Source organism: Streptomyces sp. NPDC052101 (genome assembly GCF_040680235.1).
In the GTDB taxonomy this organism is placed as follows: domain Bacteria; phylum Actinomycetota; class Actinomycetes; order Streptomycetales; family Streptomycetaceae; genus Streptomyces.
Genome location: NZ_JBFAWH010000028.1, coordinates 57,672 through 103,989, shown reverse-complemented (window position 1 = coordinate 103,989; position 46,318 = coordinate 57,672). Strand labels below are relative to the sequence as shown.

Annotated in this window: 52 protein-coding genes, 4 pseudogenes and 1 riboswitch (1 of these 57 running past the window's edge); of the genes and pseudogenes, 43 read left to right on the top strand and 13 right to left on the bottom strand. The window is 68.4% G+C overall.

What is annotated here, in order from left to right; all coding sequences use genetic code 11:
- Positions 1-86 (top strand): annotated as a pseudogene (locus AB0L75_RS34760) (IS5/IS1182 family transposase); the annotation flags it as partial.
- A 39-nt stretch (positions 87-125) separates the two neighbouring features.
- Here the strand turns inward: AB0L75_RS34760 and AB0L75_RS34755 are convergent.
- Positions 126-425: an HNH endonuclease signature motif containing protein gene (locus tag AB0L75_RS34755; protein WP_365189261.1), complete on the bottom strand. Its 300-nt coding sequence runs from the start codon at positions 423-425 to the stop codon at positions 126-128.
- Between the two features lie 565 nt (positions 426-990).
- Here AB0L75_RS34755 and AB0L75_RS34750 point away from each other — a divergent pair.
- Together AB0L75_RS34750 and AB0L75_RS34745 are read left to right on the top strand one after the other, a co-directional pair.
- Positions 991-1,494 (top strand): hypothetical protein, encoded by a 504-nt coding sequence (locus AB0L75_RS34750; protein WP_365189250.1) that lies wholly within the window; start codon positions 991-993, stop codon positions 1,492-1,494.
- A gap of 47 nt (positions 1,495-1,541) precedes the next feature.
- Complete coding sequence (locus tag AB0L75_RS34745; RefSeq protein ID WP_365189247.1) at positions 1,542-2,507, top strand: MBL fold metallo-hydrolase; 966 nt, start codon at positions 1,542-1,544, stop codon at positions 2,505-2,507.
- A gap of 59 nt (positions 2,508-2,566) precedes the next feature.
- On the opposite strand, the gene AB0L75_RS34740 is transcribed toward AB0L75_RS34745, so the two are convergent.
- On the bottom strand, positions 2,567-3,355 hold the full coding sequence (locus tag AB0L75_RS34740) for a helix-turn-helix domain-containing protein (protein ID WP_365189245.1): 789 nt from the start codon (positions 3,353-3,355) through the stop codon (positions 2,567-2,569).
- 345 nt (positions 3,356-3,700) lie between these two features.
- On the opposite strand from AB0L75_RS34740, the gene fabG reads away from it, so the two are divergent.
- The 17 genes and pseudogenes from fabG (at position 3,701) to AB0L75_RS34655 (ending at position 13,452) form a co-directional block, all read left to right on the top strand.
- A complete protein-coding gene (gene fabG, locus AB0L75_RS34735; RefSeq protein WP_365189242.1) occupies positions 3,701-4,405 on the top strand; it encodes a 3-oxoacyl-ACP reductase FabG in 705 nt (234 codons plus the stop codon).
- Between the two features lie 136 nt (positions 4,406-4,541).
- The gene (locus AB0L75_RS34730; protein ID WP_365189239.1) at positions 4,542-4,889 is read left to right on the top strand and encodes a hypothetical protein; all 348 of its coding nucleotides are present in this window, start codon (positions 4,542-4,544) and stop codon (positions 4,887-4,889) included.
- The gene (locus tag AB0L75_RS34725) at positions 4,886-5,662 is read left to right on the top strand and encodes a PD-(D/E)XK nuclease family protein (RefSeq protein WP_365189237.1); all 777 of its coding nucleotides are present in this window, start codon (positions 4,886-4,888) and stop codon (positions 5,660-5,662) included. The genes AB0L75_RS34730 and AB0L75_RS34725 overlap by 4 nt, the downstream gene beginning before the upstream one ends.
- Positions 5,663-5,717: 55 nt before the next feature.
- Entirely contained in the window at positions 5,718-6,539 is an 822-nt protein-coding gene (locus AB0L75_RS34720) for an AAA family ATPase (RefSeq protein WP_365189235.1), read from the top strand.
- Positions 6,540-6,564: 25 nt separating this feature from the next.
- Entirely contained in the window at positions 6,565-6,960 is a 396-nt protein-coding gene (locus AB0L75_RS34715; RefSeq protein WP_365189232.1) for a hypothetical protein, read from the top strand.
- The gene (locus tag AB0L75_RS34710) at positions 6,957-7,379 is read left to right on the top strand and encodes an endonuclease VII domain-containing protein (protein ID WP_365189229.1); all 423 of its coding nucleotides are present in this window, start codon (positions 6,957-6,959) and stop codon (positions 7,377-7,379) included. Before AB0L75_RS34715 ends, AB0L75_RS34710 begins: the two co-directional genes overlap by 4 nt.
- Positions 7,376-7,531: a hypothetical protein gene (locus tag AB0L75_RS34705; RefSeq protein WP_365189266.1), complete on the top strand. Its 156-nt coding sequence runs from the start codon at positions 7,376-7,378 to the stop codon at positions 7,529-7,531. Before AB0L75_RS34710 ends, AB0L75_RS34705 begins: the two co-directional genes overlap by 4 nt.
- Positions 7,506-7,718 (top strand): annotated as a pseudogene (locus AB0L75_RS34700) (CHC2 zinc finger domain-containing protein); the annotation flags it as partial. The gene AB0L75_RS34705 and the pseudogene AB0L75_RS34700, both read left to right, overlap by 26 nt.
- 28 nt (positions 7,719-7,746) lie before the next feature.
- A complete protein-coding gene (locus tag AB0L75_RS34695; RefSeq protein ID WP_365189264.1) occupies positions 7,747-8,433 on the top strand; it encodes a topoisomerase in 687 nt (228 codons plus the stop codon).
- A complete protein-coding gene (locus tag AB0L75_RS34690) occupies positions 8,433-8,969 on the top strand; it encodes a DUF3310 domain-containing protein (RefSeq protein ID WP_365189227.1) in 537 nt (178 codons plus the stop codon). Before AB0L75_RS34695 ends, AB0L75_RS34690 begins: the two co-directional genes overlap by 1 nt.
- Positions 8,966-9,250 carry a hypothetical protein gene (locus tag AB0L75_RS34685; RefSeq protein ID WP_365189225.1) on the top strand — a complete coding sequence of 95 codons (285 nt, stop codon included), beginning with the start codon at positions 8,966-8,968 and terminating at the stop codon, positions 9,248-9,250. Before AB0L75_RS34690 ends, AB0L75_RS34685 begins: the two co-directional genes overlap by 4 nt.
- 3 nt (positions 9,251-9,253) lie before the next feature.
- A complete protein-coding gene (locus tag AB0L75_RS34680; protein ID WP_365189223.1) occupies positions 9,254-10,039 on the top strand; it encodes a metallophosphoesterase in 786 nt (261 codons plus the stop codon).
- Positions 10,032-10,601 (top strand): hypothetical protein, encoded by a 570-nt coding sequence (locus tag AB0L75_RS34675; protein ID WP_365189220.1) that lies wholly within the window; start codon positions 10,032-10,034, stop codon positions 10,599-10,601. Before AB0L75_RS34680 ends, AB0L75_RS34675 begins: the two co-directional genes overlap by 8 nt.
- Positions 10,598-10,816 carry a hypothetical protein gene (locus tag AB0L75_RS34670; RefSeq protein ID WP_365189217.1) on the top strand — a complete coding sequence of 73 codons (219 nt, stop codon included), beginning with the start codon at positions 10,598-10,600 and terminating at the stop codon, positions 10,814-10,816. The genes AB0L75_RS34675 and AB0L75_RS34670 overlap by 4 nt, the downstream gene beginning before the upstream one ends.
- Entirely contained in the window at positions 10,806-11,324 is a 519-nt protein-coding gene (locus tag AB0L75_RS34665) for a hypothetical protein (protein WP_365189214.1), read from the top strand. Before AB0L75_RS34670 ends, AB0L75_RS34665 begins: the two co-directional genes overlap by 11 nt.
- 128 nt (positions 11,325-11,452) lie before the next feature.
- Complete coding sequence (locus tag AB0L75_RS34660) at positions 11,453-13,201, top strand: DNA polymerase (RefSeq protein ID WP_365189212.1); 1,749 nt, start codon at positions 11,453-11,455, stop codon at positions 13,199-13,201.
- An 8-nt stretch (positions 13,202-13,209) separates the two neighbouring features.
- Positions 13,210-13,452 (top strand): hypothetical protein, encoded by a 243-nt coding sequence (locus tag AB0L75_RS34655; protein WP_365189210.1) that lies wholly within the window; start codon positions 13,210-13,212, stop codon positions 13,450-13,452.
- Positions 13,453-13,645: 193 nt separating this feature from the next.
- On the opposite strand, the gene AB0L75_RS34650 is transcribed toward AB0L75_RS34655, so the two are convergent.
- Positions 13,646-15,418 carry a recombinase family protein gene (locus AB0L75_RS34650; protein WP_365189258.1) on the bottom strand — a complete coding sequence of 591 codons (1,773 nt, stop codon included), beginning with the start codon at positions 15,416-15,418 and terminating at the stop codon, positions 13,646-13,648.
- 98 nt (positions 15,419-15,516) lie between these two features.
- Positions 15,517-15,672: pseudogene (locus tag AB0L75_RS34645) on the bottom strand (nitrate reductase); the annotation flags it as partial.
- Between the two features lie 166 nt (positions 15,673-15,838).
- Between AB0L75_RS34645 and AB0L75_RS34640 the strand changes: the two are divergent.
- A complete protein-coding gene (locus AB0L75_RS34640) occupies positions 15,839-16,297 on the top strand; it encodes a thioesterase family protein (protein WP_365189208.1) in 459 nt (152 codons plus the stop codon).
- On the opposite strand, the gene AB0L75_RS34635 is transcribed toward AB0L75_RS34640, so the two are convergent.
- Complete coding sequence (locus AB0L75_RS34635; protein WP_365189206.1) at positions 16,257-17,471, bottom strand: MFS transporter; 1,215 nt, start codon at positions 17,469-17,471, stop codon at positions 16,257-16,259. The two genes, AB0L75_RS34640 and AB0L75_RS34635, sit on opposite strands and share 41 nt — an antisense overlap.
- A 124-nt stretch (positions 17,472-17,595) precedes the next feature.
- Here AB0L75_RS34635 and AB0L75_RS34630 point away from each other — a divergent pair, with 124 nt between their 5' ends.
- Positions 17,596-18,861: an ROK family transcriptional regulator gene (locus tag AB0L75_RS34630; protein ID WP_365189203.1), complete on the top strand. Its 1,266-nt coding sequence runs from the start codon at positions 17,596-17,598 to the stop codon at positions 18,859-18,861.
- Between the two features lie 77 nt (positions 18,862-18,938).
- On the opposite strand, the gene AB0L75_RS34625 is transcribed toward AB0L75_RS34630, so the two are convergent.
- Both AB0L75_RS34625 and AB0L75_RS34620 read right to left on the bottom strand, forming a co-directional pair.
- Positions 18,939-19,166 (bottom strand): hypothetical protein, encoded by a 228-nt coding sequence (locus AB0L75_RS34625; RefSeq protein ID WP_365189201.1) that lies wholly within the window; start codon positions 19,164-19,166, stop codon positions 18,939-18,941.
- Positions 19,167-19,341: 175 nt separating this feature from the next.
- A pseudogene (locus AB0L75_RS34620) lies at positions 19,342-20,085 on the bottom strand (NAD(P)H-binding protein).
- A 354-nt stretch (positions 20,086-20,439) separates the two neighbouring features.
- Positions 20,440-20,570: riboswitch (FMN riboswitch) on the top strand.
- Positions 20,571-20,725: 155 nt separating this feature from the next.
- On the opposite strand from AB0L75_RS34620, the gene AB0L75_RS34615 reads away from it, so the two are divergent.
- From AB0L75_RS34615 to AB0L75_RS34575, 9 genes are all read left to right on the top strand, one after another.
- Positions 20,726-21,334 carry a riboflavin synthase gene (locus AB0L75_RS34615; protein WP_365189199.1) on the top strand — a complete coding sequence of 203 codons (609 nt, stop codon included), beginning with the start codon at positions 20,726-20,728 and terminating at the stop codon, positions 21,332-21,334.
- Positions 21,331-21,972 carry a nicotinamide mononucleotide transporter family protein gene (locus tag AB0L75_RS34610; RefSeq protein WP_365189197.1) on the top strand — a complete coding sequence of 214 codons (642 nt, stop codon included), beginning with the start codon at positions 21,331-21,333 and terminating at the stop codon, positions 21,970-21,972. The genes AB0L75_RS34615 and AB0L75_RS34610 overlap by 4 nt, the downstream gene beginning before the upstream one ends.
- Positions 21,969-23,258 carry a bifunctional 3,4-dihydroxy-2-butanone-4-phosphate synthase/GTP cyclohydrolase II gene (locus AB0L75_RS34605; protein WP_365189194.1) on the top strand — a complete coding sequence of 430 codons (1,290 nt, stop codon included), beginning with the start codon at positions 21,969-21,971 and terminating at the stop codon, positions 23,256-23,258. The genes AB0L75_RS34610 and AB0L75_RS34605 overlap by 4 nt, the downstream gene beginning before the upstream one ends.
- Positions 23,259-23,280: 22 nt before the next feature.
- Positions 23,281-23,766: a 6,7-dimethyl-8-ribityllumazine synthase gene (ribH, locus tag AB0L75_RS34600; protein ID WP_208901990.1), complete on the top strand. Its 486-nt coding sequence runs from the start codon at positions 23,281-23,283 to the stop codon at positions 23,764-23,766.
- Positions 23,767-23,800: 34 nt separating this feature from the next.
- Positions 23,801-24,073 (top strand): phosphoribosyl-ATP diphosphatase, encoded by a 273-nt coding sequence (locus tag AB0L75_RS34595; protein WP_023552153.1) that lies wholly within the window; start codon positions 23,801-23,803, stop codon positions 24,071-24,073.
- A gap of 55 nt (positions 24,074-24,128) precedes the next feature.
- Complete coding sequence (hisG, locus tag AB0L75_RS34590; RefSeq protein WP_365189191.1) at positions 24,129-24,977, top strand: ATP phosphoribosyltransferase; 849 nt, start codon at positions 24,129-24,131, stop codon at positions 24,975-24,977.
- Between the two features lie 15 nt (positions 24,978-24,992).
- A complete protein-coding gene (locus AB0L75_RS34585; protein ID WP_365189189.1) occupies positions 24,993-25,448 on the top strand; it encodes a PH domain-containing protein in 456 nt (151 codons plus the stop codon).
- Between the two features lie 225 nt (positions 25,449-25,673).
- A complete protein-coding gene (locus tag AB0L75_RS34580) occupies positions 25,674-27,008 on the top strand; it encodes a hemolysin family protein (RefSeq protein ID WP_365189187.1) in 1,335 nt (444 codons plus the stop codon).
- Complete coding sequence (locus AB0L75_RS34575; protein WP_365189186.1) at positions 27,005-28,093, top strand: hemolysin family protein; 1,089 nt, start codon at positions 27,005-27,007, stop codon at positions 28,091-28,093. The genes AB0L75_RS34580 and AB0L75_RS34575 overlap by 4 nt, the downstream gene beginning before the upstream one ends.
- Positions 28,094-28,159: 66 nt before the next feature.
- On the opposite strand, the gene AB0L75_RS34570 is transcribed toward AB0L75_RS34575, so the two are convergent.
- On the bottom strand, positions 28,160-30,022 hold the full coding sequence (locus tag AB0L75_RS34570) for an AAA family ATPase (RefSeq protein ID WP_365189184.1): 1,863 nt from the start codon (positions 30,020-30,022) through the stop codon (positions 28,160-28,162).
- Between the two features lie 428 nt (positions 30,023-30,450).
- Entirely contained in the window at positions 30,451-31,071 is a 621-nt protein-coding gene (locus tag AB0L75_RS34565; RefSeq protein WP_365189255.1) for a hypothetical protein, read from the bottom strand.
- 272 nt (positions 31,072-31,343) lie between these two features.
- On the opposite strand from AB0L75_RS34565, the gene AB0L75_RS34560 reads away from it, so the two are divergent.
- The 6 genes from AB0L75_RS34560 (at position 31,344) to AB0L75_RS34535 (ending at position 37,968) form a co-directional block, all read left to right on the top strand.
- On the top strand, positions 31,344-32,300 hold the full coding sequence (locus AB0L75_RS34560) for a hypothetical protein (RefSeq protein ID WP_365189182.1): 957 nt from the start codon (positions 31,344-31,346) through the stop codon (positions 32,298-32,300).
- A gap of 129 nt (positions 32,301-32,429) precedes the next feature.
- Positions 32,430-33,884: an amino acid permease gene (locus tag AB0L75_RS34555; RefSeq protein WP_365189253.1), complete on the top strand. Its 1,455-nt coding sequence runs from the start codon at positions 32,430-32,432 to the stop codon at positions 33,882-33,884.
- Positions 33,885-34,089: 205 nt separating this feature from the next.
- Positions 34,090-35,475, top strand: a complete 1,386-nt coding sequence (locus tag AB0L75_RS34550) for a peptidase C39 family protein (RefSeq protein ID WP_365189179.1) — start codon at positions 34,090-34,092, stop codon at positions 35,473-35,475.
- A 147-nt stretch (positions 35,476-35,622) separates the two neighbouring features.
- Complete coding sequence (locus tag AB0L75_RS34545; protein ID WP_365189178.1) at positions 35,623-35,763, top strand: SCO1431 family membrane protein; 141 nt, start codon at positions 35,623-35,625, stop codon at positions 35,761-35,763.
- Positions 35,764-35,849: 86 nt separating this feature from the next.
- A complete protein-coding gene (locus tag AB0L75_RS34540; RefSeq protein WP_365189175.1) occupies positions 35,850-36,509 on the top strand; it encodes a TetR/AcrR family transcriptional regulator in 660 nt (219 codons plus the stop codon).
- 286 nt (positions 36,510-36,795) lie between these two features.
- A complete protein-coding gene (locus AB0L75_RS34535) occupies positions 36,796-37,968 on the top strand; it encodes an acyl-CoA dehydrogenase family protein (RefSeq protein WP_365189172.1) in 1,173 nt (390 codons plus the stop codon).
- Here AB0L75_RS34535 and AB0L75_RS34530 read toward each other — a convergent pair.
- Positions 37,931-38,173 carry a hypothetical protein gene (locus tag AB0L75_RS34530; protein WP_365189170.1) on the bottom strand — a complete coding sequence of 81 codons (243 nt, stop codon included), beginning with the start codon at positions 38,171-38,173 and terminating at the stop codon, positions 37,931-37,933. The genes AB0L75_RS34535 and AB0L75_RS34530 overlap by 38 nt on opposite strands.
- Before the next feature lie 136 nt (positions 38,174-38,309).
- Here AB0L75_RS34530 and AB0L75_RS34525 point away from each other — a divergent pair, with 136 nt between their 5' ends.
- Together AB0L75_RS34525 and AB0L75_RS34520 are read left to right on the top strand one after the other, a co-directional pair.
- The gene (locus AB0L75_RS34525) at positions 38,310-39,410 is read left to right on the top strand and encodes a hypothetical protein (RefSeq protein WP_365189167.1); all 1,101 of its coding nucleotides are present in this window, start codon (positions 38,310-38,312) and stop codon (positions 39,408-39,410) included.
- A gap of 14 nt (positions 39,411-39,424) precedes the next feature.
- Positions 39,425-40,522: a phosphotransferase family protein gene (locus tag AB0L75_RS34520; protein ID WP_365189166.1), complete on the top strand. Its 1,098-nt coding sequence runs from the start codon at positions 39,425-39,427 to the stop codon at positions 40,520-40,522.
- A 6-nt stretch (positions 40,523-40,528) separates the two neighbouring features.
- Here AB0L75_RS34520 and AB0L75_RS34515 read toward each other — a convergent pair whose 3' ends face one another.
- Entirely contained in the window at positions 40,529-40,963 is a 435-nt protein-coding gene (locus tag AB0L75_RS34515) for a hypothetical protein (protein ID WP_365189165.1), read from the bottom strand.
- A gap of 244 nt (positions 40,964-41,207) precedes the next feature.
- Here AB0L75_RS34515 and AB0L75_RS34510 point away from each other — a divergent pair, with 244 nt between their 5' ends.
- From AB0L75_RS34510 to fxsA, 4 genes are all read left to right on the top strand, one after another.
- A complete protein-coding gene (locus AB0L75_RS34510) occupies positions 41,208-41,648 on the top strand; it encodes an Lrp/AsnC family transcriptional regulator (protein ID WP_043498889.1) in 441 nt (146 codons plus the stop codon).
- Positions 41,649-41,721: 73 nt separating this feature from the next.
- Positions 41,722-43,329, top strand: a complete 1,608-nt coding sequence (locus AB0L75_RS34505) for an amidohydrolase (protein WP_365189163.1) — start codon at positions 41,722-41,724, stop codon at positions 43,327-43,329.
- 556 nt (positions 43,330-43,885) lie between these two features.
- Entirely contained in the window at positions 43,886-44,686 is an 801-nt protein-coding gene (locus tag AB0L75_RS34500) for a polyprenol monophosphomannose synthase (RefSeq protein WP_365189161.1), read from the top strand.
- A 70-nt stretch (positions 44,687-44,756) separates the two neighbouring features.
- Positions 44,757-45,320, top strand: coding sequence for an FxsA family membrane protein (gene fxsA, locus AB0L75_RS34495; protein WP_365189158.1), 564 nt, complete (start codon positions 44,757-44,759; stop codon positions 45,318-45,320).
- Between the two features lie 140 nt (positions 45,321-45,460).
- On the opposite strand, the gene AB0L75_RS34490 is transcribed toward fxsA, so the two are convergent.
- Both AB0L75_RS34490 and AB0L75_RS34485 read right to left on the bottom strand, forming a co-directional pair.
- A complete protein-coding gene (locus AB0L75_RS34490; protein WP_003977404.1) occupies positions 45,461-45,835 on the bottom strand; it encodes an RNA polymerase-binding protein RbpA in 375 nt (124 codons plus the stop codon).
- A gap of 289 nt (positions 45,836-46,124) precedes the next feature.
- Positions 46,125-46,318, bottom strand: the end of a protein-coding gene (locus tag AB0L75_RS34485) for an MFS transporter (protein ID WP_365189156.1). It continues 1,153 nt past the right edge of the window; 194 of the gene's 1,347 nt are visible here — the last part of the coding sequence; the start codon falls outside the window, past its right edge; its stop codon occupies positions 46,125-46,127.

Genomic DNA, 46,318 nt, shown 5'->3' with positions numbered 1-46,318 from the left:
GGCGCATCTTCCGCCGATCCCGGTGCAGCCCGAATCGAATGACGTCAATCGCCGCTGCCGTCCTCACGCTGGAGCGGCAACGCTGAAAGAGCTCAATGAATCAATAGCCGGGCCAAGAGCCCCTGCTATGAGCGGTCTTCGAAGTAGGTCTTGCGCCTGTGGCAGTCCCGGCACAGCACCCACAAGTTCGACAGGTCCCAGGTACCGCCCTTGGCGACAGGGACTAGGTGATCAACCTCCAACTCCTCGCGGCTTCCACAGCGTTGGCAGGTGAAACGGTCCCGGGCCAGGACCAGGGACCGGCGTTTGTGGACGTCGCCAGGCCGGTTGAGGTTTCGCGCTGAGGTCCGCCAACTCCGCTTAGGAGGGGCGTGGTTCTCGCAGCGCCCAGAGCGGACGGTCACGGAAGTGCAGCCCACGGACATGCAGATGGATTTGGCTCGGGGCATCGTGGCTCCCCTCCGTGATGTTGTGAGTCGGCAGGAATCGAACCTGCTCCTCCACCGTGTTCGGGACAGCGGTCCCTACTGAGGCCTGCGTGCACACCTACACCGCGACTCCGGCGCGGAGCGACCGCGCCTTCATCCGCTGCGGGGATCAGCCGCAGCGAACCGATTGAGGGCCCCGGCTGGTTGCTGTTCTGGCAGCCGGGGCCATGGTCTTCCTGGATCTCTACCGAGAAAGGATATTCATTGATTCTGGAAGATCAACAAGAAGAAGGATTCTGTCAGAGATAAATTCATTCACTTCAAGAGGGTTTCTCTGTTCGACCTCGCTTTGCTCGGTCTCACTAAGTATGTAGGTGTTACCCAAGCCGACATGGCCGATCGGGAGACGAAGTGAGATGCACGTCACAATCCCCTGGCCGGGGGCAACCTTGCGCTCAAAAGTTGATGTGCGACGTTGTTGTTGCTACTGTCCGGGGCTGTCCCTGCGATGACCCCTTCCGTTGAAGGTGCGTCGAAGTCCGTGCTCGAAAGGTCGCCCTTCGTGACCAAGCTGCCCTCTGATGCCGAACTCGCTAAGCTCTTTCACCTGGGTGTGACGGACGCCGACATCGCCGAGCAGTACGGGGCGACGGTCCAGGCGGTCAACAAAAGGCTCGTGAGGATGGAGCTGCGTAAGAAGCCCATCGCTGTCCGCGTCAATGAGCTGGTGAAGTCCGTCTGGCCAGACGTCAAGACCTCCCGCAGTGGCCCCAGCCATCACAACGCGTACATCCTCAAAAATCTCAAGGTGTACATGCGTGTGCAGCTGGGCGACACCGTGAGCGAGACGCAGCGACGGGAAGCGGACTGGCTGATTGGCCGTTTGGTGCGTGACGGGGTGGTCATCGACTACGACCCGGCGACAGAAGAGGGCTGGGCGTACGTGCCGCGTGAGTCAACGGACGAACGCAGGATCATCCGCTGGCCGGCAGACAAGGAATTGCCGGAAGCGGACCTTCAGAACGCTATGGAGCTGCCCCTTGGGGGCGGCTACGAGGCCGAGTAGGACCCCTGCTCGGCCACAAAGCAAGTCATCCGATTCCGCGGAGCACTGTGCCCCGGGGTCGTTCACAAGATCAAGGAACCACCGTAGTGCCCCCGTCTTTGCGTCCGCTGTCCGAATCAACCTGGGCGTGGATCCCAGACCGCGCGGGCTACGGGTGGAGTAACTGCGGCCTGGTCGTGTCCGACGACCAGGCCCTTCTCGTCGACACCCAGTTCACGCTGGCAGCCACCCGCGAACTGCTGACTGCCATCACCAGTACCGTCCCGGGCGCGACAATCAGCACCGTCGTCAACAGCCACCAAAACGGGGATCACACCTGGGGGAATCAGCTACTGCCTGATGCGGAGATCATCACCTCGACGGCCTCGGCAGCCCACCTGTGTCGCGAGATGAATCCCACCCAGCTCACGGAGCTGTGCCGAGCGGACCCCTCGACGCCGGTTGTGGCCTACGCGGCCGAGCACTTCGGCGTCTTTGACTTCTCAGGCATTCAGGTCCGCCCCGCGGACCGCACTTTCACGGGCCGCGAGGAAGTGAAGGTCGGCACCACCCTGGTTGAGCTGATCGACCTGGGGCCCGGCCACAGCGAAGGGGACGTCGCCGTACACGTACCCGAGGAAGGCGTCATATTCGCGGGCGATGCTGTCTTTTCCGGCATGCACACGGTGGTGTGGTCCGGATCGCTCAGCGACTATGTCAAGTCGTGCCAAGCCATCCTGGACACCGGAGCGACAGTGATCGTGCCAGGCCATGGCCCCGTACTCGACCGGGCCGGCGTCGCTGAATTCCTCGACCACCTGGTTGGTGTGGCCAACACCGCCACTGCGTGCGCCACGGCAGGCATCCCGCTGGAGGAGGCGGCGCGGCGGGTGAAGGAGCAACATGCAGGGGAGTGGGCACACCCTGAGCGCCTGTTCACTTCAACGGCCGCCGCCTACCAGGACGCGGGAGCGGAGGACGTGCCGCAGGGCACCTTCGCACTGGTTGAAGGCATGGCCGCACTCGCCGCGTAGCGCCATGAGCAAGAGCCGGTTGAGGCACACAGACCTCGACCGGCTCTGTGGCGTGCCACTTACTCGGTGGGCTTAGCCGGGGCGATCATGAGGCGCATGGCCGGGTCAGACATCGGCATGTAGGCCAGAAACGTCACATCGAAGACGCTGTCGCCGTGGCCCGGTAGATATGCCTGCCTGCGCTGCTTGTCGGGATGGTGGTTGGTCGTGAGGTCGTCCTCAAGGATGCGGGCGGCCCAGCGGTCTTTCTTGATCTCTGCGATGACCTCGTTCAGCCGTGGGTGGTCGTGGTTGGCCTTGTGCCGAAGGCGCAGAGCGCTCGCCATGGGTTTGGCCCAGGACTCTTCCCAGTCGATGAGCTGCATCCGGGCCTCGGGATAAGTCAGAGCCCAGATCATGACGTTGACGCCGTTCAGCATCCAGGGCCATTCCTTGCCGGCCTGAGCGTTGAGGACTACGACGTCCCATGCGAAGTCGCTGATGTAGGCGGTCCATTGCTGGAGTTGGACGTGCTCGTTCTCGATGGGGTGGATGGTGCTCTTGTCCGGGCGATAGCGGCTGGGTGGCTCAGCGCCGGTTCCGTACACGTGCAGAGCATGACGCTGCCCCTCGTTCAGGATCAGGGCGCGTACCAGCGTTTCAATCCACTCAGCAGAGGGTGCGCTGCGGCCTGTCTCGAACTGCCGGTACCAGCCTTCGGAGATGCCGGTGAGGACGCTGATCTGAGCCTGAGTGATGCCCAGCTTCGTTGTCGGGCCTGTGAACACGGTCAGTCCGGGGACGTTGTTTCCATTGCAGTTTTCCCGGAGGTGCCGCAGGAGTCGGGAGAAGCGCACGAGGTCAGTCATTCGCGGAAGCACACCTACTTTAGGTAAAGAACAAGTCAAGGATCCGGGGTCCTGGGGTGGCGCCAGCTCTCTTCCGAGAGTGTTCGCACACTTGTTCCTGTAGATCAAAATGGACATATAGGTAAAAAATTCCCGGAAACCGTTAGTCCGACTTCCGGTGGTTCACGTGCCGGTTGGTGGTTGCACCCTAAATGGTCAAGAAATCTTGCGCCGAATCGAGGCAGGATTGGCGCACGGCGCACAGCCATCACAGGCCATCTGACCTGTGATGTTGTTGTGTGCCACGCGTCGGAACGGACCATCTGGCGCTTGCCCGTACTACCCGCTTCGAGGGGGACTAGAATCATGAGCCGCAGCGTTTTCGTCACCGGGGGTAACCGAGGAATCGGCCTCGCGATCGCACGCACGCTCGCAGACGCTGGCGACAAGGTCGCCATCACCTATCGATCCGGCCAGCCCCCGGCTGGTCTGCTCGCCATCAAGTGCGACATCACAGACTCCGACCAAGTCGCGGCTGCGTACAAGCAAATCGAGGCGGAACATGGCCCCGTCGAGGTGCTGGTCTGCAACGCGGGCATCACGCGGGACGGGCTGCTGCTCCGGATGTCGGAGGAGAACTTCGCTGATGTGTTGAGCACCAACCTCACGGCGGCCTACCGACTGGCCAAGCACGCCAGTCGCGGAATGATGCGGGCCCGTGCGGGTCGCCTCATCTTCATCTCCTCCGTCATGGCGATGTCGGGTGAGGCGGGGCAGTCCAACTACACGGCGTCCAAGGCGGGCTTGATCGGGTTCTCTCGGTCACTCGCCCGCGAACTCGCTCCGCGGGGCATCACTTCGAACGTCGTGGCGCCAGGACTCACGGCGACAGATATGACGGCAGCTCTCTCTGAGGACCGCACCAATGAGCTGTGCGAGCAGATCCCGCTCGGTCGGGCCGCGCAGCCGGAAGAAGTCGCTGCTGCCGTGCGCTTCCTGGCCTCGGACGAGGCGGCGTACATCACGGGGGCTGTCATACCTGTTGACGGCGGATTCGGGATGGGGCACTGACCCAACGGTCTGACGCTCGCGACGGCCCGATGCCACCACGGCATCGGGCCCCCTTTCTGCAACAGGTTGATGTGTGACCGCCTCGGGGGGAGGCGTGCAAGCTGTGCCCCCGAGTCATGCGAGGAGGAGAATGCGCATGGCTTTGTCCGGCGGCCTGGCCACAGCCAAGCCGCATCTGGTCCGAAACCTCGTCGACGAGATCGAGCGCGCTCCGATCCGAGAGGCGCCCAGCCATCTGCTTGTCAGCGTCGGCGCCATGGTGTGCAAGATCGCCGCCGTAGGGATCACGTACTACCACCTCGTCGTGAGCGACCAAGCCACAGACGACTGCGAGAAGGACGTTGACGCCACGTTCCAGGAGGAAGGCATCCAGTGCTGGCGGGACTCCGCAATCGAGATTGTCCACATGCCCCGCCCCAACATGTTCTTCCCTGGCAGTACTGAGTCCACCCTGTACGTCATCCACCCGGAGGTAACTCGTTGAGCATTGAGACCCAACCGCGCTCCGTGTCGCAGACCGAGCAGTACGAGAAGTGTGGGTACCGCTTCTACCTCCAGCGTGTGGAGCGGGTCGTGCCGCGGCCTGCCGCATGGAGCCATCACGGCACCGCATTCCACGCCGCTGCCGAAGAGTTCGAACTGTCCGGACAGTCCATGACGGCGGACGATGCGGTAACGCTGTTCTCCGAGCGGTACAGCGCGCTGGTGAACAAGGACCTGGACAAGGAACCGAACACCGACCTCTGGCTGTCTGCCACCGGCACCGGGGGAGAAGACATCGAGCGGCGGTACGCGCTCGGGCAGCAGCAGACGCGGCGGTACGTGGAGTGGGCGGCCGAGAACCCCACCGACACCTACCGCACTCCCGACGGCACTCTTGCCGTGGAGCTGTCCTTCATGGTGGAACTCGGCGGCGTCCGGGTCCGCGGCTTCATCGACCAGCTGGTTCACGAGGCCGACGGCACGGTGCGACCGAGGGACTGGAAGACCGGCTCCATGAAGAGCAAGTTCCAGCTTGAGACCTACGGGGTCGCAGTACGCAAGGTCTACGGCGTCGAGGTCAACAGGGCGGACTGGTACCTCGCCAAGACCGGCCGGCTGTCGAGGCCTCTCGTCCTGGACGGCGTCACCGAAGAAGCGGTAGGCGAACGATTTGCCGCTATGGACGCTGGTGTGAAGCGGGGTGATTTTCCTGCCAACCCCGGTTTCTCCTGCCGCTTTTGTGATGTAGCGCACGCATGTTCATTTAAGAAATAAGTTGATGCGCGAGGTGAACTCGCCTAGTGTTAAAGGAAGAAGGAGAGGGGGGTAGATGTATTCACTAAGTCAGTCGGTGCGAATGAAGGGTGCCGCTGGTGAGCCGATCAGATCCCCCTTCGAGGGGCTGACCAAGCTTGGGGCGGAGTTCCGAAGGGGCGAACTGTCCGTTGTAGCCGCTGCTGGCGGCACCGGAAAATCTGTGGCAGCCATCAATCTGGCTATCCTTAGTAATGTTCCGACGCTGTACTTCTCGGCAGACTCGACCGCCGCAACGCAGCTCTCCAGGGCAACGGCCATCCTTACGGGCGATGACGTTAAGAGCATCAAGGCGAAACTGCACGCGGGCGAGTTCGAGGGGTACAACGATGTGCTGGCGGAGCGCTGGTGGCAGCGGTTCAACTACTCGGCGCGGCCCACGCCGGCCGAGATAGAGCTCCAACTTGAGGCGTTCTACGAGGTATTCAACATCTACCCGCACCTCGTCGTGGTGGACAACATCACCAACGTCGAAGCGGGCGGTACCTCAAATGCCGACGAATTCACTTTCTCTCTGGAGGGGTTGTGCGACTACCTCAATGAACTTGCCCGTGAAACACACGCACACGTTATGGCTATGCATCACGTCGTCGGCGAATATTCGGACGGCCTCAAGCCGATCCCGCAATCTGGTCTCAAGGGGAAGATCAGCAGAGTGCCAGCCCTCATTCTGACCATCCACAAGGAGATCGACGGTATGGACGGCCGCACCCTGCACATCAGCCCCGTCAAGAACCGCGAAGGATTCGAAGACAGCAGCGGCGAGACCTATGCCTCCTTCAGCTTCAACACCACCAACATGCGACTGGAGGACGTCGCGCTCGGCGCCGTCTTCTGAAGCAGCACCACAAAGTTGATGTGCGATGTCCAGCCTGGGGTTCTACGTGAAAGAGAATGCAGTGATCACCACCCGCACCCGCGAGTCCAGCCGACGTCCCAAGGGCTTCAGCATCTCCATGGACCTGTCCGGCAACCTCACTGAACGCTTTCCACTCGACGCAGACGAACGCGCCAGGCTCACCGAGCCTGTGGCTCTGCTGGTCGAACTCGGCGACGTGATCACCGCTGCCAACGCCCGCCAACTCGCCCGTGAACTCCGCGGCCGAGGCCAGTTGCAGGCCATCGTCACCCGGCGCGGAAGAGGGGGCCAGCAGCTCGTCAAGGTCATGGCCGTCGACACGCTGTGCGCCTACGCGGCGGACTGCGACCAGACCGGCCGGCTCATCCACCTTGAACGTACCCTCCGGAAAGCTGCGTGACCGGCCCGCGCAAGGGCTTCCGGCGCTGCGTGCGCTGCGAAAGGAACCGCGCCGAGCGATTCTTCACACCACGCGGCAGGATCTGTGAGGCGTGTACGAGAGCCGCACGGAGCGCCGCCAGCCATGAGGCCCGCGTTCGCTCCACCTACGGCCTGGGGCCCGGAGAGTACGACCTCCTGTTCCGCCTTCAGGAAGGCCGCTGTGCCATCTGCGGCGGAACCCGGCGACAGCGCCTCTCGGTTGATCACTGTCACAAAACGCAACTCGTCCGAGGACTGCTATGCCGCATGTGCAACGGCCGACTCCTCACGGCAGCCAGAGACCAGCCCCGTGTTCTCCGTGCGGCGGCCCAGTACCTCGATGACCCGCCCGCCCCGCGCCTCATGGGTCGGCGTTACTACCAAGGCAAGGACAAGTGACACCGAAGAGCTATGGCAGGCCCATCACCACCTACCGCGAGTGGCGCGGCAACAAAGCCTTCATGGAGGCCTCCTACCGCAAATACGACTTCCCGATCCATACCCAAAAAGTTGAACCGCGAGGCGATGGTGAGCGAGCAGAAGGCCGCTAAGCCACCCATCGCCACAGTCCTCGCCCACTACTTCCCAGAGTGGCGACCGCCGCGTCCGACTGACACAGGGGCTTGGAGTAGATGCCTATGCCCGTTCCATGCCGAGCGCACCCCCTCAGCAAGCATCAACTACACCAAGAACAAGGTCCATTGCTTCGCCTGTGACCTCTCCTTGGACTCGATCGACATCATCATGCGACAGGAGAAGACGGGGTTTGTCGAAGCTACACGACTCGCAGAAAGCCGATTTGGTCACGGCGGCCAAGCGCTACGCGGCCAACTACCAGGGCAGTCCGGCGGACCGGTACATGGCACACCGCGGCCTCGGCGGCGTAGCGAAGCTCCGCCTCGGCTACGTTTCGGATCCAGCCGTAGGCCATGAACTCCACCGCGGGCGCCTGGCGATCCCGTACTGGCGCCCCGCCGCCGGTATCCACTCTGTGGCAACCATCCGTTTCCGCTGCATCGCTGATGCGTGCGTGAAGGCGCCGGACGGTTCCTACCTGCTGTCACATCAGGAGAAACACGACGGTCATGGCAAATACATAGGGCTGCCCGGCCACCCGCCCCGCCTCTTCAACACGAGGGCTCTCCTCACCAGTAGGCCCTACATCGCCTTGAACGAGGGGGAGTTGGACAGTGTGGCGGTCGAGGGATCCGACGTTCCTTCCGTAGGAACTCCTGGTGTGTCGAGCTGGCGCGACCACTTCGACCCGGCATTCGCGGGCTTCGAAGTTGTCTTCGTACTTGGCGATGGAGACGACGCCGGCCGTCGCTTCGCAGCCAAGATCTGCGAGCGCCTACCCAACGCCAAGGCTGTCGACCTGGGCGACGGCTACGACGCAAACCGATTCATCCACGAGTTCGGGCCCAAAAGGTTCCGAGAAAGGCTGGGCCTCTGATGGCGCGATTCAAGGTCGACGACGAAGTTGTCGTGGTCGGCGCATCGGGACACGTGGCGAGCTGGCTCTACGAGGACAAACGCGGCGTCATCCAAGCCGTCCACGAGGGCCAGCCGTACCCGAACGACGTGAAGCTGCACGCCGGTGGAGCCCTGTGCTTTACCGACGATGAGCTGATGCTCGCAGTTGAGTCCAACCCGGGGCGGCGCCTCCTCAGCGAAACCAAGGGCTTGTCACTCGGTGTCGACCCCTACAAGGCGCAGAAAGTCATGAAGGCCGCATTCAAGCCCGTGAACGAATTTGATTCGCGTAGTGAATTGGTGAACAGCCCGAGTCACTACACGACGGGCCAATACGAAGTAATAGAAACTATCGAGGACTCGCTGTCGGAGGAAGCCTTCCGTGGTTACCTCCTCGGGAACATGACCAAGTACCTACTTCGCTGCCAGCACAAGCATGCCGATGGCGGCGTTCAGGACCTTAAGAAGCTCATCTGGTACGCCAGCAAGTTCATAGAGAAGCAGGGGGAGCGATGAGCGTACGTCAAATCTGTCACGCGAATGAAGCCTGTGACATCGACCTCGCTAAGGAGGAGATGTGTAAATGGTGCCAAGGCTGGATGGATGCTGCGGATCACTACGACTGCGGTGGTGACGCTTGCTTCCCGAATGTCTGTGAGATGTGCAAGACCTACCAAGAAGGACTCAAGAATGCGACAGAGCGCATCTATGACCTTCTCTGGGAAAAAGGGAAGGTGACAGGCTGCGTGAAGGAGCGTGGCGTGTTCGTGGAAGCAGTTATTCGGGGGAGTTGGTAAGAGATGAATGATCAGACCGTAGTCGTCTGCCCGGACTCACAGAATCCGAAGCATGATCCCGTGGCGTTGAAGGCGATCGTGGAGTTCATTGCCGACATCCAGCCCACTGGAGTAATCCACATCGGGGACGCGCTCGACTTCGAGGGACCAGCCCGCTGGACAAAGGACACTCGCAAGGAATATGCGGGCAACGTTGAGCAGGAAGCCGAAGGCTTTACTCGCGAGTTCATCGAGTCAGTACGAGCCGTCCACGACGGGTTCTTCGGAATCCATGAGGGCAACCACGACCTTCGTCCTCGTCAGTATCTGGAGAAGTATGCCCCGGCTTTGGCTGACAGCAAGTTCTTCAACCTGGAGAACCTGTGCCGATTCGAGGACTACGGCGTTCGGCGGCTTCCGGACTTCTACGAGGTGTTCCCAGATGTGATCACCACACATGGTCACCTCGGCCGTATCCGGCTGGCCCAGGTCGCAGGCATGACGGCCCTTAATGCTGCCAAGCGCTTCACGAAGTCGGTCGTGATGGGGCACACGCACCGAGCCGCGGCGATCCCGCACACCCTCGGTATCGGGGCACCCAAGACTATCTGGGGAGTTGAGGTTGGACACATTATGGACGAGTCCTGTGCCGACTACCTCAAGGGCTCCCCCGGCGACTGGCAGAAGGCGTTCGGAGTTCTCCACTACAGCAAGAGTGGGAACTTCCTCCCGGAAATTGTCTACATGGACAGTAATAACGAGTTCGAGTTCGGCGGTTACCGCTACCTACAGGAGGGCGTGAATGTCTGAGCCCGTCAATCTGGACTGGGCCTATCTCTCGGCCCTAGCGGAGCGAGTCGCCTACAACATCGCGCAGAAGTGGAGCATCGTTGAACAGGACGACGTGAAGCAGGAGATCCTGCTTCACGCTTACGAACACCGGCCTACCATCGAGGCCCACTATGCCAACGAAGACTTCCTCTGGAAGATCTTCAGCAAGGCCGGCACCCAGTACGCCAGCAAGGAACGCAACTACCGCGACCTCCTGGACGACGCGTACTACTACACCCCCGACGAGGCCAAGGCCGCGCTGCGGACGTTCCTCTACACCGACGACGAACTGAGTCACATGGTGGGCAAGAAGGACGACCTCCTACAGGCCCGTGTTACCGACACCATTGTGTCCGCACGTATCGATGCCTCGGTCTCCATGAAGAAGCTGCCCGAGCGATACCAGCAGCTCCTCATGCGGCGTCATGTCTACGGCCTTCCCGTCCCCGACCAAGCCGACCGACAGGCACTCAGCCGCGCCGCTGTCGCTCTTGCCCAGCAGATGAACCGGACCCTGCGCACCCGTAGGAACGCCGCGTGATCGAGACGGTGAAAACCTTCGACCGCTATGACCCAGAGGAGCGCTCGACTGCGCGTCTCAAGGTCGTGTACGACGACGAACCGGACTCGTACACCTACGTCGGGCACCTCGACATTCATGGGGACCTGGTCGAGATGAACCTCCACCCCCGAGAGGTGGCCGCACTGCTCGACATCCTCAACTCTGCCTATGGAGGCCAGATTCATGCTGCATGACGACCCGTTCGCCGACGTGTCCCCCTGGGACGAGCCCACCACCTCTGCCGAGAACACCAACCCCACCGAGGAGAAGCCCGTGACCTCTGCCAACCCCGCCCCCTTTAAGCTCGGCATCACTCTCAAGGCCGCCTCTAGTTTTGAGGCCGAATGGATCACCGGAAGTGTTCATGGGGGCACTGCCGACGAGACCGCCAAGCGTTATGTCGAGCTGGTGCGTGCACTGAAGGGTCACGGCGCCATCGAACTCACTGCGCAGGCAGCCCAGTACACCCGCGATCAGTACAAGGGTGGGCCCGGCTCCACTCCCAAGCGGTTCGAGAACGGCAAGGTCGTCGCCTCGAACACCGGCAGCGGCGACTACACCTGTGACCACGGTCAGCGTGTATTCAAGGACAACGGACCGGACTCCTGGGCTGTCTACTTCTGCGCTGGTCGCCACCTTCCCAAGCCTCAGCAGTGCCCCCCGCTCTGGCGGCAGAAGGACGGAACCTTCCGGGCGAAGTAATGAATTAACTCTGCCCAGAAAGTTGATGTGCGATGTGGAGGCCGCCTCGTCGGCCCCCACGAGTAAGGAGGACTCACATCCGGGTCATTGACTACCCGATCAAGGGGCAACCGGTCCGCATCCACGCGGTGGAGACCGAAGACGACCTTCCCGACTTCCACTCGTTCATCCTGGCCAACCAGCAACTCCTAGCCCACGACTGCGAGACCACGGGCTTGGATTGGTGGAACGCCAACCTCGGCTTCCGGGCCCGTCTCTGGCAGTTCGGCAACGATCAGGAGGCGTTCGTCGTCCCCGTCGAGAAGGGACGCGCGTTCCGCAACGCGGTCCGCTGGGCGCTCAAGACCGCGCACCGGCTCATCGCGCAGAACGGCACCTTCGACCTGCACGTTGCAGAAGGCTGCCTTGGCATCCCGATGGAAGAGCTTGCTCCCAAGAGCTGGGACACGAAGCTGTTCGCCCACCTCGTCGACCCTCGGGCCGTCAAGGAAGGCGGCCCTGGTCTCAAGCTCGAAGAGCTGACCAAGCACTACATCTGCCCAGTAGTGGCCGATGAGGTCAAGGGCTCTATGACAGCCATCGCCAAGGAACTCGGGGTCAAGAAGGACGACGTATGGCCGGTCATCCCGATCGACCACCACGGCTACAACCTGTACGCGGGTATGGACCCCATCCTCGCCTTCCGGCTCTTCAAGATCCTCAAGGCGAAGGTTCCGGTGCGCAGCCGGAAGAAAGGGCTCATCCCGTGGGAGCACCGGCTCGCCCACATTACGGCGAAGATCGAGCGCACGGGCTACCTCCTTGATGGGGCGTACGCGCAGGCCAAGTCGGAGGAACTGTACGAGCAGCAGCTCAAGTGGGAAGAGGTCGCCCGCCGAGAAGGTGTCGACAACGTCAACGCGAACGCGCAGATCATCGCCGCCCTCCAGGAGCGCGGCATCAAGCTCACGAAGACGACCAAGAAGGGGAATATATCCGTCGATGATGAGGTGCTGTCCGCGGTCGGCATCCCGCTGACCGAGGCCATCGTCCAGGCCAAGAAGGCGAAGAAGTGGAAGGCCACCTGGTTCGACCGGGCCCTCAAGGGCCAGGACGCGGAAGGCCGGGTCCGGGCAAGCATCAACTCCTGCCAGGCCAGAACAGCCCGTATGACGATCTCGGGGGCGGTGCCAGCGCAGACCCTCCCCGCGGGGGACTCCGCTGTTCGGCACTGCTTTCTCGCGGAGCCGGGGCACGTCACCGTCTCCTCCGACTACGGAAACATGGAGCTGCGCGTGCTGGCTGCCTTCAGCGGCGACCCGACGATGCTCGATGCGTTCCACCGCGGCTTGGACCTTCACCAGATCACCGCTGACGCGGCCGGCGTCGACCGAAAGGCCGGCAAGGGCACCAACTTCACCGTCTGCTTCGGAGGCGGCTGGAAGGCCATCGTCGAGCAGTACGGCGTCTCGGAGACCGAGGCGAAGAAGGCCGTCAAGGCGTTCTGGGAGACCTATCCCGGCGTGAAGCGCCTGGCTGAGCGACTCCAGCGCGAGGCCAGACGCACTGGCTACATCTACACCGGCACCGGCCGACGCATCCCCGTAGACCGGGGTCGGATCTACGCCGCCCTCAACTACTTCATCCAGTCCACGAGTCGTGACATCACGGCCCGAGCTCTGATTGAGCTCGATCGCCACCAGTACACCGAGTTCGTCCGCCTCCCGATTCATGACGAGCTGATCTTTTCCTTCCCTAGGGAGCGAGCAGCGGAGCTGGCCGAGAAGACGGCTCGAATCATGGAAATGACGGTCAAGGGCCTCCTCGTCCCCGTTGACGCCGAGATCGGCGAGCAGTCATGGGGGAGCGTCCTCGACCTCGAAGCAAGCAAGCACTAAGGAATGAATTGACCAACGCTGATGGGTTTGACGAGCTGATCTCCGGCATCGAGACGGAGATGAGTCAGGCTCTAATCGAGAAGGGCGGTACGGCCGTTGTCACCCTGGCCCGCATCGCTGGTGTCATCTACACGGAAGCGATAGCGGCTGGTGTCCCCCACGTCTTGGCTCAGGAGATGGCTACGGACTACTGGGTGAAGGAGATGCACCCCCAAGAAGTACTCCTCGCTGACGACCCCGACAGCGAATAACCCCGTCAGACACGCCGCTGAACAACTGACCACATGCGAAGAGGCCTCCTCGGGCGAGGGGGCCTCTTCCTGCTTACAGGTACTCAACTATGAACCGCGATACTGACGTTCACACGCAAGAAGACTGCATGGACGCCTTCTGGCAGGTTGTTGCCGAGCTGACCATCAAGTACGCCGACCAGCTCTGCGAGGACTAGGCCGCCAGCCCTTGATCCGTCTGCTCCGGCTTCGGCGGCGGCGGGACCCACATGGGCCAGATCGTGCACTTGGTCTCGACCTTCCGACCACGATGCACTCGTATCTCCCGCACCAGAGTCTTGATCAACCTTCGCTGATCGGCCACGTCGGCCACCTCCAGCAGCTTCATGGCCACTGCAAAGTCCTCAACCTTCGGCCTTGGCGTGATCACCGGAGCACCCTTGACCCTCTTCTTGAGGATCGTCTGCTCCTCCTTGAGCCGGAACTTCTCACTGTCGTATTCCGCTCGGCGACGACGAGCCGCTTCGTCCGAGATCAGCTTGTCCAGAACGGCATCTGTCAGCCTGTCTTCCTTCTCCCGCAGCTCTGTGAGCTCCCTCGTGATCTGATCCAACCGGATCGTCTCCTCGGTCGCTTTCTCCTTGATCTGCTGGACCTGGAGCTGAGCCACACGGGCCAGCACGCTCTCAGCGCCCTCGGGGTCGTCCTCGACTCGCTGCTTTAGCCAGTCCTTCACGGCCGTCATTACCGTCGCCAAGGAGACGTAGACGCCCCCGCCAGGGCAGTCCTTGAACTTCATTTGCCGCGTGCACCGGAACAGTACGTCGAAGGGGTCGGGCTTCCCATCCTTCCAAGGCCGCTGGACCTTCTTGGCTCGAAGCATGGCGTGCATGTTGTTACCGCAGCCCGAGCACGTGAGCGCACCCGACACCTCGTACTTGGCTGAGTGATCGTGCGCCTTGTCGTCGTTCTGCTTCCCCTTGAGGCGACGTGCCACATAGGCGTCCCATACCTGCTCGCAGTAGACCGGGTCATCCCAGATGGCCTGGTGCTTGCCTCGGTAGTAGAGGTACGAGGTGATGTCCCTGTGCGCACTCTTGCGCTTCTTCCTCGTTGTTCCGTCCTCGCGGGTGACCACCTCGTGGAGTTCCTCCGGCAGCGTGTACCGGACATAGCCCAGGCCAAAGCCGGAATCCAAGATCGAGTAAAGATCTCCCGCATCGATCTCCCGGCCCGTCCAGTGGACGACCCCTTTGCTGCGGAGCCACAGGACCATCGACCGTGCCGACTTCCCGTCGATGGCATCGAGGTAGAGCTGCCCGTAGACGGGATTCGTGACGTTGTCGCGCTTGAGGATGCCGTCCTTGCAGTTCGGGCACTTGTCCATCGGTTCTCCCGGCTTCGGCGGCGGGCAAGTATCGCAGCGGTAGTAGCCGAACTTTCCTCGGCCGGCCGAACCGTGGGGGAGTCCGTGGTTCTTCCGACGCTCGATGGTCGCCTTCCACATGTCCGACTTCTGGTTGGACTCCAGCTCGGCAATGTTGAGCATCTGGGCGATGGCGAACCGGCCGATCGTCGTCTTGCCGTCGAAATCCTCGTGCGCTGCTCGGACTTCGACGCCGTAGGCCAGAAGATCGTCAAGATGTTGCAGTGACTCGCGCAGGTTGCGGCCGAAGCGGGACCAGATCCAGAGGATCAGGACGTCGAATTCCTTGTTTCGGGCCATCTCCTTGATCTCGGAGATCTTCCGGTCCTCGAACTCTCGGCCTGACTCCCCGAGGTCCATGATTGGCTCAACGATGACTTCGATGTCATTCGCGTCTGCGAGCTTCATGCCGTGGCCGACCTGGAGTTCCGGGCTGATCATGTCCGCCCGAGCTTGAGATACGCGGACGTAGATGATGCCGCGCTTCTTGCGCCGGAAGGTGGCAGGAACGCCGTCGTCCGCAGTGGGACGCAAACGTATCGGTGCAGGTGCGGGGGCCATGATGCTCACGCCTTTCAACTCTACGGGCAGTGAACATCCGTCAATAAACCGGGGCATATGGAGACCCGCGACAGTGCGGACCCCTAGTGATGCACGCCCGGTGCGACGAAGGACGCGCCGAACATCGCGACCACATGCTGGGCGCCCAGGCCCACCGTGCGGGGCCAGGAGAGCCGTTCATCGGGGCGTACCACCGCTCCGGGCGCGGGCGTGCGCCCGTCACCGTGCAGTTTCCAGCGCACGCCGAGGTCCATGGTGGGGTTTCGCTTTCTTACGTACGTGAAGAGGTCTGCACCATTGTCACGGCTGCACCCCATTGTCACGGCTGCACCTCAGCCAGGCCTCCAGGACCCGGAAGGGGTCTCTGAGCGCTCGCTTAGGATGAATCATCAACCACAGCGACGTTGAGGAGTCCCTCCCGTGACCGCCGAAGCCCCGACAGCCCCCGTCGTCTCGCACGGCCGGCTGATCCCCGTCATCGTGCACTTCGACGACCTCGACGCGCTCGGACTCCTGCACAACGCCCGCTACCCGCTGATGGTCGAGCGCGCCTGGACCGAGCTGTGGAACGAGCACGGCGTCCGCTTCGACGGCGACTGGCACGCGGCCGGCGACGCCTGCAACGCGGTCCGCGAACTGAGCATCAGCTACGAGGCGCCGGTGACCAGCCCCGGCACCTACGCCGTCCACCTCTGGCTGGAACGGCTCGGCACCACCGGACTGACCTACGGCTTCCGGTTCTGCTCCGCGGACGGGACGCAGACCTACGCCCGGGGCACCCGGGTGCTGGTCCGGCTCGACGCCACGACCATGCGCCCGGCGCCCTGGTCCGACGCCTTCAGGGCCGTGGGCCGGGAACTGCTCCGGCCGGCCGGCTGAACTCGGGCCGGCCGACCCGCCCGGCCGTGCGCAGCACACCCGCGAACACCGCGAGCCCGCAGGCCAGCGCCGTCACGACACAGAACGACACCACCAGGCTCGTCGCCTGGGCCACCCCGCCGATCAGGCTCGGCGCGACCAGCCCCGAGGTGTAGGTGATCGTCGCCACGCCCGCTATGGCCTGACTGGGATTCGGCCCGGCATGCCCGGCCGCCGCGAAGCACAGCGGTACGACCACCGCGATACCGAGCCCCATCAGCGCGAACCCGCCCATCGCCGGCGCCGGATGCCCGGCGAGGACGATCAGCACCCCGCCCAGCGCGGCGAGGATGCCGCCGGTCCGGACGGTGCGGATCGCGCCGAACCGGTTCACCACCGCGTCCCCGGCGATCCGCGCCACCGCCATCGTCAGCATGAATCCGGTGGTGCAGGCCGCCGCGACACCGGCCGAGCTGTCCAGCCGGTCCCGTAGGAACACCGCCGACCAGTCCAGGCTCGCGCCCTCCGCGAACACCGCGCAGAAGCCGACCGTGCCGATCAGCAGCGCCGAGCGCGGCGGCAGCGTGAACCGCGGCGGCGGCTCCTCGTCCGCCGCGGGCTGCAGGTCCAGCACCCAGGTGCAGGCCACCAGCCCGAGCACGGTGAGCACGGCCGAGGCGAGCACGAAGTGCAGCCGGGCGTCCGTGCCGAGGTGCGCGGCGAGCGTGCCGGCCGCCGAACCGGTCAGGGCGCCCGCGCTCCACATGCCGTGCAGCCCCGACATGATCGACCTGCCGAGCAGCCGCTCGACCTCGACGCCGAGGGCGTTCATCGCCACGTCGGACATGCCCGCGCTCGCGCCGTAGGCGAAGATCGCCAGGCACAGGGTGTACAGGTTCGGCGCCAGGGACGGCAGCACCAGGGAGAGCGTCCACAGCGCGAGCAGCCCGCGCAGGGCCGTGCGACTGCCGAAGCGGTGGCTGATCCAGCCCGCCAGCGGCATCGCGCACGAGGCGCCGAACGCCCCGAAGGCCAGCGCGAACCCCAACTGGCCCGCGCTCAGCGAGGCGTGTTCCCGGATCCACGGCACCCGGGTGGCGAAGGAGCCGGTCACGGCGCCGTGCACGGCGAACACGGCCGCCACGGCGTACCGGGCGCGCCTGACCTCCTCACGAGCACAGCCCACCTCACCCATGTTCCGGTCCCTCCCCACAGGTCGTCCTCTCGGCTCGCGGCGTAAACTATCAGGGACCCTGCCTGATAGATAGACGGTTTTACGGCCGCCGTCCCGCGCGCGTCGATCTGCGAGGATTCCCGTCATGCCCGCATCACCCAGCACCGCCCGGGCCATCAACGACCGCCTGGCCCTTCGCCTGTTGCAGCAGGAAGGCCCGCTCACGGCAGGGCAGTTGAAGCAGCACACGGGTCTGTCCCGGCCGACGGTCGCCGACCTCGTGGAACGGCTCAGCGCCGCCGGACTGATCACCGTGGTCGGCGAGTCCGGCGAGCAGCGCCGGGGCCCCAACGCCCGGCTGTACGGCATCGTCGCCGACCGGGCCCGTCTGGCCGCGCTCGACGTCCGCACCGGCGGTGTCGTCGTCCTGGTCTCCGACCTGCTCGGGCGGGTGCTCGCCGAGGCGTCCGTGCCGATCGGCGGGGACACCGGGACCGGACCCGCCGTGGAGCAGGCGGTGGCCGCGGTGGAGCGGACCCTGAAGGAGGCCGGGGCGACGGGGGCGCCCCCGCGCGACAGCGTTCGGGCATGGGGGAGGCTGCACACCGTCGGCATCGGCGCGCCGGGCCTCGTCGACCCGGCCACCGGAGACCTCCGTGACTCCGGCGGACTGCCCGAGTGGCACCGCAGCCTGGCCGCCGCCCTGCAGGAACGGCTGCCCGGGGCCCGCGTCACCGTGGAGAACGAGACCAACCTCGCCGCCCTGGCCGAACAGCGCGAGGGCGCCGCCCGGGACCGCGACACCTTCGTCCTGCTCTGGCTCGGGCACGGCGTCGGTGCGGCGGTCGTCCTCGACGGCACGCTGCGCCGGGGCGCCTCGGGCGGCACCGGCGAGATCGGCTTCCTGCCGGTCCCGGGCACCGGCTCGCTTCCCTCGGCGAGGGACTGCGACGGCGGCTTCCACTCGCTGGCGGGGGCGGCGGCGATCGGTGCCCTGGCGGCGGAGTGCGGCCTGCCGGTCCCGGCCGCGATGGACGGGCCGGCCGCGGCGCTGGTGGTGCGCAAGGCCGTGGCGGCGACGGCGGGGGAGGGCCGTACGGACACGGCTGCCTCCGGTACCGAACGCCCGGCCGACCGCTTCCTGTACGCCCTCGCCGACCGGATCGCGGTCGGCGCCGCCTCCGTGGTGGCCGTACTCGATCCCGGCTGTGTGGTGCTCGGCGGGGAAGCCGGGCAGGCCGGCGGCCCGGTGCTCGCGGGGCTCGTCGAGGACCGGCTTCGCCGGATGTCGCCGCTGCTCACTCAGGTGCGGGCGAGCACCCTCGGCGGTACGGCGGTGCTGCGCGGGGCCCTGCTGACCGCCCGGGACCGCGCCCAGGACGACCTCTTCACACCCCCGGACCGGAACTGACGGCCTGCCGGCCCCGGCCGTCCGCCAGGAGCCGGCCGGGCCATACCCCGCACCGGAACCGGCAGCGCGTCACCCCCTCAGCCGGCCGGTACCCCCGGCTCGGGGACGGCCGGCAACCGGCGCCGGCCATGGCCGCGGCCGGCGCCGCGGAGGCGCTCCCGTCCGCGGATGTCCGCCAGCCCCAGGACACGGATCAGCAGCCGGAAGGCCTTGAGCCACTCACGGCCCGGCGCCGGGCCGGCCACTTTGCCGAGCCGGATGCCGATCAGGTTGCTGGACCCGAGGACCGACGGGTTGTGCGGCACTGCCGATCGCGCCTCGGGGCCGAGGTCCTGGAACCAGGCGATCCTCTCGGCAACGGCCTTACCCCTGGGTGAGTTCGCTGCGCGGCCCCGCGTGCCCTCCGGCAACGGCCGTAGGCTCGGGGCGAGTTCGTCGAGCAGCGCTGCGTGCCGTGCGCCCCGTCTCCCTCCCGTCCCGTCAGTCGCCGAAGCGCCGGCCCAGGTACTCCTCGAACGTCGTCTTGCCCACCGCCTGTTCCGGTGTCAGCAGTCCGCCCGCGCGGCAGGCGCGATAGGCGCTGCCGAACAGCGGTACCTGTGCCACGGCCCGGCGCCGGCCGGTCGCGCGGAGGTAGGCGCGGGCCAGGGAGTCGAGGGACCGTACTTCGGGGCCGCCCATGTCCGCCACCCGTCCGGCCGGAGCGGCGAGCGCCAAGTCGGCCAGGCGGTCCGCGACTTCACCGACCTCCACCGGCTGGTCCGGGACCCCGGCCGGGACCAGCATGACGGGCGGCTTGGCCAGCCCGCCCAGGATCGTGACCAGCAGGTCGTGGAACTGGGTCGTGCGCAGGACGGTCCAGCCGAGCCCCGAGGCCTCGATCAGGCGCTCCACGGCCAGCTTGGTCTTGTAGTAGCCGAGCGGCACCCGGTCGACGCCGACGATGGAGATGTACACCAGATGGCCCACTCCGGCCCGCCGGGCGGCCGCGATCAGATGCCCGGCCGCCTACTCGTCCCCGCCCCGCGTGCCGCTCGCGCAGTGCACCACGGTCTCGACGCCGGCCAGCGCGGCGTCCAGCCCGCTCCCGCCCATGCGCAGATCGACGGCGTACGGCTGCGTGTGCCGGCTGAGCACCCGCACCTCGTGCCCGTCCGCCCGCAGCCGCTCCGTCACCCGCCGGCCGAGCGTGCCGGTACCGCCGGTCACCAGGATCGTGGTCATGCCGGTCCCGTCCCTTCGGACTCCGTGTGCCCCCGATCGGAGCACCCTCACCCGCTGAGACAGCGCAGAGCGCGGAAATGTGACATGCCGGCCGGCCCGGCCGCGACGGCACCGGCCTGGCGGTCCGGCGGCGGGCAAGGGCCGTCGTCACCGCCACCGGACCCGTCCGCACCCTAAAAGGACTAGACCAGTGTGGTCAATGGGTCCGGACCAAGGGCAACCCGCCCTGGTCGTACGGCAGTTGTACGCCATGACTGCTCCGCGCAAGACCGGCGACACGCGCTGTGAGGGAGCCCACACCCGCCGTCTGTCTGTACGTCCACTCGGCGTGGCACACTGGCCCTGTACCAGAAGCAGCGCACTCCGGGGTCGGTGAAAGTCCGAACCGGCGGTTACAGTCCGCGACCCGGTCGCTTCCAGCGGCCGGTTGACCAGGTGAAATTCCTGGACCGACGGTTAAAGTCCGGATGGGAGGCAGTGCGCGGCGAGCGGGCACGTCTCCGTGCGCGCCGTCGTATCTGGGCTCGTCCGTACGCGGACGGGTCCTTGTCGGCGTCGCCCCGGTGTGCTCACTCGTCCATTCTGTCGTCATCGACAGGCCCCGGAGTCCGTGCCCGAATGAGGCAGGAGGACCCGGGAAGTGTTCACCGGAATCGTCGAAGAGCTGGGTGAGGTCACCGCCGTCGAGAACCTCGGCGACGCCTCCCGCTTCAAGCTCCGTGGCCCCGTCGTGACCGAGGGCGCCCAGCACGGCGACTCCATCGCCGTGAACGGCGTCTGTCTCACCGTCGTGGAGCACGAGGGCGACGAGTTCACCGCCGACGTCATGGCCGAGACCCTGAACCGCTCCAGCCTCGGCGCGCTCACCGTCGGCTCCCGCGTCAACCTGGAGCGCCCCATGGCCGTGGGCGCGCGCCTCGGCGGGCACATCGTGCAGGGCCATGTCGACGGCACCGGCGAGGTGCTGGAGCGCAAGCCCTCCGAGAACTGGGAGATCGTGAAGGTCTCCCTCCCCGCCGACCTCGCCCGCTACGTGGTCGAGAAGGGCTCCATCACCGTCGACGGCATCAGCCTCACCGTGGTCGAGGCGGGCCCGGACTACTTCACGGTCAGCCTCATCCCGACCACCCTCGACCTGACCACGCTCGGCCACAAGCAGCCCGGCGACCCGGTCAACCTCGAGGTCGACGTCGTCGCCAAGTACGTCGAGCGCCTCCTCGGCGACCGCGCCCGCGGAGCGGGCAAGTGAACTGGCTGAACTCCGAGGCCTTCACCCTCTTCGGCCAGCGCATCATCTGGTCGGACATGGTCGGCAACATCCTCGGCCTGATCACCCTCGCCCTCGGCTGGCGCCGCTCCCTTCTGACCTGGCCCGTGCAGTTCCTCTCCGGCCTCGTCCTCTTCGCCGCCTTCTACGGCCATCTGACCGGCAGCGCCGGCAAGCAGGTCGTCGTCATGGTCGTCGCCCTGTACGGCTGGTGGCAGTGGCAGAGCAGCAAGGGCCGGTCCGCGGACGGCCATATCGCCCCCCGGTTCGCCACCTGGCGCGAGCGCGCGGCGATGCTCGGCGCGGCCGCCGCCGGCACGGTCGCGGTGGCCCTGCTCTTCACGGCCTACCCGTCCCTGTCCTGGGACCCCTGGCCCGACGCGTACATCTTCGTCGGCACCATCGTCGCCATGTACGCCCAGGCCAAGGGCATGGTCGAGTTCTGGATCGCCTGGCTGCTCGTCGACCTCGTGGGCGTCCCTCTCAACTTCGCCAATGGCTACGCCTTCTCCGGTTTCGTCTACGTCATCTACGGCGCACTCGTCCTGTGGGGCATGCGCGACTGGTGGCTGCGCTCCCGCCGGGACCCGCAGCCCGTCCTGGAAGGAGCCCCGGCATGACCTCGGCACCGCCTCTGTACGACACGGTCACCATCGAGAGCTTCGGGCTCGACCCCATAGAGCAGGCCATCGCCGACATCGCGGCCGGCCGCCCGGTCGTCGTCGTGGACGACGAGGACCGGGAGAACGAGGGCGACCTCGTCGTCGCCGCCGAGAAGGCGACCCCCGAGATCGTCGCCTTCATGATGAGCGAGTGCCGCGGACTCATCTGCGCCCCCATGGAGGGCGAGGAACTCGACCGGCTGCGGCTGCCGCAGATGGTCGAGGACAACACCGAGTCGATGAAGACCGCGTTCACCGTGTCCGTCGACGCCTCCGCGGCGCACGGGGTGAGCACCGGCATCTCCGCCGCCGACCGCGCCACCACGCTCCAGCTGCTGGCGGGCGGCACGGCGGAGCCGACGGACTTCGTCCGCCCCGGCCATGTCTTCCCGCTGCGGGCCAAGCCCGGCGGTGTCCTCGTCCGCAACGGCCACACCGAGGCCGCCGTGGACCTCGCCCGGCTCGCCGGGCTCCGCCCGGCCGGCGCCATTGTCGAGATCGCCGGCGAGGACGGCCGGATGCTCCGCCTGCCCGAGCTGATCCCGTTCGCCCGCAAGCACGGGCTGACGATCGTCTCCATCGAGGACCTGATCGCCTACCGCCGCAGCAGCGAGCCCACCGTCCGCCGCGAGGCCGAGACCCGACTGCCCACCAAGCACGGCACGTTCACCGCCTACGGCTACCGCTCCACCGTCGACGGCGTCGAGCATGTCGCCCTGGTCCACGGCGAGATCGGCGACGGCGAGGACGTCCTGGTCCGCGTCCACTCCGAATGCCTCACCGGCGACGTCTTCGGCTCCCTGCGCTGCGACTGCGGCCCCCAGCTGGACACCGCCCTGGAGCGCATCCAGGAGGAGGGCCGGGGCGTGGTCGTCTATCTGCGCGGCCATGAGGGCCGGGGCGTCGGCCTGCTGTCCAAGCTCAGGGCGTACGAACTCCAGGAGCAGGGCCGCGACACCCTCGACGCCAACCTCGAACTCGGCCTGCCCGCCGACGCCCGCGACTACGGCGCCGGCGCGCGGATCCTCGCCGACCTCGGCGTGCGCAGCGTCCGGCTGATGACCAACAACCCCGACAAGACCGACGCGCTGCTGCGCCACGGCCTGAGGGTCACCGGCCGAGAGCCGATGCCGATCGAGGCCGGCGAGCACAATCTCCGGTACCTGCGCACCAAGCGCGACCGGATGGGACACGACCTGCCCTGGCTGGACACGCCCGCCGTGGCAGCCTGTGGCAACCAGTAAGCAAGGCACGGAGAGGAAACACGTGAGCGGCAAGGGTGCACCGGAGCTGTCCGTACGCAACGCGAGCGACCTCAGGGTCGCCGTCATCGCGGCGCAGTGGCACGAGAAGGTGATGGACGGTCTGGTGAACGGCGCCCTGCGCGCCCTGCACGAGCTGGGGATCGACGAGCCGACCCTGATCCGGGTCCCCGGCAGCTTCGAACTGCCGGTCGCCGCCAAGGTGCTGGCCGGGCGCGGCTACGACGCCGTGGTCGCCCTCGGTGTGGTCATCCGCGGCGGCACCCCGCACTTCGACTACGTGTGCCAGGGCGTCACCCAGGGCCTCACCCAGGTCAGCATCGAGACCGGCGTCCCCGTCGGCTTCGGCGTGCTCACCTGCGACACCGAGGAGCAGGCCCTGGACCGGGCCGGCCTGGAGGGCTCGAACGAGGACAAGGGGCACGAGGCGGTGACCGCCGCGGTCGCGACCGCCGCCACGCTCCGCTCAGTATCTGAACCCTGGCACTGAGGCACGGGCCGGAGCGCGTAGGGTGAGGACCACCATGTCCAAGAAGACGTTCGAGGAGCTGTTCACCGAGCTCCAGCAGAAGGCCGCCCACGGCGACCCGGCCACCTCCCGCACGGCAGAGCTGGTCGGCAAGGGCGTCCATGCCATCGGCAAGAAGGTCGTCGAAGAGGCCGCCGAGGTCTGGATGGCCGCCGAGTACGAGGGCAAGGAGGCGGCCGCCGAGGAGATCTCCCAGCTGCTGTACCACGTCCAGGTGATGATGGTCGCCCGCGGGATCTCCCTCGACGACGTCTACGCCCACCTGTAAGCCGCCCCCGCCGTAACAGCCGTAGAAACCCCTTCACGCAAAGGAAGCCGACCTCATGCTGCGCATCGCCGTCCCCAACAAGGGTTCACTGTCCGGCCCTGCGGCGGACATGCTGCATGAGGCCGGCTACCAGCAGCGCCGCGAGTCCAAGGAGCTGCGGATCGTCGACCCGGAGAACCAGGTCGAGTTCTTCTACCTCCGTCCCCGCGACATCGCGATCTACGTCGCCTCCGGCCGCCTCGACATGGGCATCACCGGCCGCGACCTGCTGATCGACTCCGGCGCCGACGCCGAGGAGATCCTGCCGCTCGGCTTCGCCCGCTCCACGTTCCGCTTCGCCGCCAAGCCGAACACCGCGAACGGCATCCAGGACCTCAAGGGCAAGACGGTCGCCACCTCCTACGAGGGCATCGTCGCGGGCCACCTCGCCGACAGCGGCATCGACGCCTCCGTCGTCCACCTGGACGGCGCCGTGGAGACCGCGATCGAGCTGGGCGTCGCCGAGGTCATCGCCGACGTCGTGGAGACCGGCACCAGCCTGCGCAACGCCGGCCTGGAGGTCTTCGGCGAGCCGATCATGAAGTCCGAGGCGGTCGTCATCCGCCGCACCGGCGCGGACACCGAGGAACCGAAGGTCCAGCAGTTCCTCCGCCGCCTCCAGGGCGTCCTGGTCGCCCGGACGTACGTGATGATGGACTACGACTGCCGCGTCGAGCAGCTGGAGAAGGCCGTCGCGCTCACCCCCGGCCTGGAGTCCCCGACGGTCTCCCCGCTGCACAACGAGGGCTGGGTCGCGGTCCGTGCCATGGTTCCCGCCAAGGAGGCGCAGAGGATCATGGACGACCTGTACGCCATCGGCGCCCGCGCCATCCTCACCACGGCCATCCACGCCTGCCGCCTGTAAGGGACACGCACCGAGATGTCCGACACGCCCTCCCTTCCCGTCACCTTCCGGCCGGGCCACACCCGGGCCATCCTGCTCACCGCCGGTGCCGCGATCTTCCTGACCATCTCCGGGATCGCGCTGCTGCTGGAGCAGCTCAGCCCCGGCGAGCAGGCGAGCTTCGTCGTCACCGGGGCGCTGATCTTCTGGGTGCTGGCCCAGCTGGCCCGGGTCAAGGTCGTCGCCGACGAGTCCGGTGTCACCGTGGTGAACATCGCCAGCAGGCGGCGCCTGGACTGGGCGGAGATCCTCCAGGTGAACCTCCGTCCGGGTGACCCCTGGGTGTTCCTCAACCTCAGCGACGGCACCAGCCTGCCCGCCCTCGGCATCCAGCCGGGCCTCGCCAGGCAGCGCGCCATCGCCGACGCGCAGGCCCTGCGGGCCCTCGCCGAAGCCCGCGCGACCGCCCGTCCGGCGGAAGATCAGGGCTGACCCGGGGGCAGATCGGGGCTGACTCGGGGGTGCCCACCCTGCCCGAGCGGCCCATGTCTTGATTAATCTGGTGGCGGAGGCCCTTTCGCTGCGCCTCCGCCCCTTGCCGCCACCCGGTGCACAGGGGTTCCTGCTACCCGAGGAGTGACTCCCTCCAGCGATGGACGGATCGTCCTGTAGTACCTGCGCCGCCCCGACCCGACATACCGGGAAGGCGGTGGCAGCGTGACCATCTCCCTGCTGCTCCTCGGAGCGGCTTTCCTGCTGATCCTCGCCAACGGCTTCTTCGTGGCGGCCGAGTTCGGCCTGGTGACCGTCGAGGCGACGGAGGCCGAGAGCGCCGCCGCCGAGGGCGACCGACGCGCCCGCAGGGTCGCCGAGTCGCTCAAGGAGCTGTCCTTCCAGCTCTCCGGCACCCAGCTCGGCATCACCATCACCTCGCTCGTCGTCGGTATGCTCGCCGAACCGGCCCTGGCCCGGCTGCTGCACGGCCCGTTCGCCGCCCTCGGCATCCCCGGCGGTGCCGTCTCCGGCGTCGCCGTGGTCGTCGGCATGCTGCTGGCCTCCGCCGTTCAGATGGTGATCGGCGAGCTGGTGCCCAAGAACTGGGCCGTGTCCAAGCCGCTTCAGGTCGCCCGCTTCGTCGCGGGCCCCCAGCACCACTTCTCCCGACTGTTCCGCCCGGTGATCGCGGCGCTCAACACGGTCGCCAACCGGCTCGTACGAGCCCTCGGCGTCGAACCCGCGGAGGAACTGGCCTCCGCGCGCACCCCGGGCGAACTCGTCTCCCTGGCCCGGCACTCCGCCCGGGCCGGCGCCCTGGAGCAGGACACGGCCGACCTGTTCGTGCGCACCCTGTCGCTGGGCGAGCTGACCGCCCAGCACGTCATGACCCCGCGGGTGAAGGTCAGCGCCCTGCAGGACACGGCCACCGCCGAGGACATCGTCAACCTCACCCGGGCCACCGGCCTGTCCCGCTTCCCCGTCTACCGGGAGAAGATCGACGAAATCGTCGGCATGGCCCATCTCAAGGACGCCCTCGCCGTCCCCGTGCACGACCGGCTGCGCACCCCGGTGAGCCGGATCGCCCGCAAGGCGCTGCTGGTCCCCGAGACCCTGCCGGTCCAGCCGCTGCTCGCCCGGCTCCGCTCCGAGCAGCCCATCGCCGTCGTCGTCGACGAGTACGGCGGCACGGCGGGCGTGGTCACCCTGGAGGACATCGTCGAGGAACTCGTCGGCGAGGTCCGCGACGAGCACGACGCCACGGACGTGCCCGAGCTGGCCGCCGCCCCGCCCGAGGACGGCAAGCCCGCCTGGGACGTCGACGGCAGCTGCCGCGTCGACATCCTCCAGCGCATAGGCCTCGACGTGCCCGAGGGGCCGTACGAGACGGTCGCCGGGCTCGTCGCCGACGTGCTCGGCCGCATCCCGGCCCCCGGAGACCGGGCCGAGCTGCCCGGCTGGCGGCTCTCGGTCCGCCAGGTCGGCCACTACCGCGCCGAACGGGTCCGCCTGGTCAGGACGGCTCCGACGGTGAACGTGATGGAGGCCGCCCGATGAGCGTCCTCCAACTGGTCTTCGCCGCGCTGCTCGTGCTCGCCAACGGCTTCTTCGTCGGCGCCGAGTTCGCGCTCGTCTCGGTCCGCCGCAGCCAGATCGAACCGCTGGGGACGGCGCGGGCCCGCCAGGTCCTCCACGGCCTGGAGCGGCTGCCGCAGATGATGGCCGCGGCCCAGTTCGGCATCACCGTGTGCTCCCTGACGCTCGGCGCGGTCGCCGAGCCCACGGTGGCGCATCTGCTGGAGCCGGTGTTCGCGGCGGTCCACCTGCCGGACGACATGGTGCACCCGCTCGGCTATGTCATCGCCCTGGCCGCGGTGGTCTTCTTCCACCTGGTCATCGGCGAGATGGTGCCGAAGAACCTCGCGATGGCGGCGCCCGAGAAGGCGGCACTGTGGCTGAGCCCCGGGCTGGTGGCGTTCGCCCGCCTGTGCAGGCCGATCACGGTGGCGCTCGGCGCCTGCGCCCACGGCATCCTGCGGCTGTTCCGCGTCGAGCCGAAGGACGAGGTCGAGGCCGTCGTCACCAGCGAGCAGCTCAACCGGCTGCTGGAGGACTCCGGCCAGGCGGGCCTGCTCGACCCCGAGGAGCGGGAGCGCCTGGAGGACGCCCTGGAACTGGGCTCCCGCCCGGTGACGGACGTCCTGCTGCGCCGGGAGTCGCTGGTCACGGTGGAGCCGGCGGTCACCCCGGGCGAGATCGTCGAGCTGACGGCCCGTACGGGGTACTCCCGCTTCCCGGTCGCCGCCACGGACAACGGGCCCTTCATGGGGTACGTCCACGTCAAGGACGTCCTGGACCTGGAGGAGTCCGACCGCGCCGTTCCGCAACACGTCTGGCGCCCCATGGCCACCCTGCGGGCCGAGGTGCCGCTCGACGACGCGCTGACGGTCATGCGCCGAGCGGCCACGCATCTGGCCCAGGTCGCCGGTCCCTCCGGCAAGGTCCTGGGCCTGGTCGCCCTGGAGGACGTCCTGGAGATGCTGGTGGGCGAGGTCCGGGATCCGGCACACCGGGAGACGGCCGACGTCAAGCTGGCGGAGCCGAGGGTGACCGGGGAGCCGGAGCAGGCACTGGCCACCTAGACCGTCGTTGCCCACGGGGGCGCGGGGCTGGTCGCCGACACAGCCCCGCGCCCCTTGAGGGGCGCTCTACATGGCCGACGGATCCTGCGGCCCCCGACCCGACAGCACTTCCCCGTACGCCTGCATCAAGTCGGGCAACCGAAGCGTGGCCAAGTCCTCCCTGGACAGCGACCCCGCATACGTCGACAACCGAAGATCCCGGTACGCGCAGCTCTTCTCGTACAGCGTGCGCAGGAACCGTCCGTTGCCCAGCTCGTCGATCCACCCCTGCTCGACCACATGCCCGGCGATGGAGCGCAGCTCCTCCAGCGCCTCCGTGTCCCACATGTCCCCGTTCTCCGCGGCCAGCACCTTCCCGATCTCGGTGAGTTCCTGCGGCCGGTAGGAGGGGAAGTCGACACGGGTCGTGAAACGGGAGGACAGCCCGGGGTTCGCCGCCAGCAGCCGGTCCATGCCCTCGGGATAGCCGGCGAGGATCACCACCAGATGGTCCCGGTTGTCCTCGGCCCGCTTCAGCAGCACCTGCAGGGCCTCGTCGCCGTACGCGTCGCCCTTGCCGTACCCGGAGTTGGACAGCGAGTACGCCTCGTCCACGAACAGCACCCCGCCGATCGCGGAGTCGATCAGCTCGTTGGCCTTCACGGCGGTCTGGCCGAGGTACTCGCCGACGAGGTCCGCCCGCTGGGCCTCCACCAGGTGGTCGCCGCCGAGCAGGCCCAGCGCGTAGAAGACCCGGCCGAGGATCCGGGCCACCGTGGTCTTTCCCGTCCCCGAGGGCCCCGAGAAGACGAAATGCCGTTTCGGCGGCTGCACCGGCAGCCCCTGCCCGGCCCGCAGCCGGGCCATGTTCAGCTGTGCGGACAACGCCTTGACCTGGCGTTTCACCGGTTCAAGCCCCACCATGCGCTCCAGCTCGGCGAGCGCCTCCTCCAGGAGGGCGGGATCGGTGGGCCCGGCCGGGATCGGCGAGGAGGAGACCCCGCTCTTCACCCGCACCGACGGATCGGTCACCGACGGCAGGGGCCCGGTCGGCAGATCCGGCTCGGGAAGCCGCAGATCACGGCCCTCGGTGCCGAACAGCGGATCGAAGCCGTCCGGCCCGTCCACGCTGTCCTGCCCGGCACCCGTCAGGGTGATCGCGGCGAGGTCGGCGGCGTCGTCGTACCCGTCGCCCTCGGCGATCGCCGCCAGCCGCGCCGAGGTGTCCATGAAGGCGGGGTCGACCCGGTGCACCGCCCGGTACAGGGGGAGCGCCGCCGCCGAGCGGCCCGTCCCCTCGTGTGCCCGCGCCAGCCAGTAGCGCAGCTCCTTACGCTGCGGCTGCTCGCTGCGGCAGCGCATCAGCGCCGCCGAGAGCAGCGGCTCGGCCTGGCCGTACATCTCCAGCCGGACTCTGGCCATGCCGCCGAACAGGCCCGCCTCGATGCCGAGCAGGGCATCGTCCAGCAGCGGGTCGGTGTGCCGTACCAGCTGCTCCCAGTCCTTGACCAGATAGGCACGGCAGGCGTGCAGGAAGCGGACCTGGGGGTCGGTGTCGACCGGCGGCAGCCCGGCGAGGGCCCGGTCCAGCTCGGGCACATGCCGGCCGTCCAGCCAGTGCGAGGCGTGCGCGAGCAGCAGATCACGCGGGCTCTCCAGCACCGGCTGCACCCACCAGCCCAGCCAGTACCAGGAGTTGAGCGTCCTGCGATGCCGGGCGCGCTGCTCGCCGAAGCGGTCGCGGTGCCGGAACATCCTGAGCAGCGAGGTCGTCGTGTCGACCCGGAGCGCGTGCAGCCCGAGCCAGCCGTCCGCCATCCCCGGGTCCATCCGCACCGCGATGCGGAACTCCTCCTCCGCCTGCGGATAGGCGCCCATCGTGTAGGCGTCCACCCCTCGCAGCCAGGCCAGGTCGGCCGGGGCCTCGGGGCCCTGCGTGCCGAAGTCCATCCCGTCCCCCCACAGACCGTGCCCCCGTGGTTCACCACCGGGCGATCACCCGACGGCCGCCGCGCTCGAACCGCCGTGCCGCGGACCGGAGTTACCAGTGCGCGAGGCAGCATCGAAGGTCGCCCCGAGGGCATCGTACCCGCGTGGCGACCGCGTGCCGAAGGGTGCCGCACGGGCCGTTTGACGAGGTGGGAGCAGACGGGGCGCACACCGCTTCGTGACCCAGGGTGAGCGGATCGGTGTATGAGGCGCCGGGAAAAATGCCCGAGGGCAGAACGAAGCCCCCGATCACGGGGGAACAACCGGGGGCTTCGCGTCTGTGGGCGGCTTCGCATCACCGCACATTGAGAACGTAAGACCTGTACGGCCCCCGGGTCAAGCGGAGTTGGGGCACTGGGAGAAGTTCCCCCACACGTGTCTTCACAACTTCACCACAACGCGGATGGTTCGTCACTCTGGGTCACGCTTTGGTCCGACCCAGAGGTTGACCCCGGCCCCGGCAGAACCTCGTACCCCGCCGGCGTCTGCAGCACCAGCAGATCGGCATGGGGGCGCGAGGGGTCCGCGGCGAAGTGCGCGCGCTCCGCCGCGACCCAGCCGCCCCAGAACTCCCGCTGTTCCGCCCCGTCCCGCAGCCGCCCACGCGCCCAGGACTCCTCCCTGGGCAGCTCCATCCACAGCAGCCGGGCCAGATACGGCCGCAGCGCCCGGCGGCCGGCGCCGACGCCCTCGACGAGGACCACGGGTGCGGCCGGCAGCGGGCACGGTGCACCGAAGGCCCGGGCGTGCCAGTCGTAGGGTGCGTAGAGCGCGCTCTCGCCGCGGGCGAGCGGGCGGATCACCTCGGCCATGAGCCGGTCGGTCCACCCGAAGAGCTGCTCGTGGCTGGCGATGTCGTCGAGATGCAGCACCGGAGCCCCACCGAGGGCCCCGGCCAGGTGCCCGGCGAAGGTGGACTTTCCCGAGCCGGCGTGCCCGTCGACGCCGATCAGCCGGACCGGCCCGAGGGAAGGGGGAAGCCCGCGCAGCCGGGCGGCGAGGTCGCGAATGACGGTTCCCCAGGTGTGGGTCGATGCGGGTGGTTTTCCGGAAACAGTGTAGTAGTGGCCCATAGCGGCAGAACCGTCTAGGCCGCCGGGACGGGGGCGGGGCGGAGGCGGTCACGGTTTGAATCATCGGCTGGCAGCCAGTCAATGGCAGCAATAAACATTTGTGAATCGCCTGACCGATATGTCGAACTCGGCGTTCCGGGGCTGCCCGCAGCTGAGTATGGTGCCTCCAGCGCAACCGCTATGCGTCGTACGGGGACTGGCAGGGGGACATGGCCGCGGAGTTATTCGAAGGGCACTATGTGTGGCACCCGGCGGCCGACGACCGTGTCCTGGCGAGCGTATGCGTCGATGTGCGCGCCGGCCGTTATCGATACGCGGACGAGGCCCTCGCCGAGACGCGTTCCGACTTCGCCCTGCGCGCCCATCGCTCGCTGGTCCTCGCCTCCGAGGCGGCCGGCACCGATCTGGTCGAGCGCTGGCTCGCCGAGGAGCCGACAGCCGAGGCGGCGCTGATGTGGGCCCGGGTCGCGGTGCAGCGGGCGCTGCGGGCCGCCGACGCGCGCGACGAGCGCGCCGAGGCGCTGGAACGGATCGCGCTGACCGCCTGCGACCGGGCCGCCGCCATGGCCCCCGAGGACCCCACGCCCTGGGTCGCCAAGCTCGCCATGGCCCGGCTGCACCGGCTGCGTGACCCGGCCCCGCACGGCCTGCTCACCGCCCCGCCCGGCCCCTGGCGGCTGTTCTCGCACGTGCTGTCGCTGGACCCGTGGCATCGCGAGGGCCACCAGCGCTTCCTGTCGTGCTTCTTCACGCGCCACGGCGGCTCGGTCAACGCCGCCTGGGACGTGGCCGCCTTCCTCAGCCAGCGGGCGCCCGCCGACTCCGCCCTGCGGCTGCTGCCCCTGGTGGCCCTGGTGGAGAGCTACAACCCCACCCAGCTGCTCGCCGACCGCATCTGGGAACAGCCGCAGTGGCGCTCCACCGCGCTGGCGATCTACCACAACTGGCTGCCCGCGGCGGCCGGTTACCGCTTCACCCCGGTGCTCGACCTGGCCTACCTCGCGCATGCGCTGGTCATGGCCCAGCGCGAGTTCGAGGCCCGGGCGGTGTTCATGGCCATGGGCCCGTACGCCTCGCGCATGCCCTGGAGCGCCTTCGGCGACCCCGCCGAGCAGCTCTCCCGGGCCCGGCGGGCCTGCGGCCTGCCCGTCCCGGGAGCCGCCTGATCCGCACGTGCTCTGCCCCCCCCACCGAGAGAAAGGCGAACAGTGTCGGAACCGAAGTCGGCCCCACGGGCGAAGGCCCGCGCGGCACAGGACCCGCTCGTGCTCGACGATGACGCGACCCTGCATGCGATGGGCTATCCGCGGAAACTCACCAGGCGTTTCCAGGCGTTCGACAATTTTGCGATCTCCTTCACCATCATCAATATCCTCTCGGGTATTTTCTCCTCCTTCGGATTCGGTATGGGTGCGGGCGGTCCCCGCATTCTCGTTTTCGGCTGGATCGGCGTATCCGTCATGGTGCTGCTCATCGGTGCGGCCATGGCGGAAGTCGCCTCGGCCTATCCGACGAGCGGTGCCCTGTATTTCTCCGCAGGTAAACTCGCGAAGCGGCACAAGGGTGCCTGGTCCTGGTACACGGGCTGGCTGAACTTCGTGGGCCAGATCGGCGGCACGGCCGCCACCGGCTATGCGGCGGCCACCTTCGTCCAGGCCTTCATCCAGCTGCAGTGGCCGTCCTACCAGCCGACCGTGCACCAGACGGTGCTGATCACCGCCCTGATCATCGTCGTGCAGGGTCTCGCCAACACCTACACCGTCCAGCTCGTCGCCGTACTGAACCGTATTTCCGTGTGGTGGCTGCTGATCGGACTCGTCGTGATCGTGGGTGCACTCATAGTGATGCCCCATCACCATCAGCCGGCGTCGTTCGTGACCCATTTCGAGAACAACACCGGCTTCACGAGCGGACTTTACGGCGGCATGCTCGGCCTGCTGGTCACGAGCTGGACGTTCACCGGGTTCGACGGCAGCTTCCACATGTCCGAGGAAACGGTCCACGCGACGGTCAACGCACCCAGGGGCATCACGCGCGCCATCGGCTATTCGGCGATCACCGGCCTGATCCTGATGCTGGCATTGGTCTACAGCATTGGCGACTACGCCAAGGTTGCCGGTGCCGATGCGCCGCCCGTCCAGATTCTCATCGACGGTCTCGGACTCGGCGCCGCCAAGGCCATGCTTCTCGTCGTCATCGGCGCGATGCTCTTCTGCGGTCTTGCCAACCTCACCAGCAACACCCGGCAGATCTTCGCCTTCTCCCGCGACGGCGCCATGCCCGGCTCCCGCTGGTGGCACTCGGTCTCGCCGCGCACCCGTACGCCCGTGAAGGCGGTGTGGCTCGCGGTGGTCTGCTCGCTGGCCCTGGTGGTGCCGGGCTGGTGGTCCCACACCGCCTTCACCGCCATCGTCAGCGTCAACGTCGTGGGCCTCTTCCTCGCCTACGCCGTGCCGATCTTCCTGCGGCTGCGGCTCGGCGCCGCGTTCCAGCCCGGTCCGTGGCACCTGGGCCGCTGGGGGCGGCCGGTGGGCTGGCTCGCGGTGATCTGGATCGTGCTCAGCAGCGTCCTGTTCATGCTGCCGCAGGCCTCGCCGATCACCGTCGACTCCTTCAACTACGCGCCGATCGCGCTGGCCGCGGTCCTGGTCGTGGCGACCGTGTGGTGGTTCGCCACCGCCCGCCGCCGCTTCCAGGGCCCGATCAGCTACGGCCGCCCCGACGAGGTCGCGGCGATGGATCTCGTCTGACCCAGGGGCGTCACACGGCCCCGGCTCACCGCGGTGCGTCCGGGTCGGGGCCGTTCCCCGTCATCGATCTTCCACTGGCCCAGACCAATATTCATCGCGCCGCGTGCGTCGAAGTGCTGGCAGGGGCATGCCGCCTGTTCCATAGTTGGCGCACACCCGTGCAGCAGATCAGCCCCGACCCGGACACCTGGGGGTAATCGCGCCCATGAGCAGAGCCCAGCAGCCGTCCCGCCGCACCGTCCTCACCGCCGCCGCTGCCGTCGCCGTGGCCGTGGCCGGCTCAGCGGCCCCCGCTGCCGTCGCCGCGGGGCGGCCCGCCACCGACGCCGACGACCCCGGCGGAACACACGAGACGCAGGTCCGCCCGATCGACTACCAGTCCTGGACCACATGCCGCGAGTGGCGCCTCGGCGCCGCCCAGGGCACCCGGGCCGTCGGCGGCGCCCGGCCCGGCCTCGTGATCGGCGTCCCCGCCGGCCGCACCGACTACACCGACCCGCACACCGGCACGACCGCCACCTGGGAGTACGCCACCTGGACTGCCCCGGTCCACCGGCTCACCGTCCCCGCCACCGAGGTCGTCGCCTCCTGGAACGCGCACACCCCCGCCGGCACCTGGCTCCAGGCCGAACTCCAGGGCACCTACTCCGACGGCACCGCGACGCCCTGGTACGTGATGGGCCGCTGGGCGGCCGGTGACCAGGACATCAAGCGGACCTCGGTGGACGGCCAGAAGGACGGCAAGAGCGGCGTCTCGACCGACACCTTCGCCATCGACGACGCGAGCACCGGCCTGCGCCTGGTGTCGTACCGGCTGCGCCTCACCCTCTACCGCAGGCCCGGCACCCGCCTCACGCCCACCGTGTGGCGGATCGGCGCCATGGGCTCGGACATCCCCGACCGCTTCACCGTGCCCGCCTCCACCCCGGGCCTCGCCCAGGAACTGTCCGTCCCGCGCTACTCGCAGGAGATCCACAAGGGCCAGTACCCGCAGTACGACAACGGCGGGGAGGCCTGGTGCAGCCCTACGTCCTCGCAGATGATCGTCGAGTACTGGGGCGGCCGGCTCACCCCCGAGCAGCTGTCCTGGGTGGACCCCTCCTACGCCGACCCGCAGGTCGACAACGCCGCCCGCTTCACCTACGACTACCAGTACGAGGGCTGCGGCAACTGGCCGTTCAACGCGGCCTACGCGGCCACGTTCCAGGGGCTCCAGGGCGTGGTGACCCGGCTCGCCTCGCTGACCGACCTGGAGACGCTGATCGCGGCCGGCATTCCCGCCATAACGTCCCAGTCGTTCCTGAAGACGGAGCTGACCGGCGCCGGCTACGGCACGTCCGGCCATCTGATGACCGTGATCGGTTTCACCGCGGACGGCGATGTGATCGCCAACGACCCGGCCTCGCCGAGCGACGACGCCGTACGGCGGGTCTATCTACGCCGGGAATTCGAGAACATCTGGCTGCGGACCAAGAGGTACAACGCCTCCGGTCAGGTCGCCTCCGGCAGCGGGGGAGTCTGCTACCTCTACTTCCCGGCCCACCCGAGCCCGCGCCAGCGCAAGGCGCTCGCGGCGGTGGGCGTGCGCTGACCGTGTGAGCAAGCTCATCGCCGCAAAAGGCGCCGCGGGTGGCAAGGTGGACAAACGGGTCTGCTCCGCGCGGGCCCTCTGCGAACATCCGATCCGTACGCGCGATCCGTACGCGCGACCCGTACGTCCGACCTTGCGAGTAACGCCATGACCGCACACCCGGCCACCGCCACCCGCGTCCGCACCGGCGGCCCTCAGGAAGACGGCCCGAAGATCCTTGAGCACGCCATGGGCTGGGTCCTCGTGGCGGTCGTCGCGATGCTCGTGACCCAGCTCGGCCTGCTCTGACTCGACTGTCCGAGCGACCGCTCACGTGTGCGGCATGTTCTGACATACTGCGGATGTCCCGCCGACCGCCTGGAACAGGGTCGAAATTGAATATGCCGCATCAGCGTGCCGCCGTCCGTCCCCGGATGCGTGGTACCGAGCGCTCGACGGCGCGTCGCGCCGAACTCATCGCCATCGGGCGGGCGTTGTTCGCCGACACGTCCTACGACGCGCTGTCCATGGACGACATCGCCCGCCAGGCGCATGTCGCCAAGGGGCTGATCTACTACTACTTCCAGTCCAAGCGCGGCTATTACCTGGCGATCATCCAGGACTCCGTCGCCGACCTGGTCACCTCCGCCGCGAGCGGCCTGGAGATGCCGGCCGTGGACCGCGTCCACCGCACCATCGACGGCTATCTGCGCTACGCCGAGCACAACCACGCCGCCTACCGCACCATCGTCAGCGGCGGCGTCGGCTTCGACGCCGAGGTGCACGCCATCCGGGAGGGCGTGCGCGAGGCGATCATCGCCACCATTGCCGAAGGGGCCTACGGCCGCAGCGACATCGCGCCGCTGGCCCGGATGAGCCTGCTGTCCTGGGTGTGCAGCGTCGAGGGCGCGACCCTCGACTGGATCGACCGCCCGGAGCTGTCCCGCGACACCATGCGCGCGCTGCTGGTGAAGACGCTCGGCGGAGCCCTGCGCGCCGTCGAGGAACTGGACCCGGCCTACCGGGCACCGCAGCCGGCCCGCCGCGGCACCTGACATACAAGGCGGCGGAGGGCTCCCAGAGCGATTGCGTCAGCCTGACGCTCGACGTCACTTTCCGCTGAGGGTTGCGTGCACAGGGTAGCCGGACTTTCCTGAAGTAAGCGGTCGTTAACTGGTGACGGGAGGTCGCTGATCGGGCATACTCACAGCGCACAGCCGCTGGTCAGCCGCTTCCGAGACCCGGGAGCGGGCGCCTTCGGCCACACGGAACGACCAGGCGGAGCCGCCCCCACCCGACGGGCCGCACCGCCGGTGCCCGAACAGGGAGGAGATCGACGCCATGTCCGACCGCGACCCGCAGCCGGTGGAGCGTCAGCTGCCGACGGAGGAGGCGCGGGATCTGCTCGCGCTCGTCCGTGACATCGCCCAGCGCGAGATCGCGTCGAAGGCCGCCGAGGAGGAGGACGCGGGACACTTCCCGCGCGAGGTCTTCACCCTGCTCTCCGAGTCCGGCCTGCTCGGCCTGCCGTACGACTCGGAGTACGGCGGCGGCGACCAGCCCTACGAGGTCTACCTCCAGGTCCTGGAGGAGCTTGCCGCGGCGCGGCTCACCGTGGGCCTCGGTGTCAGCGTGCACACACTCGCCTCCTACGCGCTCGCGACGTACGGCACCAAGCAGCAGCAGGTCGAGCATCTGCCCGCCATGCTCGGCGGAGGCCTGCTCGGCGCGTACTGCCTCTCCGAGGCGTCCTCGGGCTCCGACGCGGCCTCGCTGCGGACGAAGGCCGTGCGTGAGGGCGACAGCTGGGTGATCAACGGCACCAAGGCCTGGATCACGCACGGCGGCATCGCCGACTTCTACACCGTGATGGCCCGCACCGGCGAGGAGGGCCCGCGCGGGATCACCGCCTTCCTGGTCCCCGGTGACGCGCCGGGCCTGAGCGGCGCGGTGCCCGAGAAGAAGATGGGCATGAAGGGCTCACCCACCGCGCAGGTCCACCTCGACGGCGTACGGGTCGGGGACGACCGGCGCATCGGCGAGGAGGGCCAGGGCTTCTTCATCGCCCTGTCCGCCCTCGACTCCGGGCGGCTCGGCATAGCGGCCTGCGCGATCGGCCTCGCCCAGGCCGCACTGGACGAGGCGGTCGCCTACGCCACCCAGCGCCGGCAGTTCGGCCGTCCCATCGCCGACTTCCAGGGGCTGCGCTTCATGCTCGCCGACATGGCCACCCAGATCGAGGCCGGCCGTGCGCTCTACCTCGCGGCGGCCCGGCTGCGCGACGTCGGCAAGCCGTTTGCCAAGCAGGCAGCCATGGCCAAGCTGCACTGCACCGACGCGGCCATGAAGGTCACGACGGACGCCGTGCAGATACTCGGCGGCTACGGCTACACCGCCGACTTCCCGGCCGAGCGCTATATGCGCGAGGCCAAGGTCCTGCAGATCGTCGAGGGCACCAACCAGATCCAGCGGATGGTCATCGCCCGTCACGTGGCGGGACCCGAAGGTCGCTGAACTGCCCCGTGCGGACCGTCGGGGCCGCCAGCCTGATCCACTCCGGGTCGTGGCGGCCCGGCAGGGTCCGGCCCCGGTCGGCCCAGGTCCGCATGAGATCGCGGTAGATCGGCGGGTCCTGCGGCGCGGGCGGCGGAAGCGATTCTGCGGGGCGCGGGACGAAGACGCGGCGCTGACGCCCGGTGGCCCAGTACGTGGGGGTCATACCCGGGCAACGCGGCGGAGGCCGGACAGGTCACCGCCCGGCGGAATCGAGCGTCAGTTCAGGCGCATCCCGTCCGCGCTCTGGCCTCCTCCGGTCGGCTGACGTACCGTCAGCCGACCATCGTCCAGGGGGTGCCGTGACCGACGACCGTCCCGTACCGCTCGACGAGTACCCGGTGCACCAGGTACCGCTGTCCATGAAGCACGTGGCGACCGGCGACCGCAACGCCTACGACCGCTGCATCTTCCACGTCTTCGACCACAGCGGCCGCGCCCTGCTCATCCTCGGCCTGGGCGTCTACCCCAACCTGGGTGTCATCGACGCCTACGCCACCCTGCGCACCGGCGACACCCTGCACGCCGTACGCGCCTCGGACGCCCTGGGCGAGGACCGGATGCGGCTCGCCGTCGGCCCGCTGCGCATCGAGGTCCCGCGGCCGCTGCGGCAGCTGCGCCTGATCTGCGAGGACGAGCAGCTGTCGTACGACCTCACCTGGACGGCCGCCTTCCCCGCCCTCTGGGAGCCGCACCACCTCCAGCGCCGGGGCGACCGGCTCACCCTGGAGGGCCGCCGCTTCGTCCAGGCCGGCACCGCCGAGGGCGTGATCAGCGCCCGGGGAGCGGAGTTCCGGGTCGGCGCGGACGACTGGACCGGCACCCGGGACCGCAGCTGGGGCGTGCGGCCGCTGCCGGGCGAGGACGGCGGACGGCTCGCCGCCGACCACCCCACCGAGGGCTTCCACTGGATCTGGTGCCCGGTCCGCTTCGAGGACCGCTTCCTGATGGTCATCACCCAGGAGGACGCCGACGGCTACCGAACCCTGAACGACGCCACCCTGGTCCGCCCCGGCCACCGCGACCGCCAACTGGGCTGGCCCCGGGCCGAGATCGGCTACCGCACCGGCACCCGCCACCCGGAGCGGGCGGTCATCCGTCTGGGGGATGTGAAAGGGCCGCAGGAACTGGACGTGGAGATCCTGGCCTCCTCGCCGCTCGCGCTCGGCGCGGGCTATCCGCCGGCGGACGACTGGCAGCACGGCACATGGCGGGGCCCCGGATGGACCGACCGCCGGACGTACGACATGGCCCTGCCCCACCCGCTGGCCGGTTACGGCGTCACCGACCACTCCGCCCGCTTCCGGCTCGACGGCCGGACCGGCCACGGCATCTTCGAGCACGGCTCGTTCGGCCGGCACGACCCGAGCGGCTTCACCGGCTTCGACTCGGTCGCGCCCTGAGGGAGGAGCCCGGCATGGCCACCGCACCCCGTCCCCGCACCACCACCCGCGACCCCGAGGACCTGACCCGGCGCCTCACCGCCTGGCTCGGCACCCGGCTGCCCGGCGCCAAGGCCACCGGCGTCACCGTCCCGGCCTCCAACGGCATGTCCAGCGAGACCCTGCTGTTCGACCTCGAACACCCCGAAACGCCCTGGCGAGCCTGCGCCTTGCGGCTGGCGGCGGACCCGGCGGCGTACACGGTCTTCCCCGCGTACGACATGGCCCGCCAGTACCGCACCCTGCGCCTGGTGGCCGAGCACACGGACGTGCCCGTACCCCGTGTGCTGTGGCTGGAGGAGGATCCGGGCCCGCTCGGGGCGCCGTTCTTCGTCATGGAGCGGGTGGCCGGACGCGTGCCGCCGGACGTCATGCCGTACACCTACGAGGGCAGTTGGCTGCATGCGGCGAGCGACGCCGAGCGCGCGCACCTGGAGACCGCGACCGTCGGACTGCTGGCACGTCTGCACGACCAAGTGCCGCCCAGTGAGGCCGAGTTCCTCGCCGCTCCCGGTGACGGCGACGCGCTGCGCCGGCATGTGACGGCCCAACGCGCCTACTACGCCTGGGTGATCGACGGCCTGCCCCGCTCGCCCCTCATCGAGGCCGCCTTCGACCGGCTGGAGCAGCTCTGGCCGCGCCAGTTGGGCGAACCCGTCCTCAGCTGGGGTGACGCACGCATCGGCAACATCGTCTACGACGGCTTCGACCCCGTCGCCGTCCTCGACTGGGAGATGGCGGCCCTCGCCCCGCGCGAGGTCGACCTCGGCTGGACCATCTATCTGCACCGCTTCTTCCACGACCTCTCGGTCGCCTCCGGACAGCGCGGACTGCCGGACTTCCTGCGCCGCGACCGCGTCGAGGCCCGCTACGCGCGCCTGACCGGCCACACCCCGCGCGACATGGAGTTCCACACCCTCTACGCCGCCCTGCGGCACGCGATCGTCATGCTGCGCATCGCCTACCGCCAGGCGCACTTCGGGGAGGTCGCCGTCCCGGCGGACCCGGACGCACTGATCCTGCACCACGACAGCCTGCGCGCCATGGTGTGGGGTGCCTACTGGGTACGGTGAGCCGGCTCAGGCGGCCTGGCGGCGCATCGCCGGTACGCGCATCGGGCGCGAGCCCGGGCCGCCGACGTGCGAGAAGGGCTGCGTCCGCCAGTCCAGACCCTGGGGGAGCGTCAGCAGCAGGGCGGTGTCCTGCTCCTGCGGCTCGGCGGACTCGTCCGCGGGGTGGGCGTCGGTCGCCGAACGGCCCGTACCCGCACAGACCGTGAGCCCGAACGGGTTCCACGGCGAGGCGCACAGCGCGTGCTCCGGCAGGACCTCCTCGTCCGCCAGCAGCGCGATCGGCTGGGCGCAGTCCGGGCAGACCACCCGGAACCCCTCGAAGGTGTCGTAGGCGTCCAGTTCGTCATCGAAGGCGTCGGGTTCGGCACCCTCCGGCTCGGAATCGACGACCGACTGCTGCCGCTTGGACGCGGATCGACCAGGGTGATGGACACTCTGCATGGGATTCTCCCCCTAAGGCTGGGCCGTGAAGGCACTGCGGCCTCGACCACAGCAAGCACTTCCCGTCCGCCCTCGGCGGTAATCACGAGAACATCACGGAGCCGGTTCGAGGCGTGTGTCGTTCGTCACATGCCGGATGCAGGTGCGCGGTGCGGGCCCTATGCGGTGCTTTTTGTGTCGAAGCGGCTATGACCTGCGCTCTCGACTATCCCCGGGGATCAAGCGCACGGTAGGTTTTGGCGCCATGGAGGAGCTGGACCGACAGATCGTGCAGCTGCTCGTCAAGGACGGGCGGATGAGCTACACAGACCTGGGCAAGGCCACGGGCCTGTCCACGTCGGCCGTGCACCAGCGGGTGCGGCGGCTGGAACAGCGTGGCGTCATCCGCGGCTATGCCGCGGTGGTCGACCCCGAGGCCGTCGGGCTGCCGCTCACCGCGTTCATCTCGGTGAAACCGTTCGACCCCAGCGCCCCCGACGACATCGCGGACCGCCTCGCCGGCGTCCCCGAGATCGAGGCCTGCCACAGCGTCGCGGGCGACGAGAACTACATCCTCAAGGTCCGCGTGGCCACCCCCCACGAGCTGGAGGAACTCCTCGCCCGGCTGCGCGGCCTGGCCGGGGTGTCGACGCGTACGACGGTCGTCCTGTCCACGCCCTACGAGGCACGGCCGCCGCGGATCTGAGCGCTGCGGTGCGGGGCGCCCCGCGGGCGCCCCGGGTACAGCTCACGCCGGCCGAGGCGGGAAACTGTCCGCTATGAGTGAGCGCACCGCCGAGCCCCCCAAGACCGTCCTCCTGCGCCGCGGCGAGGTCCACAGCCCCGCCGACCCCTTCGCCACGGCGATGGTCGTGGAGGAGGGCCAAGTCGCCTGGGTCGGCTCCGAGGGCGCCGCCGACGCCTTCGCCAACGGCGTGGACGAGGTGGTCGACCTCGACGGCGCCCTCGTCACACCGGCCTTCACCGACGCCCATGTGCACACCACGTCCACCGGTCTCGCCCTGAGCGGCCTGGACCTGTCCGGCGCCCCCTCCCTGGACGCGGCGCTCGCGCTGGTCCGCGACTTCGCCGCCGCCCGCCCGGGCGACCGCGTCCTGCTGGGCCACGGCTGGGACGCCGCCCGCTGGCCCGGCGGCCGCCCGCCGACGCGCGCCGAACTCGACGAGGCCACCGGCGGCCGCCCGCTGTACCTCTCCCGCATCGACGTGCACTCGGCGGTCGTCTCCACCGCCCTGCTGGACCTGGTCCCCGGCGGCGTCGCGCGCACGGACGCCCCGCTCACGAAGGACGACCACCACGCCGTACGCCGGGCCGCGCTCGCCGCCATCACCCCGGCCCAGCGCATCGAGGCCCAGCGCACCGCCCTCGCCCACGCGGCCTCCCTCGGCATCGGCTCGGTGCACGAGTGCGGCGGCCCGCAGATCTCCTCCGAGGACGACTTCACCGGCCTGCTGGCCCTCGCCGCCGAGGTGCCGGGACCGCGGGTCGTCGGCTACTGGGGCGAACAGAATGTCGACAAAGCGCGGGAACTGGGCGCCGTGGGCGCGGCCGGCGACCTCTTCGCCGACGGCGCCCTCGGCTCGCACACCGCGTGCCTGCACGAGCCCTACGCCGACGCCGACCACGCCGGCACCGCCTATCTGGACGCCGAGGCCGTCGCGGCCCATGTCGTCGCGTGCACCGAGGCGGGCCTGCAGGCCGGTTTCCACGCCATCGGCGACGCTGCCGTGAGCGCCGTCGTGGAGGGGGTGCGCGCAGCCGCCGAGAAGCTGGGCCTCGCCCGGATCCGCGCCGCCCGCCATCGCGTCGAGCACGCCGAGATGCTCACTGCCGAGACCGTCTCCGGCTTCGCCGAGCTGGGCCTCATCGCCTCCGTGCAGCCCGCCTTCGACGCGCTGTGGGGCGGCGCGGACGGCATGTACGCCCGGCGGCTGGGCGCCGAGCGGGCCCGCACCCTCAACCCCTTCGCGGCCCTGCTGCGCGCGGGTGTGCCCCTTGCCTTCGGCTCCGACAGCCCGGTCACCCCGCTCGACCCGTGGGGCACCGTCCGCGCCGCCGCCTTCCATCACACGCCCGGGCACCGGGTCTCCGTGCGGGCTGCCTTCACGGCGCACACGCGCGGCGGCTGGCGGGCCATCGGCCGGGACGACGCGGGCGTCCTGGTGCCCGGCGCGCCCGCCGACTACGCCGTCTGGCGCACCGACGAGCTGGTCGTCCAGGCCCCCGACGACCGGGTGGCCCGCTGGTCGACCGATCCCCGCTCCGGCACGCCCGGCCTGCCCGACCTCACCCCGGGCCGTGACCTGCCGGTCTGTCTGCGCACCGTGGTGGGCGGACGGACGGTGTTCGTAGGGCCGGGCGAGTGATCTACGGGCGGGGCGCGGCTCTCATCGCCCGCCGCCACCCCGCCGCCCGACCTGCGCATCCTCGCCGGTGAGCGCTGTGTCCGGGGCGTCGTTGCAGGTCAGAGGGCTGTTGACAGTCGACGGCCGAGGGCCGGTAGGTTCGGCCGAGTCCACCACCGGACGCCCGACCGGGGAACGTTCGCGCAGTTCGTCGCAGCGCCGCTGGGTCAGGGACGGTGTGCCGCACCGGGGCACCGTCGCTGGGAGCCAGGCTCAGCGCCCGCGCCGCCGAGGGAACGTTCCGGCCCGGCAAGGTGTGACCCGGGTGGGGCCCGTGCGCTCAGTAGACAACGGCTTTCGGTCGATCCGCAGCCAGCGGGTCCCAGGTCGGCCCGAAGGGCGCCGGGCCCCCATCCGCCGTGGCGGGGAGACGGCGGATCCGCGCCATGAAGGTGCCGAAAAACGCATTCTTACCCCGCTCTTGCGGAATCGACACCCCCATGCGACCGGGGGCGGTACGTCTTCCCCGCCGGTGACCACTATGGTGGATCCCTGCGTACGACCAGAAGGGGCAGTAGTGAACGACGGCGACGGGACCCTGGCGGCCAATGCCCAGGGGAGGCAGTTTGGTCCGCTCGGCACGGCCTTGGTGATCATTCCGACCTATAACGAGGCGGAGAACATCAAGACCATCGTCGGCCGGGTGCGCAAGTCCGTCCCCGAGGCGCACGTGCTGATCGCGGACGACAACAGCCCCGACGGCACCGGCAAGCTCGCCGACGAGCTGGCCGCCGAGGACGGACACGTCCAGGTGCTGCACCGCAAGGGCAAGGAGGGCCTCGGCGCCGCCTACCTCGCGGGCTTCCGCTGGGGCCTGGAGCGCGGCTACGGCGTGCTGGTCGAGATGGACGCCGACGGCTCCCACCAGCCCGAGGAACTGCCCCGGCTGCTCACCGCCCTCAAGGGTGCCGACCTGGTGCTCGGCTCCCGCTGGGTGCCCGGCGGCCGCGTGGTGAACTGGCCCAAGTCCCGCGAGTTCATCTCCCGCGGCGGCAGCCTCTACTCCCGGATCGCCCTCGACCTGCCGCTGCGCGACATCACCGGCGGCTACCGCGCGTTCCGCCGCGAGACCCTCGAGGGCCTGGGCCTGGACGAGGTCGCTTCCCAGGGCTACTGCTTCCAGGTCGACCTGGCCCGCCGCGCGGTCAAGGCCGGCTACCACGTGGTCGAGGTCCCGATCACCTTCGTCGAGCGTGAACTCGGCGACTCCAAGATGAGCAAGAACATCCTCGTCGAGGCCCTGTGGCGGGTCACCGCCTGGGGCGCCGGGGACCGCATCGCCAAGCTCAAGGGCAAGGGCAAGGGCAAGCGGGCCTAGCGGCGCGCGCGGAGCCGGGGCCGGGCGGCCCCTTATCCCGCGCTGAGGGGCGGCCAGGCACACTGGGAGCATGACGACTGGCGCTCCGACCTCTCCGTACAGCACGACCCGGCCCCCGCGATCCCGGCTGCGCAGGTATCTGCCGCTCGGGGTCGCCGCCTGGCTGGTGCTGGAGATCTGGCTGCTGACCCTGGTCGCGGGCGCGGCCGGCGGGTTCGCCGTGTTCCTGCTGCTCGTCGCGGGCTTCGTGGCCGGCTCCGTGGTCATCAAGCGGGCGGGCCGCCGCGCCTTCCAGAGCCTGAACGAGGCGCTGCAGCGGGGCGGTTCGCCGGAGCGCGGCGGTGGCAACGGCCTGATGATGCTCGGCGGCCTGCTGCTGATGATCCCCGGTCTGCTCTCCGACGCGGTCGGCCTGCTCCTGCTGCTCCCACCGGTCCAGCAGGCCGTGAGCCGCTACGCCGAGAACGCCCTGGACAAGAGGCTGCGCGCGGCGGCCCCGGGCAGCTTCGGCGACGCCTTCCAGCAGGCGCGTATCCACCGCCCCGACGGCAAGGTCGTACCGGGCGAGGTCATCAGGCAGGACCGGCCGGAGCGACCCGAGCCGGGGGAGCAGCACCCGCCGCTGACGCGCTGACCACGCTTCCGGCCAGGCATCCATCGGACATGCACAACATGCATCCGGACATGCACAAACCGCGGGCGCCGTACGTGGAGTTCACGTACGGCGCCCGCGGTTATTGACGTGCGCTGTGTCTCGGCCCAGCCCCGCAGGGACTAGGCCGACTTACGGCTGTCCCGGGGGTGAACCGCGATGTTCATCGCCCCCGAGCGCAGAACCGCCAGGCGCTCCTCGAGGACCTCTTCGAGTTCCTCACGGGTGCGCCGCTCCATCAGCATGTCCCAGTGGGTACGCGCGGGCTTGGCCTTCTTCTCCTCAGGGCCGTCGCCGTCGACGAGGAGTGCCTGGGCCCCGCAGACCTTGCACTCCCACTCCGGCGGGATCTCCGCCTCGACCGAGAAGGGCATCTCGAAGCGGTGCCCCTTCTCACATGCGTACTCCACGGCCTGGCGCGGGGCCAGGTCGATACCGCGGTCCGTCTCGTAGCTGGTCACCACGAGGCGCGTACCGCGAAGAGCTCGCTCACTCATGAATCGTGCCTCCCGGGCTTGTCGCCCACAGGACAGGTGTCGCTGTCGTCGTCATCCGGTCAACGTCCGGTCGGCGGTAAAGATTCCCGTCCCGTGTCCCGTTCCGGGTCATGCGTCGCCGTCGTAGCCGCAGCCTTGCTGACCAATGTCGTACCCACCAGCGCCCGGTTTGTCACATCTGCTAGCAGATGTCACCCAGCGAATCGGCATCTTTGACGCGCAGTAACGGTACGCCTGGCAGGCCAAAGGCGTACACTACCGCCCTTTCGGGTTGAGCGCTAAATCGATGTCAAATCTTCTCAGGAACCGGATTGCCCGCCTCGTGGATCGCCCGCCGCACCGGGACCCGCGCCAGCAGGACGAATCCGATGACGAAGAAGGCCACCAGCGAGATGATCGCGGAGCGGTAGCTTCCGGTCAGCTGGTAGGTCACGCCGAACAGCAGCGGCCCGAGCCAGCTCATCCCGCGGTCGCTCATCTCGT

Coding starts and splice junctions, on each gene's coding strand:
- AB0L75_RS34755 (WP_365189261.1), bottom strand. CDS start 425: ATGTCCGTGGGCTGCACTTCCGTGACCGTCCGCTCTGGGCGCTGCGAG.
- AB0L75_RS34740 (WP_365189245.1), bottom strand. CDS start 3,355: ATGACTGACCTCGTGCGCTTCTCCCGACTCCTGCGGCACCTCCGGGAA.
- fabG (WP_365189242.1), top strand. CDS start 3,701: ATGAGCCGCAGCGTTTTCGTCACCGGGGGTAACCGAGGAATCGGCCTC.
- AB0L75_RS34730 (WP_365189239.1), top strand. CDS start 4,542: ATGGCTTTGTCCGGCGGCCTGGCCACAGCCAAGCCGCATCTGGTCCGA.
- AB0L75_RS34720 (WP_365189235.1), top strand. CDS start 5,718: ATGTATTCACTAAGTCAGTCGGTGCGAATGAAGGGTGCCGCTGGTGAG.
- AB0L75_RS34715 (WP_365189232.1), top strand. CDS start 6,565: ATGTCCAGCCTGGGGTTCTACGTGAAAGAGAATGCAGTGATCACCACC.
- AB0L75_RS34690 (WP_365189227.1), top strand. CDS start 8,433: ATGGCGCGATTCAAGGTCGACGACGAAGTTGTCGTGGTCGGCGCATCG.
- AB0L75_RS34685 (WP_365189225.1), top strand. CDS start 8,966: ATGAGCGTACGTCAAATCTGTCACGCGAATGAAGCCTGTGACATCGAC.
- AB0L75_RS34680 (WP_365189223.1), top strand. CDS start 9,254: ATGAATGATCAGACCGTAGTCGTCTGCCCGGACTCACAGAATCCGAAG.
- AB0L75_RS34675 (WP_365189220.1), top strand. CDS start 10,032: ATGTCTGAGCCCGTCAATCTGGACTGGGCCTATCTCTCGGCCCTAGCG.
- AB0L75_RS34665 (WP_365189214.1), top strand. CDS start 10,806: ATGCTGCATGACGACCCGTTCGCCGACGTGTCCCCCTGGGACGAGCCC.
- AB0L75_RS34650 (WP_365189258.1), bottom strand. CDS start 15,418: ATGGCCCCCGCACCTGCACCGATACGTTTGCGTCCCACTGCGGACGAC.
- AB0L75_RS34635 (WP_365189206.1), bottom strand. CDS start 17,471: ATGGGTGAGGTGGGCTGTGCTCGTGAGGAGGTCAGGCGCGCCCGGTAC.
- AB0L75_RS34630 (WP_365189203.1), top strand. CDS start 17,596: ATGCCCGCATCACCCAGCACCGCCCGGGCCATCAACGACCGCCTGGCC.
- AB0L75_RS34605 (WP_365189194.1), top strand. CDS start 21,969: ATGACCTCGGCACCGCCTCTGTACGACACGGTCACCATCGAGAGCTTC.
- AB0L75_RS34595 (WP_023552153.1), top strand. CDS start 23,801: ATGTCCAAGAAGACGTTCGAGGAGCTGTTCACCGAGCTCCAGCAGAAG.
- hisG (WP_365189191.1), top strand. CDS start 24,129: ATGCTGCGCATCGCCGTCCCCAACAAGGGTTCACTGTCCGGCCCTGCG.
- AB0L75_RS34585 (WP_365189189.1), top strand. CDS start 24,993: ATGTCCGACACGCCCTCCCTTCCCGTCACCTTCCGGCCGGGCCACACC.
- AB0L75_RS34575 (WP_365189186.1), top strand. CDS start 27,005: ATGAGCGTCCTCCAACTGGTCTTCGCCGCGCTGCTCGTGCTCGCCAAC.
- AB0L75_RS34570 (WP_365189184.1), bottom strand. CDS start 30,022: ATGGACTTCGGCACGCAGGGCCCCGAGGCCCCGGCCGACCTGGCCTGG.
- AB0L75_RS34560 (WP_365189182.1), top strand. CDS start 31,344: ATGGCCGCGGAGTTATTCGAAGGGCACTATGTGTGGCACCCGGCGGCC.
- AB0L75_RS34555 (WP_365189253.1), top strand. CDS start 32,430: ATGGGCTATCCGCGGAAACTCACCAGGCGTTTCCAGGCGTTCGACAAT.
- AB0L75_RS34550 (WP_365189179.1), top strand. CDS start 34,090: ATGAGCAGAGCCCAGCAGCCGTCCCGCCGCACCGTCCTCACCGCCGCC.
- AB0L75_RS34545 (WP_365189178.1), top strand. CDS start 35,623: ATGACCGCACACCCGGCCACCGCCACCCGCGTCCGCACCGGCGGCCCT.
- AB0L75_RS34535 (WP_365189172.1), top strand. CDS start 36,796: ATGTCCGACCGCGACCCGCAGCCGGTGGAGCGTCAGCTGCCGACGGAG.
- AB0L75_RS34530 (WP_365189170.1), bottom strand. CDS start 38,173: ATGACCCCCACGTACTGGGCCACCGGGCGTCAGCGCCGCGTCTTCGTC.
- AB0L75_RS34520 (WP_365189166.1), top strand. CDS start 39,425: ATGGCCACCGCACCCCGTCCCCGCACCACCACCCGCGACCCCGAGGAC.
- AB0L75_RS34515 (WP_365189165.1), bottom strand. CDS start 40,963: ATGCAGAGTGTCCATCACCCTGGTCGATCCGCGTCCAAGCGGCAGCAG.
- AB0L75_RS34510 (WP_043498889.1), top strand. CDS start 41,208: ATGGAGGAGCTGGACCGACAGATCGTGCAGCTGCTCGTCAAGGACGGG.
- AB0L75_RS34505 (WP_365189163.1), top strand. CDS start 41,722: ATGAGTGAGCGCACCGCCGAGCCCCCCAAGACCGTCCTCCTGCGCCGC.
- fxsA (WP_365189158.1), top strand. CDS start 44,757: ATGACGACTGGCGCTCCGACCTCTCCGTACAGCACGACCCGGCCCCCG.
- AB0L75_RS34490 (WP_003977404.1), bottom strand. CDS start 45,835: ATGAGTGAGCGAGCTCTTCGCGGTACGCGCCTCGTGGTGACCAGCTAC.